The sequence below is a fragment of the Corynebacterium marinum DSM 44953 genome, assembly GCF_000835165.1.
GTDB lineage: Bacteria > Actinomycetota > Actinomycetes > Mycobacteriales > Mycobacteriaceae > Corynebacterium > Corynebacterium marinum.
Window position 1 is genome coordinate 736969 of sequence record NZ_CP007790.1, and the last position, 55796, is coordinate 792764.

Below are 55796 nucleotides of genomic sequence, written 5' to 3' on the forward strand. Positions count from 1 at the left end.
TCCGCGCCGGCCTCCAGGCTGTCTACCTCTCCGGCTGGCAGGTCGCAGGTGACGCCAACCTCTCCGGCCACACCTACCCGGACCAGTCCCTGTACCCGGCCAACTCCGTGCCGAGCGTCGTCCGCCGCATCAACAACGCTCTGCTGCGCGCCGACGAGATCTCCCGCGTCGAGGGCGACGACTCCGTCGACAACTGGCTCGTCCCGATCGTCGCTGACGGCGAGGCCGGCTTCGGTGGCGCCCTGAACGTCTACGAGCTCCAGAAGGCCATGATCACCGCTGGTGCCGCCGGCACCCACTGGGAGGATCAGCTCGCTTCGGAGAAGAAGTGCGGCCACCTCGGCGGCAAGGTCCTCATCCCGACCCAGCAGCACATCCGCACCCTGACCTCCGCTCGCCTGGCCGCTGACGTCGCCGACACCCCGACCGTCGTCATCGCCCGCACCGACGCCGAGGCCGCCACCCTGATCACCTCCGACGTTGACGAGCGCGACAAGCCGTTCATCACCGGCGAGCGCACCGCTGAGGGCTACTACCACGTGAAGAACGGCCTCGAGCCCTGCATCGCACGTGCGAAGTCCTACGCTCCCTACGCAGACATGATCTGGATGGAGACCGGTACCCCGGACCTCGAGCTGGCCAAGAAGTTCGCCGACGGCGTCCACGAGGAGTTCCCGGACCAGCTGCTGTCCTACAACTGCTCCCCGTCCTTCAACTGGTCCGCGCACCTCGACGCAGACGAGATCGCCAAGTTCCAGAAGGAACTGGGCGCGATGGGCTTCACCTTCCAGTTCATCACCCTGGCAGGCTTCCACTCCCTGAACTACGGCATGTTCGACCTGGCCTACGGCTACGCCCGCGAGGGCATGCCCGCCTTCGTCGACCTGCAGAACCGCGAGTTCAAGGCAGCCGAGGAGCGCGGCTTCACCGCCGTCAAGCACCAGCGTGAGGTTGGCGCCGGCTACTTCGACACCATCGCCACCACCGTCGACCCGCTGTCCTCCACCACTGCGCTGAAGGGCTCCACCGAGGAAGGCCAGTTCCACTAGGAACCAGCTTCCAGATCGACACCGGTAGCGGCGTGCATCGTGAGTTTTTCACGGGCACGCCGCTTCGTGCTTTCCAGACATAGCCTCCACACCTCCAGAAAGGCAGTCCCGCATATGACCACCTTCATCGCCACCGCAGACCTGGTCGACATCATCGGCGAAGACGTCCGTTCCTGCGACACCCAGTTCCAGAACTTCGGTGGGGTCACCGACTTCTCCGGCCCGATCACCACCATCAAGTGCTTCCAGGACAACGGCCTGGTCAAGCAGACCCTCAACACCCCGAACCCGGGCGGCGTGCTGGTCGTCGACGGGGACTCCTCCCTCCACACCGCCCTCATGGGCGACATGATCGCCGCCGCCGGCGTGGACAACGGCTGGGCGGGCGTGGTCATCCTGGGCGCCATCCGCGACTCCGCCGTGGTGGGCACCATGAAGTTCGGTACCAAGGCCCTGGGGACCAACCCCCGCAAGTCCGCCAAGGACGCCGCAGGCGAGAAGGACGTCACCGTCTCCTTCGGCGGCGTCGACTTCGTGCCCGGCCACATCCTCTACGCCGACGCCGACGGCATCGTCGTCACCGAGCAGCCGGTCGAAGCCCCGGCGGCCTAACCCGCGCGAAGCAGTGTCGGGGGTGGGGGAGGGGCCTGCGTAGAATCGGCCCGGACCCCCACACCCCACCCGTCACCCCGGAAAGGGCGGCACCTTTGTTCCACGCTGTGTCCTATGCGTTGCTGGATTCCCTCAACGCACTGCTCATCGGTGTCATCGTCGCCCTCGGAGTGATGCTGCCGCGCACCGGCCGTTACCGGCGCATCGTCACCCTGCTCATCGCCGGCGACTGGTTGGGGGTGTTCCTCCTCGCGCTGGTGACGCTGCTCATTTTCGACGGCATCAGCGATCTCGTGCAGGAGGCCCTCGAATCGCCCGTGTTCGGCATCCTGCTCATCGCGGTCGGCCTGCTCACTCTCGTGATGACCGTCCGCGGCGCCGGGGACGGGGACTCCACTCTGGTGCGCAGACTACTCAAGCCGTTGCAGGAGCCGTCCGCGAAGACCTTTGCCGTGGGTCTCCTCCTCGGCCTGGTGCAGTCGGCGACTTCAGTCCCCTTCTTCGCCGGTCTGGCCTATCTCTCCACCAGCGGCTTCGGGCCGGAGGTCCGCTACGTCGGGCTCTTCTTCTACGCCAGCCTGGCGCTCAGCCTGCCCGCGCTTTCAGCCGTCTTCGTCGGGATGGTGAGGGCCCACCCCTACAGTCCCTTCGGGCTCGCCTTCGAACAGATGCGGACCCGCCGGGAGTTCGTGGTCAAGCTCGCCGGGTATCTCGTCGCCGTGGCGCTCACGCTCTTCGGCATCGGGGCCCTGATCTGACCGGCGGCTATTCGACGATGAACGCCACGTTGAGGTCGTCGATCTCGTAGCCGCCGGGTTCCGCGGGAACCGTCGACCGGACGGCGGCCGCCACGGCCCGCGTCACCGGGATGACCCACCCGAGCTTCGGGTCGTGCGCGGGCACGAGGCGGGAGTCCTTCACCGGGACGAAGATCACCCGTGTCCCGGTGCAGGAGAGGGCGGTGGGGGAGGAGAGGGCGTCGACGAGCGCGGGCACGTCCGCCACCCCCAGGGTGACGATGACCAACGACTCCGCCGTGTGCACCTGCAGGCGGCCGACTTCGACCTTCGCGGGGGCGGCGGGGACGTCGACAAGCTCCTTGCGGCGGAAGAGCGCCATTACCCGTCCGCCACCATCGGGTCCATCGTCAGCTCCGGGTGCTCGCGCTCGATGAAGGCCAGCTTCCACTTGTCGCCGAACAGGGCGATGAGCTCGCCGTCGCCGCGGGTGAAGATCTCCACCCCGCGCTGGCGGCCCAGCTCGGCGGCGGACTCCGCGTCGGTGCGGCGGGCCACGGAGTAGGGCACCGGCTCGGTGATCGTCTCGACGTTGTACTCGACCTCCATGCGGGCCTGCATGACCTCGAACTGCATGGGGCCGACGGCGGCCATGACCGGGTTTGCCTCGCCGCGGGCGTCGTTGCGCAGGATCTGCACCACGCCCTCGGATGCCAGCTGCTCGAGGGCCTTGCGGAACTGCTTGTACTTGCCCAGGGACTTCGCGCGCAGCGTGCGGAAATGCTCGGGTGCGAACTGCGGCATCGGCGGGAACTGCACCTTGCGGCCCGCGTAGATCGTGTCGCCCGGCGCCAGCGAACCGGCGTTGACCAGTCCCACGATGTCGCCCGGGAAGGCGGACTCGACGGTCTCGCGGGTGCGGCCGAACACCGTCAGCGCATATTTCGTGGAGAAGCTGCGGCCGGACTGCGCGTGCGTGACCTGCATCCCGCGGTGGAACTCGCCGGAGACGACGCGCATGAACGCCAGGCTGTCGCGGTGGTTGCGGTCCATGCCCGCCTGTACCTTGAACACCACGCCGGCGAAGTCGTCGTCGAGTTCGCGCACCTCGTCGATCGCGGTTGCCGACGCCTCCACCGCCGCCGGATCGCTGGCCCGCTCGTGCGGGGCGGGCGCGATGGTGCACAGGGTGTCCAGGATCTGGTGGACGCCGAAGTTGAGCATGGCGGACGCGAAGATCAGCGGGGAGGTCACGCACTTCTCGAAGAGTTCCTGGTTGTGGACCGCACCGTCGGCGGCCAGCAGCTCAGCCTCCTCGACGGCCGTCTCCCACACGTCCTCTTCCCGGGCCGCCGCCTCCTCGGGGGAGTAGAACTCCTCCGGGGCGATGGTGGAGCCGCCGGCGGTGCGGGTGAAGTGGATGTACTCCTCGACCTCGCCGTCCTCGTCGACCCGGGCCAGGCCGCGGAAGTCCCCGGCGTCGCCGACCGGCCAGAACAGCGGCGTGGGCTGCAGCTCGATCTCCTTGACGATCTCGTCGACCAGCTCCAGCGGCTCCCGGCCCACACGGTCCCACTTGTTGATCACGGTGATGATCGGCAGTCCGCGGGCCTTGCACACGCGGAAGAGCTTGAGGGTCTGCGGCTCGAGGCCCTTGGCGGCGTCGATCAGCATGACCGCCGCGTCCACGGCCGTGAGCACGCGGTAGGTGTCCTCGGAGAAGTCCGCGTGGCCGGGGGTGTCGACCAGGTTGATCATGTAGGGCTCGCCCACGTGGCCTTCGGGAGCGTATTCGAACTGCAGGGCGGAGGAGGCGATGGAGATGCCCCTGTCCTTCTCCATCTCCATCCAGTCGGAGACGGTGGCCTTGCGGCCGGCCTTGCCGTGGGTGGCGCCCGCCTCGGAGATGATGTGGGCGTGCAGCGCCAGCGCCTCAGTCAGGGTGGACTTACCGGCGTCGGGGTGGGCGATGACGGCGAAAGTGCGGCGGCGGGAGGCTTCGGCGGTGGTGGTGCTCATAATTATCAGAGCGTAGTCGCTGGACTACCCCCAGGTCACACCGAGGGGATCCTCGCGTAGCCGTTCGACCGGGTCCCGGGTCGCACGGGAGCCTGTTTGGCCCGGAACGTGCCGCGTTTCAGGGAAATCAGGGAACCCGGGGAGGGGCTGAGTGCGCAACGGCGCACTCCTCAGCGGGTGTGGATCTCGTTCTGCGCCTTGTTCAGCCCCTGCTCGACGATCAGCCGGGCGGCGTCGGCTGCCGTGGCGATCGCGGTGTCCAGCTCCGGGCCGCCTTCGACGGAGCCGAGGACGTAGTCCGGGACCGGCATGCCCTTGGGCGGGCGGGAGATGCCGATGCGGACCCGCAGGTAGTCACGCGTCCCCAGCAGCGCGGTGCAGGACTTCAGCCCGTTGTGGCCGTTCTCGTTGCCGCCCAGCTTCACGCGGACCTTGCTGGCGGGCAGGTCGAGTTCATCGTGGATGACGATGATCCGTTCCGCCGGCACCCCGAGCTTCTCCGCGAGCGGGGCGACTGCTTGGCCGGAGACGTTCATGTAGGTGGTTGAACGCAGCACCAGCACATCCTGCCCGCCGATGCGCAGCTGCGCGGCGAGGGCCTTCGTGCCGGGCACCGGTTCCAGCAGGTCACCGGTCTCGGCGAGCAGGTCGTCGACGGCCATGTAGCCGACGTTGTGGCGCGTCGAGGAGTATCTCGGGCCGGGGTTGCCCAGGCCGAGGATGATCCAGTCGGCGGTCAGTTCCCTCTGGCGGGCGGGGGAATGGGGCTTTCTGCGGAACAGGTCGAGGAGCTTGAACACGCCCGCTAGTATCCCACATATGGTTATTCCGCAGATCATCGTCGCCCCCATGGCGGGCGGTCCCTCCTCGCCGGAGCTGGTCAACGCAGCAGCAGCCGCCGGTTCCTTCGGGTTCCTGGCCACCGGGGCGGCGCCCGCCGTCGTGCTCGAGTCCCAGATGGCCCAGATGACGGGCCGGTACGGCGTCAACCTCTTCACCCGTCAGGCGCCGTTCGATTCGCTTGACGACGCCGCCGCCGTCGCCGCGGCGCTCACCGGCAGCGGCGAGGTCCCCGAGGTTGACCTGAGCAACGACTTCGACGCCAAGTTCGACGCCGTGTTGCGCGCGGATACCCCGCCCACGGTGGCCTCCGCCACGTTCGGCCCCTTCACCCGTGCGCAGATCGACGCTCTCCACGGGCGCGGGATCGCCGCCTGGGTCACTGTGACCAACCCCGCCGACGCGGCGGAGGCGGCGGAACTGGGTGCCGACGCCCTCGTCGTCCAGGGCCCCGAGGCGGGCGGGCACCGTTCCACCTGGACAGTGGAGGAAACACCCGACGAGCGCCCTCTGCCCGAACTTGTCCGGTCCGTGGCGGCCGCGGTCTCTCTACCGTTGGTGGCAGCCGGAGGAATCCGCGACCGCGCCGATGTGGTGGAGAGTCTCGCGTTGCCCGGCGTGATCGCGGTGTCCTGCGGTTCCGCTTTCCTGCTCGCCCATGAGGCGGGCACCTCCGCCTTCAACCGTGGTCTCCTGGTCGAAGGTGGGCGTTCTGTCGCCAGCCGCGCCTTCAGCGGCCGGGTCGCCCGCGGGTTGGAAACGGACTTCACCCGGAATAATGCGGACATGCCGCCGATCTACCCCTATCTTTCGCCGCTCCAGGCGCCTCTGCGGGAGCGGGCGCCGCGCGAGCACGCCTACTGCCTGGTGGGGGTGGGCGTCGATAAGCTCCGGGCCCGCCCCACGGCGGAAATCGTGCGTGAGCTGGCCACTGAACAGGCGGTTTCAGGCTAGAGTCGTGGAGAAGTATCCCTATCAATTTCGGAGGTAGAACAGCAGTGACCGCCAACGCGCAGCCAGAGCAGAACCAACAGAGCGACTGGAACGACAAGGTCGCCCTGGCTCAGGAGATGCTGCCGCTGATCAGCCAGCTGCACCGCAACAACGACGTGGTCGTATCCATCTTCGGACGCCTGCTCGTCGGCGTGAAGGACACCGACATCATCAAGTCGCACCGGTACGCCCGCCGGGTCACCGACCGGGAACTCCCGCTCTCGCAGACCCTCCCCATTCTCCGGGAACTGGTCGACATGAACCTGGGCACCGCATCCCTCGACATCGGACGCCTGGCCACCGGATTCGAGAAGTCCGGCGAGACCGACCTCCGGGCGTACCTCGACCGCGAGCTCGCGGAGGTCGTCGGCAAGCACTCCGAGAACGAGCCCACCGACGTCGTCCTCTACGGCTTCGGCCGTATCGGCCGCCTCCTGGCACGTATCCTCATCGCCCGCGAAGCCACCTACGGCGGCGTCCGCCTACGGGCCGTCGTGGTGCGCAAGAACGGCGACAACGACCTGGTCAAGCGCGCCTCCCTGCTGCGCCGCGACTCCGTCCACGGCGCCTTCGACGGCACCATCACCGTCGACGAGGAGAACGACGTCATCTGGGCCAACGGCACCAAGATCCAGGTGATCTACTCCAACTCCCCGGCCGAGGTCGACTACACCGCCTACGGGATCAACGATGCCATCGTCGTGGACAACACCGGCCGCTGGCGCGACCGCGAAGGCCTGTCCCAGCACCTGGAATCGAAGGGTGTGGCCCGGGTCGTACTCACCGCGCCGGGCAAGGGGGACCTGATCAACGTCGTCTACGGCATCAACCACGACCAGATCGACGACGAGAAGATCATCACCGCCGCCTCCTGCACCACCAACGGCATCACCCCGGTGCTCAAGGTGATCAACGACCGCTACGGCGTCGAGCACGGCCACGTCGAGACGGTCCACTCCTTCACCAACGATCAGAACCTCATCGACAACTTCCACAAGGGTTCCCGCCGCGGCCGCGCCGCCGGCCTGAACATGGTGCTCACCGAAACCGGTGCAGCCAAGGCCGTTTCGAAGGCCCTGCCGGAGTTCGAGGGCAAGCTCACCGGCAACGCCATCCGCGTCCCCACCCCGGACGTCTCCATGGCGGTGCTCAACCTGACCCTGGAGACCGAGGTCGACCGCGACGAAGTGAACAACTTCCTGCGCAAGGTCTCCCTGCACTCCAATCTGCGCCAGCAGATCAGCTACATCCACTCCCCGGAGATCGTGTCCTCCGACTTCGTCGGCACCACCCACGCCGGCATCGTCGACGGCCTGGCCACCATCGCCCAGGGCAAGCACCTGGTCCTCTACGTCTGGTACGACAACGAGTTCGGCTACTCCAACCAGGTCATCCGCATCGTGGAGGAGGTCGCCGGCGCCCGCCCGGAGATCTACCCGCGCCGCCTCGAGGCCGCCGAGCTGAAGTAGGTTCCGGGCGAGACAGCTTTTCGTCGACGCCGCCGCAGGGCCGGTTCCCGCACGGGGGCCGGCCCTCGGCGTTCTCAGGTGGCACACCCGCTGGGAGAGTGCGGGAGGGGTCCGTGCATTAATGATGGTGTGCGCCGTTGCGCACTCGGTGAGGTGATGGTGGAAGATCACGGCCCGGTGAAGAATCCCCGGTGGGAATCCCGCTGTCGATTACCGGCATTAGTCTTGGAACATGGGCAAGAAAAAGTCGGCGAAGAAGCACAAGGTGGTCAGCGCCGAGGGGTGGAAGACCAAGAAGAAGTGCTGCCGATCCAATCCTCGCTGCAAGAAGTGCCCGGTTGTCCTCTCCCGGCTCATCAAGGCGCGGGCTTTCGAGGGGGATGCGGCTGAACTGAAGAAGCAGCTCAAGCTCGCACGCCGCTGGTAGCGGCCCCGCCTGGTGACAGGAACAGGTCCGGCCCACTTCCTCGGAGGCGGGCCGGACCTGTTCTGATTGTGCGGGTGGAACCTACAGCCAGCGCGGCGGGGTCGGGACCTCGCCCTGCGGGCTGGTGACACCGCGGTCGCCGCGGCCGGCGGCCCAACGGGTCAGACCCGCCAGTGAACCGTGGATCTCCACGTTGTTTTCGCCGGGGGAGACCTCGATGCGCTCACCGGAGCCGGTGTTGACCAGGACCAGACCCTCGCCCAGGCCTGCGCCACGCCACTTGCCGGCGATTTCCGGCAGGAGGGTGGCCAGGATGACCTCGGGGATGTCGCCGAAATCGGCGTTGACTCCGAGGTCGACGGCGTGCAGCCAGACTTCGCGGGTGCGCATCCACAGGGTCTCGGACGCCGGGACCGTGCGGCCCTGGGCGGTCTTGACCTCTGCATTCCACGCCTCGTCGCTGGCGTCGCGCCAGGCGACGTCGAGACGCACGAGGGTGTGGTCGTGCAGGTTGCGGATGGCGTCCGGGAGGAGGGTGGCGCCGTAGGCGATCTCCTCGTTGCGGGCCTGCGGGGAGGAGTACATCGGGGTTTCCACACCCGTCTCGGCCCACTCCATGAGGTTGCACAGGGCAGCGGCGTTGTACGCGACGTGCGCGGCCAGGTGCGCCACGGTCCAGTCCGGCAGCAGAGTGTCGCGGCCGAAATCGGCGTTGTCGATGAGCGCCAGCTGACCCGAGTAGTGGGCGGTGCCACGGCGGGTCAGGTTGAGACGCTCCTCAACGGACAGATCGTGGAAGGAGCTCATTACTCGAACACCGTCTTGTTGGCGACGTAGCCCAGGCCGTCGATCTCGACCTTGACGACGTCGCCGTCGCCGATGTAGCGCTTCGGGTTGCGGGCGTGGCCGACGCCGCCCGGGGTGCCGGTGACGATGACGTCGCCGGCGTCCAGCGGGTAGATGTGGGAGATGTACTCGACCAGCTGGGCCGGGTTGAACACCAGGTCGTCGGTCGGGGTGGTCTGCATCTTCTCGTCGCCGAGGTAGGTGGCCAGCTCGCCGCCGAACTCGAAGGAGTCCGGGGTGGTCAGCCACGGGCCGAAACCGGCGGACTTCTCGAAGGACTTGCCTTGGTGCCACTGCAGGGTGCGGTACTGGTAGTCGCGCATGGTGTAGTCGTTCATGACGGCGTAGCCGGCGATGTAGTCGGCGGCGTCGGCCTCCTTGACGCGGCGTGCACGCTTGCCGATGACGACAGCCAGCTCACCCTCCCAGTCCAACTCAGCATTGGCGTACTCGGGAACGAGAACGTCGTCGAACGGGCCGGTCAGGGCATCCGGGTACTTCACGAACAGGGTCGGGTGGGTGGGCAGGTCGCGGCCCATCTCCTTGATGTGGTTGGCGTAGTTCAGGCCGACGCACACGATCTTCTTCGGGGCCGGGACGACAGCCTCGAGGTCGGTCTGCTCGAAGGTGACCTCTTCGCCGGCGGCCTTCTCTGCCACCTGGCGCCAGTTGTCCTCCTGCAGCAGGTCGCCGACGTTGGCGTAACCGTCGATCTTCACGGCGGTGGTGTCGGACTCGACGCGGGCGGCGAAGGTTCCCTGGGTGGAGCGGATGGTTGCGAGACGCATATTTTTTCTAGATTCCTTCCGGAGTGTAGGTACGGGAGAGGTTCAGCTTCTCAAAGATCGGGTGATCGGAGAAACCGAAGAGGTCGACGCCGTCGACGCCGGCCTCGATGGACCAGAGTTTCCAGGACGGGACGTTGACGACGTCGCCGTGGTTCATCTCGAAGGTTTCGTCGCCGACCTTGATGGTGGCGGAGCCCTCGAAGACCTGGAAGACGCGGTTGCCGACCTCCTTGACCGGGGTGGTGGTGGCACCCGGGCGCAGACGGTGGAACTCGGCGCGGATGGTCGACATGACGTCGCCGCCGGTGGTCGGGTTGGTGTAGCGGATGGCCGCGTGGCCCGGTCCGACGACGCCGGGGAAGCCGGCGTCCTCGAGGGCGAGCTGGTCGTTCAGTGCGGCGTCGGTGTGCTCCCACGCGTATCGGCCGATGGTGGAGGAGCTGGTGGCGCCCGGGAAGGCGACGGGGCGCAGGCCCGGGTGGGCCCAGAGACGCTCGGAGCGGGAGTAGTCCGGGGTGGACTCGTCGGTGAGCTTCTCGGAGCCGTACTCGAAGAAGCCGGTGTCCATCTGGTACGCGAACGGGATGTCCAGGCCGTCCAGCCAGGCCATCGGCTCGGTGGCGATGTTGTGGTGGCCGTGGAAGTTCCAGCCCGGGGTGAGCAGGAAGTCGCCGCGCTTCATCGGGACGGCGTCGCCGTTGACGACGGTCCAGACGCCCTCGCCCTCGATGACGAAGCGGAAGGCGTTCTGGGAATGGCGGTGCTCCGGTGCGTTCTCGCCCGGTGCGAGGTACTGGATGGCCGCCCACAGGGTGGGGGCGATGTAGGTCGGGCCACCCAGGCCCGGGTTGGCCAGGCCGATGGCGCGGCGCTCGCCGCCGCGGCCGACGGGGACGAGTTCGCCGGAGCGGCGGGCGAGCTTGATCAGCTCGGACCAGTCCCAGCGATGGGCGACGGCCTGCGGGTCCGGCTCGTTCGGCATGAGGCCGCCGATCTGGTTCCAGAGCGGCTTCATGTGGAGATCGTCCATCTTGCCGTACATCTCGTTGAGCTCGGCCTGCTCCTCGGGCGTCGGCTGGGGGGCCACGAATTCAACGTGTTTGTTCGAGTAGTCGGTGCTCTCGCTCATGCTTAAACCTCCTGCATTGTGAGGTGCGCGCAGCCATTCTGCCTGGCGCAAGGGTGGTTGTGACCTCAAACATATGCGCCCGAAAAGTGTGACTCAAAGGTTTTCCGTTTAGCGGAAAATGTACGCGGGGGTGATTTTTCTTACCCCTTGAGGAATGGCGGGGCCATCCTGGTGGACTCCAGGCGGACGTTGAGATCCCGGGAATGTTTCACCAGAACCTCCGCGCACCGGCGGTGGACGGCCCGGAAGCGGCTGGTCGGAGTGGCCACCGTGAGGGCGCCGAGAGTGTCGCCGAGATCGTTGCGCAGGCACACTCCCACGGCGGACACGTCATGTTCGTACAGGCCGTTGTTGAGGGAGAATCCGCGGCTGCGGGTGCGGTGCAGTTGGCGGCGGAGGCTCTCGAAATCGGCGTCGGGAAGCGAGGGGTAGAGGGCGCGCAGCTCCGCGGGGGAGCGTTCGGCCAGCATGGCCAGGCCTCCCGCGTTCTGTTCGGCGGGCATGACCTGGCCACGGCGGAAGCCGACGCGCACGGGGTGGGTGCCTTCCACGGAGTGGAGGAAGTGCACCTTGTTGCCCACCAGGATGAGCAGGTGGGTGGTCTCGCCGGTCTCCGTGGCGATCGCCGTCATGTGCGAGACGCAGGCGGCGATGAGCTCGCTGCCGACGCCCGGTTGCAGGCTCGAGGAGGAGAGCGCTGGCCCGGGCAGGTACGTGCGGGACTCGCTGCGGGTGGCGAAGCCGCGGTACACCAGCATCGCCATGGAACGGTGCACTGTGGAGGGGCTGACGCCCAGCTCTTCCGCCGCCCCGGAGATGGATAAGGTGCCCTGGTCCCGGAGCATGAGGATGAGGGTCAGGGACAGGTCGACCGACTGGAGAAACTCCCGCGGGGGTGAGCCGTGGGTGGGGGTTTTGCTGGGCATGATAATACCTTCCGCTGTGTGGAATAACTTTGATTGTAACCCCCATCACCCCGAAGATGGGCCTATGGCTCCAATCTCCCATTCCCCGCAGGGCGGGGACGCCACCGTTGGAACGGTCGGTGACAAGAAACTTCCCGGAACGGGTGAGAACAGCGGTTTCACGATCCTGGGTATCGGCGGGCGACGTCTCGCGGCTGTCCTGATCGGCTGGTTCTTCGTTATTTTCGACGGCTACGACCTCATCGTCTACGGCACGGTCCAGTCCGCGCTGATGGAGGAGTGGAACCTCAACTCGGCGCAGGCCGGCACCATCGGTTCCACCGCCTTCCTCGGCATGGTCATCGGCGCGGTCTGGGTGGGCCGGCTCTCCGACCGCCGCGGCCGCAAATTCGCCGTCATCGGCTCCGTTATTGTCCTGTCCATCTTCACGCTGCTGTGCGCCTTCGCCCTCAACCCGTGGATGTTCGGCGCCTTCCGTCTCCTCGCGGGCATCGGCCTGGGCGGTCTCGTGCCGTCCGTCAACGCCATGACCTCTGACCTCGTCCCGCGCCGCACCATGTCCGCGTGGGCGACCGTCATGATGTCCGGCGTCCCGCTCGGCGGCTCCATCGCCGCCGTCCTGGCACAGTTCGTCGTCCCCTCCCACCCGGAGTGGGGCTGGCGCTTCATGTTCCTCTTCGCGCTCATCCCGCTGGTGGTCGGCCTGCCGATCGCCATGAAGGTCATCCCTTCCGACCAGGCCATCCGCGATGATCACGCCGCCCGGGAGGGCGCCGACGAACCGGCCGGCTTCAAAGAGCTGCTCACCGGCAAGTACATGGTCATCTCCATCTGGTTCGCCGTCGCCACCTTCGTCACCCTGCTGGCGTGGTACGGCCTGGGGACCTGGCTCCCGCGTCTCATGCAGACCGCGGGCTACGACTTCGGCGCCGCGCTCAACTTCACCCTGGCGCTCAACCTCGGAGCGATCCTCGGCTCGGTGGTCACGGCCTGGGCGGGCGACCGTTTCGGCCCGCTGAAGTCCGGTGCCGTCGCCGCGGGTATGGCGGGTGTCGCCCTGCTCACCCTGCTGACGGAGCCTCCCATCGCCGCCGTGTATCTCATCCTGGTGCTCGCCGGTGTGGGTACCCACGGCACCCAGATCCTCATCATCGCCGCCGTGGCGAATTTCTACCCGCACAACCTGCGGGGCACCGCTCTCGGCTGGGCGCTGGGCGTCGGGCGTATCGGCGCGGTCGTGGCACCGCAGCTGGCTGGCCTGCTGCTGAGCTGGAACCTGGGCGTGGGCTCCAACTACCTGCTCTTCGGTTCCTCGGCACTGCTGTCTTCCCTGTCGCTGGTCGTCCTGTTTTTCATCCACCGCCGGATGCCGAACCCGACCACCAGGGTCCTCAGCTCGTCCACCGACCCCCGATAATTTCTTCCCCGCATCTTCACCGAAAGGAAGTTCTGCACCATGTCCTCTCCCATCCTGACTCCCTCCGCCGATCTGAAGGGCCAGAAGATCATCATCACCGGCGGAGGAATCGGCGGCGCCGCCGGCGCCCTCGCCCTCTCGCTGCGTGGTGCCGACGTCACCCTCTACGAGCGTGCCCCCGAATTCAAGGAGGTCGGTGCCGGCCTGCAGATCGGCCCGCACGGCGTCAAGATGCTGGAGAAGTGGGGCCTGAAGGAGCGCGTCATCGACGCGGGCTATCTCCCGGAGCGCATGCAGTTCCGTGACGCCATCACCACCGAGCCGATCCTGACCATGGACTTCGGCGAGGATTTCCAGCAGCATTACGGCGGCCAGTACCTGGTCATCCACCGCTCGGATCTCCTGTCGATCCTCGTGGAGGCAGCCCAGAAAGCCGGTGCAACCCTGCACAACGGTGTGAAGGTGCTGGGCGCCGATACCCGCGAAGACGGTGTCACCGTCCACATCGAGAAGACCGCCGACGGCGTCCGGGAGGACGTCGAGGGCGACCTCCTCGTCGGCTTCGACGGCACCCACTCGGTGTTCCGCAAGGAGATCGCCCAGGACGAGCCGGTTCCGTCCGCCTACGTGGCCTACCGCGGCACCTCCGAGCTGCCGCAGGACCCGGACATGAAGGACCTGAAGGACGTCGTCGGCTACATCGGCCCGCGCTGCCACTTCATCCAGTACCCGCTCCGCGGCGGCGAGCTGCTCAACCAGGTCGCCGTGTTCCAGTCCCCGCGCTACCTCGAGGCGCTGACCGAGGGCACCGAGGTTCCCGAGGACTGGGGAAACAACGAGGAGTTCAAGGACGCCTTCAACCACACCAACGAGTTCATCCAGGGCCGTCTCGGCTCGATGTGGCTGAACACCTGGTGGCAGATGGCCGACCGCGAGCCGCTGGACAACTGGGTCGTCTCCGACCGCATCATCGTCATGGGCGACGCCGCCCACCCGCCGCTGCAGTACCTGGCTTCCGGTGCCGTCATGGCCATGGAAGACGCCGAGTGCCTCGCCCTCTACGCTTCCCAGGCCGCTGAACAGGGCGAACTCAACTGGGGCGAGGTCCTCGCCGAGGTGTCCGGCGAGCGCGCACCCCGCTGCGCACGCATCCAGACCACCGGCCGTTTCTGGGGCGAGCTGTGGCACGTCGACGGCGTGTCCCGCCTCATCCGCAACGAGACCTTCCGCCAGGCCGAGCGCGGCGGCTGGTACCGCTACGCCGACTGGCTGTGGGACTACGACGCCGAGCGCCGCGAGTACCTCAAGGACCCGTCCAAGGGCGAACTCCCCGAGGCGCTCAAGGAGTGGGAGTACAACATCCACAAGGTCGTCGCCCAGCGCGAGGAAGGCCGTCCCGCAGAGGAGCTGACCATCTAGACGTCCTTATCGACGCCCCGTTCACTCCCCGTGAACGGGGCGTCTTCCGTTGTCAGAGGTGCTTTTCCAGTTCGTCGGCGGCGTCGGAGCAGAGGAAGGGGAGCTCCGCGGCCTCCTGCCGGGTGAAAGGTTTGAGGACGAAGCTGGCCGGGTCCATGCGGCCGGGCGGGCGTCCGATGCCGATCGCCAGCCTCTGGTACTCCTTCGTCCCGAGCGACTTGGTCAGGGACTTGAGACCGTTGTGCCCGTGGTCGCCGCCGCCGGTGCGGAGGCTGAACTGGCCGAAGTCGAGCTCCAGTTCGTCGTGGGCCGCGACGATGTCCTCCGGGCCCACCTTGAAGAAGGTGGCCAGCGCCTTGACCGGGCCGCCGGAGACGTTCATGTAGCTGCGGGGCTTCGCCAGGATGAGGCGGCGCCCGCGGTGGCGGACCTCCGCGATCTCGGTGTTGGTGCGTTTGTGCACGGCGAAGGTTGCGGGGACGGGGGTGATGCGGGAGGCGAGCTCGTCGACAAGCATCCGGCCGATGTTGTGGCGGGTGTCTTCGTACTGCGCGCCCGGGTTGCCTAACCCGACGATGAGGAGAGGGGAATCGGTCACGGCTCCCAGTCTCCCACAGAAAACGGGAGAAGCCCCCGACCAGCAGGTCGGGGGCGTCTCGGGCGGGGAGGGGGAGAGGTCTACTCCTGGTTCTCGGCCGAAGCTTCCTCGTCCTCGGTCTCCTCCGGGACGTCGGAGTCCTCTTCGAAGCTGACGTTGAAGACGAGCAGCTCGGCGTCGTCGACCAGGGTGAGACCCTCCGGCAGGGTGATGTCGCCGGCGTGGATGGCGGTGCCGGCCTCGAGGCCCTCGACGGACACGGTGATCTCTTCCGGAATCTCAAGGACATCCGCCTCGACGCGCAGGGCGTCGAGCTCCTGGACGAGCATGGCGCCCGGGAAGACGTCGCCCTCGTGGATGACGGGGACGTCGACCTCGACGCGCTCACCGCGGGTGATGGCCAGCAGGTCGACGTGGTCGATGTTCAGGGTCAGGACGTTCTGGTCGATGTGCTTGACCATGGTGAGGTGCTTCTCGCCGTCGATGTCGAGCTCGACGATGGCGTTGACGCCCTGGTTACGGATGACGGCGGTGAACTGGATGCGGTCCACGGAGAAGTGGACGTTCTCGGTGGTGCCGGAGTAGACGACGCCCGGGATGCGGCCCGCGGTGCGCAGACGGCGGGCGAAGCCCTTGCCGAATTCGTCGCGGGGGGTGGCGGTGAGGGTGAGGTACTGAGCCATGTGGCGGATCTCCTGTTGTGTTTCCGGCCGCTACCTGAAAAAAATGGCCTGCGACCGACTCTGAAAAGTGAGGGAAAACGTCCTCGTCGAGTCATCGCAGGCTAAATAAACCTTATGATCGCGTCGATAACGGCCCTGGTGCGGGCCCTCGCCGAGACGGAGGCAACCTTATCACGCGTTTTCCGAGGGCCCCAAAACCGGTGCGGGAAAGATCGAGCCCAGGCACGAGGTCACCCCGTCGAGCCTGGTTTCGAAGAGCTCGATCGTCATCGACCGAGACCGGTCCCAGTAGAAGCGGTCTTCCCCCGCGAGCGTGATCGTCAGCAGTAGACCGTCCGACTCCCACCGGACGTCTTCCGCGTGGAAGCCGTGCCCGGGGTCGTCGGGCTGGATCCACACCGTGCCCGGCGGATCCTCCGGTCCGCGCGAGAGCAGCAGCGAACGCGGCGGGGTGTTCCCCGAGAAACTGAAGGTGAACACCATGGTGAAAACGTCCGGTCGACCGGTTTCGTTGTCCAGGTAAATGTCCAACGGCGAGTAGATGCGGGGCATGACCGGTTCAACGCCGCGGGCGTCAGAGGTATTTCGAACCCTCCCGCCGCGTCAGCGCCGACACCTCGTGCTCCGTCAGGAATCCGCGCACCCACCCCGGGTCCGTCTTCGAGTACTCGCGCAGGGCCCAGCCGATGGCCTTGTCGATGAAGAAATCGCCCGACCCGAGGTTCACCAGGATGATCCCGGCCAGCAGCCCCGTGTCCGTTGCTTCTCGACGCCCCAGCTGGTGCAGGATCGCCGCCCGGCGCACCCACATATCCCCGTCGTCCGCCCATGCCCGCATCTGCGCGGCGGTCGCGGCACGGCCGACGGGTTTGGCCAGCGCATCGACGGTGTCCCACCAGGATTTGCGCACGACGAGCGAACGCAGCCACGGGACATCGCCCTCGCGCAGCGGCGCGTCGCGGAGATGGTCGCAGGCCACGTACTGGAACTCGCGTTCCGCGGCGGCCCAGCACGCCTCGACGAGTTCGCGGTCCACCGCTTTGCGGCGCCCCCGCAGCACCTCCTTCACGGCCGCCCGCCGGGCGGGCGCCGGCACGCCCAGGAAGGGGAACCGGCCCCGCTGGTAGGCGGACATGCCCGCGGCGCGGGCAGGGTCGGCGAGGGGGCGCAGGGCGGCGTCGATAAGCGGGAAGTCGGCTGACACACAGGTAAGGTAACAGCATCATGAAGCGGAAACTGCAGCTGGGAGCGATTCTCCTGGGAGGATTCATCGGCCCGTACACGGGGCAGGCGCTGGCTGTGGTCATCCCGGAGTTCGCCGGGACATTCGACGTGAGCGTGGCGCGGGCGGCGTCGACGATGACCGTCTACCTCTTCCCGTTCGCGGCGATGATGCTCATCTCGGGCCGGCTCGTGCGCAGATTCCCGCCCCACCGCGTGATTCTCGCGGCCTATGCGGTGACCCTGCCGATGGCGCTGCTGCTCCTGGTCACACCCTCGTGGGGGATGTTCGCGGCGGCGTACGCGACGATCGGCGTCGCCAACGCCTTCACCACCCCGGTGCTGCAGAATCTGCTCCGCGCGATCTACCCGCCGGAGAGGCTGGGGCAGGCGCTGGGCACCTACGCGGCGATGCAGTCCCTGGGTATGCTCTCCGCGCCGCTCGTGTCGGGCGTGTCGAGCCTGCTCACCTGGCGGCTGACGTTCCTGGTCACGGCGGCTGCGGCCGCGTTCATCCTCATCGTCCGCCTGCCGGTGGTGCCGCCGCCCGCGCAGTCCGACAACGTCGCCGCCGGGCGGGTCCGCGTCGTGCCGACGCTCACGCACATGGCGACCAGCTTCGTCGTCGGGTGCGGCGTCATCGGCCTGGGGTTCATGACGTCGCTGCACGTCGGCGAGGTCTTCGGCCTCGGACCGGTCGGCCGCGGCCTGGTCATCATGGCCGGCGGCACGGCGGCGTTCCTGGCGTCGCGGCGCATCGGCGCGATGGCGGACCGCTACGGCATCCCCAACGTCCTGGTGCTCAGCGGCGTGCTGGCGGCGTCGGCCCTGTTCATCCTGCCCGTCGCGCCGTGGGTGGTGCTGGTCGCGCTGGTGTGGGCGGCCGCAGTCATGGCGGCGCAGGGAATGCAGGCCACGATCAACCTGGCCGTGATCCGGGGGCCTGCCGGGTCCTCGCTGATCTCCACCGTGCAGGCGTTCCGCTTCTTCGGTTCGGCGGCGGCGCCCGTGCTCTTCCTGCCGGTCTACGTCGGCATCGGAGGGGCCGCGTTCTGGGTCGCCGCGGCGGCGCTTGCCTCGGTGGCCGCCGCGCAGTGGGGCCTGGGGCGGGCGGAACTGCGGCGTGCCGCCTGACCAGGAATGTCTCGATAGGCGCACAGTTGCCGCGGACCGTGGACAGGCGCCGCGCAACGGTCCTACGCTGACCACATGACGCAGCGACTGAACCACCCGCAGATCTACATCAACCTGCCCGTGTCCGACCTGGCGGCGGCGAAGGCCTTCTACACCGCCCTCGGCTGGGACATCATCCCCGAGTACACCGACGACAATGCCAGCGCGGTGCAGGCCAGCGACGCGGTGGTGGTCATGCTGCTCAAGCGGGAGTTCTTCGCCACCTTCCACCGGAGGGAGACCGCCGCCGCCGACTCTCCCCGGGAGATGCTCAACGCTCTGGCAGTGGACACCCGGGCCGACGTCGACGAGATGATCCGCCGGGGACGCGAAGCCGGCGCGAACGTCTACAACGAGCCGAAGGAGGGACAGGAAATGTACTACGGTTCTTTCGAGGACCCCGACGGGCACGGCTGGGAGTTCGTCGCCAACGGCTGACTCACGGCGGATGCCCCGGGCCCGCCGTGTGGCGGACCCGGGGCATCGGTCGGTGCGCGGTTAGACGGCGGTGTAGCCGCCGTCGACCAGGTGGTAGGAACCGGTGATGAAGGAGGCTTCCTCGGAGAGGAGGAAGTTGACGAGGGCGACGACCTCGGGGGTCTCGCCGAGGCGGCCGAGGGAGTGCTTGGCGGCCAGCGCGTCGTAGTGCTCCTTGGGCAGGTTCTCCAGCAGCGGGGTGTTGATGTAGCCCGGGCCGACGGCGTTGAGGCGGATGCCCTTGTCGCCGTACTCGGCGGCGGCGTTCTTGGTCAGGCCGACCACGCCGTGCTTGGCGGCGGTGTAAGCGGAGTTGCCCGGGGCGGCTACGGTGCCGTGGATGGACGCCATGTTGACGACGGCGCACTTGGCGGTGTCGTCCTGCTTGAGGAACTGCTCGATCTGGTAGCGGTTGCCGTACGCGACGCCGGAGAGGTTGATGGCGATGACGCGGTCCCAGTCGTCGAGATCCATCTCGCCGACCTTGTTGGCCTTGCCGCCGATGCCGGCGTTGTTGACGGCCAGGTGCAGGGCGCCGAACTTCTCGACGGCGAACTGCACGGCCTTCTGGTTGTCCTCGCGGGAAGCGGAATCCATCTTGAGTGCGGCGGCCTCACCCCCGGCCTGCTCGATCGCGGCGACGACCTTCTCCGCGCCCTCGAGGTTAATGTCGGTGACGACCACCTTCGCGCCGCGTGCGGCGAGATCCTTGGCGATGCCCTCGCCGAGGCCGGAGGCTGCTCCGGTCACCAGGGCTACTTTTCCTGCGAAATCATTCTTGACTGTCATGATGTCCTTTCTCTGCCGCGGCTAAAGGTCCGCGGGACGGGTTGACGCTGTCGGGCGTCCACGACCAGTGTACGCGAAATCTTTGGTGACACGTCTACTAAGGCTGGTCCGGGCAGAGAAAAGCTCCCCGGGGAGACGGAACCTGATTTCTCGGTCCGTCCTCCGGGGAGCAGCTCGGGGAACTCTAGGCCTGGCCCTCGAAGAGGGTGGTCACGGAGCCGTTCTCGAAGATCTCGCTGATCGTCTTGGCCAGCAGCGGGGCGATGGAGAGGACCGTGAGGTTCTTCCAGCCCTCGGTGCTCTGCGGCAGAGTGTCGGTGGTGATGATCTCCTCCGCGCCGCAGTCGCTGAGGCGCTCGCGGGCAGGGTCGGAGAACACGCCGTGGGTGCAGGCGATGACGACGTCCTTGGCACCTGCCTCCTTGAGCACGCGGACGGCGCCGGCGATGGTGCCGCCGGTGTCGATCATGTCGTCGAGCAGGATGCAGTTCTTGCCCTCGACCTCACCGACGACGCGGTTGGAGACGACCTCGTTGGCCACCTCGGTGGAGCGGGTCTTGTGGACGAACGCCAGGGGGGCGTCGCCCAGCGTGTTGGCCCACTTCTCGGCGACCTTCACGCGGCCGGCATCCGGGGAGACGACGACCAGGTTCTCCAGGGAATACTTGTTCTTGATGTAGTCCGTGAGGATCGGCATCGCGTGCATATGGTCGACCGGGCCGTCGAAGAAGCCCTGGATCTGATCGGTGTGCAGGTCCACCGACACGATCCGGTCCGCGCCGGCGGCGGCGAGCAGATCAGCGACCAGGCGGGCGGAGATCGGCTCGCGGCCGCGGTGCTTCTTGTCCTGGCGGGCGTAGGGGTAGAACGGCAGAATGGCGGTGATGCGCTTCGCGGAACCACGCTTGAGGGCGTCGATCATGATCAGCTGCTCCATCAGCCACTTGTTCAGCGGCTGGGTGTGCGACTGGATGACGAAACAGTCTGCACCACGCACGGACTCCTCGAAACGGATGAAGATCTCGCCGTTGGCGAAGTCCTGTGCGGTGGTGGGGGTGAGCTCGTAACCGAGCTCGTTGGCCACAGCTTCGCCGAGCTCCGGGTGCGCGCGCCCGGAGAACAGCATCATGTTCTTGTGGCTTTCAGTCCAGTGGGCAGTCATGATGTGCCGCTTAACCTTCCTGGTCGTTTGCGTTATCGGTCTCCCGGGCTTTCCGCGCCGCTTCCGCGGCCGGTGTGTCCGGACGCTTCCGCTCGACCCAGCCTTCGATGTTGCGCTGCTGGCCGCCGGACACGACGAGGGCCCCCGGGGGAACGTCTTCGCGGATAACTGTACCTGCCCCGGAATAGGCGCCGTCACCCACGGTCACCGGAGCGATGAACATGGTGTCCGAGCCGGTCCGGACGTGGGAACCGATGGTCGTGTGGTGCTTGGTGACGCCGTCGTAGTTGACGAAGACGCTGGAGGCTCCGATGTTGGATTCCTCGCCCACGGTGGCGTCGCCGATGTAGGAGAGGTGGGGGACCTTGGACCCTCGTCCGATCACGGCGTTCTTCGCCTCGACGAAGCCGCCGAGCTTGCCGCCCTCGCCGAGCACTGTGCCCGGGCGGATGTAGGTGAAGGGGCCGACGGTGGCGTTCTCGCCGATGGCGGAACGCTCGCCGTGGGTGCGCACGACGGAGGCGCCGCGGCCGACTGTCACGTCGGTGAGCGTCGTGTCCGGGCCGATGACCGCGTCGTCGCCGATCGAGGTCGCGCCCCACAGCTGGGTGCCCGGGTGGATGGTCACATCCTTCCCGACGGTCACGTTCACGCCGATGAAGGTGGAGTCCGGGTCGATGACCGTGGCGCCCGCGCGCATGGCCGCCTCGACGGTGCGCCGGTTGAGCTCGCGGCCGGCCCCGGCCAGCTGCACCCGGTCGTTGACGCCGGCCAGCTCCCGGGCGTCGGCGGCGACGTGCGCACGGACCGGGTGACCGGCGGCGCGGGCGATGCCCAGCACATCGGTCAGGTAGAGCTCGCCCTGCGCGTTGTCGGAGTCGAGGCGGGTCAGCGAGTCGCGGAGAATCGCGGCGTCGAAGGCGAAGACGCCCGAGTTCACCTCGTCGATGGCGCGCTCCTCGTCGGAGGCGTCCTTCTGCTCGACGATGGCGGTCACCTCGCCGTCGGCGTTGCGGACGATCCGGCCGTAACCGGTCGGGTCCTCCATGCGCATGGTCAAGACGGTGACGGCGGTGGGGGAGGCCGTGTGGGCGTCGAGAAGCGAGCGCAGCGTCCCGGCGGTGAGCAGGGGGACATCGCCGTTGGTGACGATCACCGTGCCCTCGAAGTCCGGGATCGGCCCGAGCCCGCACTGCACAGCGTGGCCGGTGCCGTTCTGCTCCTCCTGGACGGCCTGCAGCACCTCGCGGTCCAACTCGGCCGCGACCGATTCAACGGCGGGCGAGACCTGGTCGCGCTGATGGCCGACGACCGCCACGATGTGCCGCGGGCTGATCCCGGCCGCCGCGTGCAGGGCGTGGGAGAGCAGGCTGCGGCCGCCGATCTCGTGGAGGGTCTTCTGCTTGGCGGACTTCATGCGGGTGCCGGCGCCGGCGGCCAGAACCACCACGGCGCAGTCGGTGAATGTGTGCACGATCTTCGGTCTCCTCGGGGCAATCGCGGTGCGCGTACCGGTTCAGCATATAGCCCGGGCACGGTGCCGGCGGGTAGATGCCGCGCTTCAGGCGGAGACGTCGGGCAGCCGGCGGGCGGCGGCGACGCCGACCAGGCCCACGGCCGCCAGGAAGAGCAGTGCCGCGGAGGGTCCCAGCAGGGCGACGGCGCCCGAGACCGCTCCCACTAGCAGGAGAATGACCCCCATGAGGGTGTTGGCGGCGCCGACGTAGCGGGTGCGCTCGTCGCCCTCGGCCATGTCGACGATGTAGGTCTTGCGGGCGACCCGGATGGCGGTGTGCGCCAGGTTGACCAGGAAGAACCCGGCGGGGAACACCCAGTCGTTGACCGTGGCGGACGCCCAGTGGGCGGAGGCGACGAGCGCCACGATGACGATTGACCCGGCCAGTGCCCCGTAGCTCATGACGTTGCGCGAGGAGGTGTCGGACCAGATGCCGGAGATCCGCCCGCCGAGAACGGAGGCCAGTCCGGAGGCGATGAGGAAGGCGCCGAGACCGGTCAGGCCCGAACCGGTCTCCTGGCTGAGGGTGACGATGAACGCCGTCGACAACGCGGTGACCAGCAGCAGGGAACGCACCACGACGAATTGCCGGAACTTCCGGTCCCCGGTGAACAACCCCCAGGTGTCCGCCCACCAGCCCCGCCCCATACCCCGGGGGTCGACCTCGGATTCGGGCTCCCGGATCGTCCGGAACACCACCGCGGCCAGGGCCCACGCGGCGGCGGAGGCGAAGATGAGCGCGGCGAGCAGCCAGGTGGGGGCGTCGCCGCCGAGAACTTCGAGGCCCAGGCCCACGGCCAGCGCGATGGCGCCGCCGACGGCGGCGGCCCGGCCGGTGATCACGCCGCGGCGCCCCTTGGAGATCGTCCGCCCCTGCACGTCCTTCGACGCGATGGAGCACAGGGAGCGGAAGACGGCGAGGACCGCGAGCAGGAGGGTGACCGCGATTCCGAGGGGGGCGGCGTCGAGCAGCAGGGCCGCCACGCCGATCAGCGCGGCGGCGAGGGCCTGCCCGAGGGAACCGATGACCCAGATCCGCTTGCGGGAACGCTGCGTGGTCACCCACGGCGTGAAGGCGGCCTGGGGGAGCATGGAGCCGGACTCCCGGATGGGCACGAGCAGGGCGATGAAAAATCCCGGGGTGCCCGCGGCCTGCAGCAGCCACGGCAAGACGGTCTTGGCCGCGACGATCTGGTCGCCCATGCCCTGGAGGCCGTTCGCCCAGATGAAGCGGCGCGCCGCGTGTTCCTCGTGCCCGCGGTCAGGTTTCGGGGGTGTGCTCACGCGCAACACTGTAGTGCGTCGGCGGTCGACCGAGGATGAATGAAAAAATCGCGGCGCCCCACTCCATGTCCTATCATTCCCAGACAAAGCTGTCTGTTAATTTTCAGGTGAGGAACCATGACCCCCGCGAACCCGTCCCTGCCCATCATCTCCCTGCGCAAGCTCGTTCACGGCCCCGGCCGCGAGGAGGAGATCGCCCGCCTGCGCCAGGTGACCCACGAGATCGGCTTCTTCTATCTCGCCGACCACGGCGTCCCGCTGTCCTTCCAGCACGAGATGATCGACGTGGCCAAGGAGTTCTTCGCGCTGCCCAAGGAGCAGAAGTACGAGATCTCCAACCTGGAGAACCCGCACTACCGGGGTTACGCGGAACTCGGCGACGAACGGACCCAGGGACTGGTGGACTGGCGCGAGCAGATCGACTACGGCGCCGACCTCCCCGCCGCCACCGAGGGACTGGACACCCACCCGTGGCGCCTCCTGCAGGGCCCGAACCCCTGGCCGAGCGCCATCCCGCGCATGAAGGACCTGGTGACCCGCTGGCAGGAGGACCTGGGCGAGGTGGGCATGACCCTGCTGCGCGCCTGGGCGGAGTCGCTGGGGCAGGAACGCACGTTCTTCGACGCCGCCTTCGAAGATTCCTACCCGACGATGAAGCTGGCGCACTACCCGGGCCACGACGGCTCCGAATCCGGCCAGGGCGTCGGCGCGCACCACGATTCCGGCGTACTTACCCTGCTGCTGCTCGAGGACGGCTCCTCCGGGCTGCAGGTCCAGACCGCCGGGGGCTGGATCGACGCGGACCCGATCACGGACCATTTCGTGGTCAACATCGGCGAGCTGCTGGAGGCCGCCACCAACGGCTACCTCAAGGCGACCCCGCACCGGGTGCTGCCGCCCGCGCCGGGCACGTCGCGTTTCTCGGTGCCCTACTTCCTGGCCCCGGGCCTGGACGCACGCTTCCCGCGGGTCACCCTGCCCCCGGAACTCGCCGCCGACGCCCCCGGCACCGGCGCCGACCTGTCCGACCAGGAGATCTTCGACCTGTGCGGCCGCAACACCATCAAGTCGCGCTTCCGCGCCCACCCCGAGACCACCGCGCGCTACCACGCGGAGCTCGCCGCCTCGTTGGCCTGAACGGCTTCCCCGCCAGGACTCGAACCTGGAAAGCTGGTACCAAAAACCAGAGTGTTGCCAATTACACCACGGGGAAATGCGTCCCAGAGACGCACGATCAGAGTACCCGACACTCGGCTGGGGACTAAAACCCGGCACGGGATAGGCTGGGGACCATGGTTCGACAGCGGATGACGGGCAAAGAGCGCCGGGAACAGCTCATTTCGATCGGTCGCACGGTGTTCGCCGAGCGCGGCTTCGAGGGCACGAGCGTGGAGGAGATCGCCGCGCGCGCCGCGGTGTCCAAGCCCGTGGTCTACGAACACTTCGGCGGGAAGGAAGGCCTCTACGCCGTGGTGGTCGACCGGGAGATGATCCGCCTCGAGCAGATCATCACCGACGCTCTGTCGAAGGGCCGGTCCCGGGTGCGGGTGGAGCAGGCGGTCCTCGCGCTGCTGACGTACGTGGAGGAGGAGACCGACGGATTTCTCATCCTCGTGCGCGACCTCGTGCCGGGCAAGGACCAGTCCTACGCCACCCTGCTCAACACCGCCGTGGGCCAGGTGTCGCACATCCTGGGCAACTCTTTCGAGCGGCAGGGACTCGATCCGCACGTGGCGATCCTCTACGGCCAGGCCCTGGTGGGCATGGTCTCGATGACCGCCCAGTGGTGGCTGGATGAGCGGGAGCCGGCGAAAGAGGTCGTGGCGGCGCACATCGTCAACCTGTGCTGGAACGGCCTGGCGGGAATGAGCTCCACGCCGACGCTCTCGGACGAGGTCCAGGAACAGCTCCGTCTGGCAGGGGAGAAGTAGATGGCCGGCACGACCCCCGTGAAAAATCCGGCGATGCTGGCCGGCCTGCTCAAGGTCGCCGCGACTGACCCGAAGCTCAAGGGCATGACCGCCAACGTCGGCGCGGGCAGGCTCCACCTGACAGGCATCGACCAGGTGCGCCCCTGGGCGGTGGGCGTGCTGGCGCACCACGCGCCGGTGCTGCTGGTCACCGCCACCGGCCGCGAGGCCGAGGACCTCACCGCCGAGCTGCGCGCCATGCTGGGGGAGAAGGTCGTGTGGTTCCCCTCCTGGGAGACGCTCCCGCACGAGCGCCTGAGCCCCGGCGTGGACACCATCGGTCAGCGGGCCCGCGTCCTCGATCTGATTGCCGGGGGTTCGGTGTCGGTCGTCGTCACCGCCGCCCGCGGTTTCTGCCAGCCCCTGCTCGAGACGGCCGAGGGGCGCGAGCCCATCCGTCTACGGGAGGGGGCGGAGCACGACTTCGCCGGGCTGACCGAGCAGCTGGTGTTCCGGGCCTACAACAACGTGGACATGGTGGCCCGGCGCGGCGAGTTCGCCACCCGCGGCGGCATCCTCGACGTCTTTCCCACCACCGCCGACCATCCGGTGCGCGTGGAGTTCTGGGGCGACGAGGTCACCGAGATCCGGCAGTTCTCCGTCGCCGACCAGCGCACGGACCCGGACATCGAGGTCGGGTCCCTGGAGATCTACCCGGCCCGCGAACTGCCCATCACGGGGGACATCGCGCAGCGGGCAGGCGAGCTGGCGCTCAAGCACCCCGGCAACGCGACCCTCGTGGAGCTGCTGACGAAGATCTCCGACCGCATCCCGGCGGACGGGATGGAGGCGCTGATCCCTGCGCTCGTCGACACGCGGATGGTCACGTTGCCGGAGCTGATGCCCGCGGACACCCACCTCGTGCTGGTGGGCCCGGAGAAGATCCGCACCCGCATCGCGGACCTGGCGGCCACCGACGCGGAGTTCCTCGCCGCCGGCTGGGAGGCCGCCGCCATGGGTGCGTCCGGTCCCGTCGCCGCGGAGGGCCTCGACCTGGCGGCCTCCGCCTACCGCTCCTATGAATCGCTCCAGGTCACCGCGCAGAAATCCGGGCTGCCGTGGTGGACCTTCTCCCCACCCGGCATGTTCGAGGCCGACGAGGCGGAGGTCCTGCCGCTGGACTTCGAACCCGGCCCGACCCCGCGTGGCGACGCCGCCCAGATCGCCGAAATGATGTCGCTGCTGCTCGCGCACACCACCGCGGGCGGCCGTGCCGCCTTCATCGCCCCCGCCCAGGGCGCGATCAAGCGCATGGTGGAGCGTTTCGCCGAGGCAGGCATCCCGGCGAAGACGGCCACCCCGGGCTGGGAGCCCAGCCCCGGCGAGGTCACGCTCTACCAGGCGCTCAGCCACGGCGGCGTGGTGTTCCCCAAGGTGCGCAAACACCGGGACGCAGAGGCCCTGCCGCTGGTGGTCATCACCGAAACGGACCTGACCGGCAACCGCGTCGGCGACATCGCGGGCGCCAAGCGGCGCCCCGCGCGCAAGCGCAACCGCGTCGATCCCCTGGCACTGAAGACCGGCGACTTCGTCGTCCACGAGACCCACGGCATCGGCCGGTTCCTCAAGATGGCGGAGCGGACGATCCACGCGGGCGACGAGACGTCGAGACGCGAGTACATCGTCCTCGAGTACGCCCCAGCCAAGCGCGGCCAGCCCGCAGACCAGCTGTGGGTCCCCATGGATTCGCTGGAGCTGCTGAGCAAGTACTCCGGCGGAGAGTCGCCGACCCTGTCGAAGATGGGCGGCTCCGACTGGAAGAACACGAAGAAGAAGGCCCGGGCCGCCGTCCGCGAGATCGCCGGCGAACTCGTCGAGCTCTACGCCAAGCGCCAGTCCGCCCCCGGGCACCCCTTCGCCCCGGACACCCCGTGGCAGAAGGAGATGGAGGACAACTTCCCCTTCGTCGAGACCGAGGACCAGATGCTCGCCATCGACGCCGTCAAGTCGGACATGGAGGCGCACGCCCCCATGGACCGCGTCATCGTCGGCGACGTCGGCTACGGCAAGACGGAGGTCGCCGTGCGCGCCGCCTTCAAGGCCGTCCAGGACGGCCGGCAGGTGGCGGTCCTCGTCCCCACGACGCTGCTCGCCCAGCAGCACCAGTCCACCTTCGAGGAGCGCATGGCGGGTTTCCCCGTGACCATCCGCGGGCTCTCCCGTTTCACCTCCACCGCGGAGTCGAAGGAAGTCCTCGCGGGGCTCGCCGACGGGTCGGTGGACATCGTCATCGGCACCCACCGCATCCTGCAGACCGGCGTCCGCTGGAAGAACCTCGGCCTCATCATCGTCGACGAGGAGCAACGCTTCGGCGTCGAGCACAAGGAGCACATCAAAGCCCTGCGGACGAACGTCGACGTGCTCACCATGTCCGCCACCCCCATCCCGCGCACCCTGGAGATGTCGATGGCCGGCATCCGCGAGATGACCACCATCCTCACCCCGCCGGAGGACCGCCACCCGGTCCTCACCTACGTCGGCGCGCAGGAGGACAAGCAGATCGCCGCGTCCATCCGCCGCGAGCTGCTCCGCGACGGCCAGGTCTTCTTCATCCACAACAAGGTCGCCGACATCGAGAAGAAGGCCCGTGAACTGCGCGACCTGGTGCCCGAGGCGCGCGTCGTCGTCGCCCACGGCCAGATGAGCGAGGAACAGCTGGAGAAAACCGTCCAGGGGTTCTGGGACCGCGAATACGACGTCCTCGTGTGCACCACCATCGTGGAGACCGGCCTGGACATCGCCAACGCCAACACCCTCATCGTGGAGAACGCCCATCACATGGGCCTCTCGCAGCTCCACCAGCTCCGCGGCCGCGTCGGCCGATCCCGCGAGCGCGGCTACGCCTACTTCCTCTACCCCAAGGGCGCGACGCTCACCGAGAACTCCTACGACCGCCTGGCCACCATCGCCCAGCACAACGACCTCGGAGCCGGCATGGCCGTGGCGATGAAGGACCTGGAGATGCGCGGGGCGGGCAACGTCCTCGGCGCGCAGCAGTCCGGCCACATCGCAGGCGTCGGCTTCGACCTCTACGTCCGGCTCGTCGGCGAAGCCGTCGAGGCGTACAAGGCGCTGGCCCGGGGCGAGGCGCTCGACGCCACCGACCAGGGTCCGAAGGAGATCCGCATCGACCTTCCCGTCGACGCGCACATCCCCGAGTCCTACATCAACTCCGAGCGGCTGCGCCTCGAGGTCTACCGCAAGCTCGCCGCCTCCCACAATGACACGGACCTGCAGCTGGCGGTCGAGGAGATGGAGGACCGTTTCGGTCCCGTCCCCGAGGTCGTCTCCCGGCTGCTCTCCGTCGCCCGCCTGCGCCACCAGGCCCGGCGCGCCGGGGTCTCCGAGATCATCGTGCAGGGCACCCGCATCAAGGTCGGTGCCGTCGAGCTGCCGGACTCGAAGCAGGTGCGGCTCAAGCGGCTCTACCCGGGTTCGTCCTACCGGGCCGCCGCGAAGGCGATCCAGCTGTCCTTCCCCAAGGCCGGCCGCGGCGCCGGACAGCCCAACCTCCGCGACGTCGAGCTCATCCAGTGGATGGCGGACTTCCTCTCCGCCATGTTCGACGTCGCCGAGGTCGACGTCTCCGGCGGGGTCGTCGCCCCGGAGGCACCGGCTAAAAAGCAGGTCTTCAGCGTCACGGAAGTCAAGCGCTAGGCAATTCGGGTCACCCGTGCCTGTGGATGACCCCGGGTAGTCCACAGGCACCGCCCTCAGCTTATCGACGCCCTCTTCCCCGCCCCCTACTCTCCGGGGCATGGATGTCGTGACCGCACTGGAAGCCCTCGGGGGCCAGGGAGTCGCGCTGCTCGATGCGATCCACTCCGGGCAGCTCGACCGCCGCCGCCTCATCGACCTCGGACACCCCTTATCGACTGCGGCCAAATGGACCAACCTGGCTGCCATCTTCTTCGGTCCGACCCGTTCCCGCCGCCGCCAGGCGGCGGCCGTTGCGGCGGCGCGCGAGGGGCGCCTGTCGATTGACGCGATGGTGGTCGTCGATAAGCATGCGCGGAAACTACTCAAGGATGCGCCCGTCGACGTATGGGAGCTGCGCGCCGAGCTGTGCGCGCTGACCGGCACAGTCGACGAGATCGACCGGGCCGCCGCGGCGCGGGTGCGTGATCTCAACCGTAGGGTCACCGACGCCGAGAAGAAGGCCTTCGGCCGGCGTTCGCTCAAGGGCGGCAAGAACTCCGACGCCCAGGGGCTGCGCACCGTCACCGTGACCCTGCCCGAGCGCATGATGGCCGATATGCTGGCGCCACTGCGGGATACCGCCGGGCGGCTGCGTAGCGATAACCCGCTACTCAGCTACGAGCAGGCCATGGCCGATGCCGTGGTGGCGCACGTCTCGGGCGGTGCGGGACCGGCGGCGCCGGGGAAGTTCACCCCGCTGGTGGTCATCGGCCTGCCCGACTGGGCGAAGCTGCAGCACAACGAGGGCGACGAGACCGTCTTCGCGCTCACCGACGGGACCACCATCACCGGCGCCGAGCTCGTTCGCGGCCGGATGGCGGAGCACCACCTCGTCGGCGTCTACGACCCTGTCGAAGGCCCCGTCAACCTCTACCGGGAGAGCCGCCTGGCGAACACCAAACAGCGCACCCTGCTCTCAGCGGAGACGATCCTCTGCCCCAACCCCGGGTGCACGACCTCAGCCGCCGAATGCCAGGTCCACCACCTGGCGGCCTGGAAGTTCGGTGGCGACACCAACCTGGGCAACCTGTCCATGGCGTGCAAGGTGCACAACGCCCGCAACGACGACGATCCGGACGACCCGCCCCGCAACGGGCGACTGGCCCGCGCCCCCGGCAGGATCGTGTTCCACCCGCCAGACGGGAGACCGGCCGAAACCAACCGGCACCCCATCCGGGAACTCTCCGCGGCCGGCCTGGTAGCCGTCGGCCGTTGCTGACCTACTCCCCGAGGCCCGGCTGCCCCACGGCGATCATGCGCTCGAGCGAGGCGCGGGCCGCGTCGGCGGTGTCGGCGGGCACGTCGACCTCGTCTGCGCCTAAGGCGAGGGCGCGCAGGAGCGCGGCGGGGGTGATCATCTTCATGTAGGAGCAGGAGGCGCGGTCGTTGACTGCCCGGAAGTCGATGTCCGGGGCGGTCTTGCGCAGCTGGTGGAGCATGCCGATCTCGGTGGCGACGAGGACGGTGCCCGAACCCTGGCGGTCGGCGGCGTCGAGCATCTGGCCGGTGGAGAGCATGTGGACGCGTTCCGGCTCGACGATGCCCTCGCCGGCGAGGTAGATCGCGGAGTTCGCGCAGCCGCACTCCGGGTGGATGTAAAGGTCCGCCTCGGGGTTTTCCGCGGCGCGGCGGGCCAGCTCGGGGCCGCTGATGCCCGCGTGGACGTGGCATTCGCCGGCCCAGATGTGCATGTTCTCTCGGCCGGTCTCGCGCTTGACGTGGGCGCCGAGGAACTGGTCCGGATTGAACAGGATCTCCTTGTCGGCGGGCAGGGAGTCGACGACGTCGACCGCGTTGGACGAGGTGCAGCAGACGTCGGTGAGCGCCTTCACGTCGGCGGTGGTGTTGACGTAGGAGACCACCAGGGCGTCGGGGTGCTCTGCCTTCCACTCGGCGAGCTGCTCCGCGGTGATGGAGTCGGCCAGGGAGCAGCCGGCGCGCTCATCCGGGATGAGGACGGTCTTCTCGGGGGAGAGGATCTTGGCGGATTCGGCCATGAAGTGGACGCCGCAGAAGACGATGACGTCGGCGTCGGTCTCCGCGGCGATGCGGGAGAGGCCGAGGGAGTCACCGGTGTGGTGGGCGATGTCCTGGATTTCGGGGATCTGGTAGTTGTGGGCCAGGATCACGGCGTTGCGTTCCGCGGCGAGGCGCCTGACCTCGGCCGCCCACTCCTCATCGGCCTCGAGGCCGGTCCAGCCTTCAGGGCCGTCGACGACCCTGTCGAGCAGCGGGGATGCGAGCGGGGACAGTTTCTGAGCCACGATTTCTCCTTCTAGCCCGGGTTGGACGGAACAAGTATCCCAGACGAACACGTCGCGGACGAAATACCTCCGCTCCAGCTTCGGCCGCGCCGGGGTGTCTACAGGCTGAGCGTGCCCTGCGACAGCCCCCACACCGCGCCGCCCGCCGCCGCGAGGAGCAGCGCCACGACGGCCCATTCGAAGGTGTTGAACAGACGCTCGCTGGCCTGCAGCCTCGTCCATACGTAGGGGACCAGTCCGGGGAGGACGGCCAGGGCCCCGAAGAGCAGGTAGGTGAGGTCGGCGGCATAGAAGAGCCAGCAGGCGTAGAGGAGGGCGACGACGCCGACGACCAGATGCCGCCGGTTGTCCCCGCGGGAGACGGTGGGGCCGCTGTCGTCGAAGAGCTCGCCGGCGTGGGGGTGGGAGAATCCCCGCCCGCGTGCCGCGAGGAGCACCAGATACAGGGCGGAGAAGAGGTAGGGAACGAGGTAGAGGACCGTCGCCAACTGCACCATGGAGATGTAGGCGGTCTCATTGAGGAAGAAGATCACCACAGTGATCTGGATGACCACGCTGGATGCGAGCTGGGCGGCCCAGGGTGCACCGGCGATGTTCACGGCCCCGAGGCGGCGGGGCAGCAGGCCGTCGAACGCCATCATCGCCACCGGTTCCGCGCAGAGCATCTGCCAGGAGACGTAGGCGCCGAGGACGGACAGGCACAGCCCCAGCGAGATCAGCGCCGCGCCCCAGGGGCCGACGACTACCTCGAGGACGGAGGCCATGGAGTTGTCGGGGAGCGCGGCCAGCTCCTCCTGGGTGAGTACCCCGTAGGAGAGGGTGGACACGCTGACCAGGAGTGCCAGGACGGTGAGGAAGCCGATGATGGTGGCCCGGCCGACGTCGCGACGCGACCGCGCCTGTTTGGAATACACGGAGGCGCCCTCGATGCCGATGAACACCCACACGGTGAAGAGCATGATCCCCTGGACCTGATCGAAGACGGAGCCGGTCGACCCGCCGGTCGACCAGAGGTCCAGGGTGAAGCGCTCCCAGCTGAAGCCGAGGAAGGCCACCAGGACGATGAAAGCGCCGATGGGCACCAGCTTGGCCACGGTGGTCACGGCGTTCATGAACGCGGCCTGTTTCACGCCCCGGGAGAGCACCGCGAAGATGGTCCACGTCAGGGCGGAGACGGCCACGGCCGTCGCGACGGGGTGGTCGGGTCCGAAGACCGGGACATAATGGCCGATCGTGTTGAAGAACAGGGTGGCGTAGCCGACCTGGGCGATCACTGAGCCGAGCCAGTAGCCCCAGCCGGAGGCGAAGCCGATGTAGTCGCCCAGGCCGGCACGGACATAGGAGTACACGCCCGCGTCGAGGTGAGGCCTGCGCACCGCGAGAACCTGGAAGACGAAGGCGATGGCGAGCATGCCCACGCCGGAGAGCACCCAGCCGATGAGCATCGCGCCAGGCCCGGCCGCTGAGGCAACGTTCTGGGGGAGGGAGAATATTCCGGAGCCGATGGTGGAGCCGATGATCAGGGCCACCAGGCTCCACATAGTCACGGTGTGCGTTCGGTTGGTCGTCACGGGTTCACAGTAGTGCGCCGCCGGGGATTTAGGATGGGCACATGACTGTGCTTCTTCTCGACGACCGCTGGCCCTCCCTCATCCCCCTCGAGGCGCACGGAAGGCTCGGCGGGCCGGTGGAGTTCACGGAGGAGGTGCCCGTCCGGGTCCGCTGGAACTTCCAGGATCTGGTCGCGGCGCAGGGTCCCGGGGTGCTGGTGAGCACCAACGAGGCGGATCCCCGGGTCCGTTCGCGCGTCCGTGCCGGGGAGCCCCTCATCGTCGCCGAGTCCCGCCGCGAACCGGTGCACCAGGCGGTGCGGGCGATGACGCGGGCCTGCTCGATGGGGGAGTGGGAGGCGGCGCAGACGCACCGCTCGCTGCTGCCCTACCTGGCGGAGGAGGCGCAGGAGTTCGCGGACCAGGTGGTCGCCTGGGAACAGGACGGCGATGAACGCGCCCTGCTCGGGGAGTTGGGCGACGTCCTGCTGCAGGTGCTGTTCCACGCGGAGATCGCCGCGCGCCGGGGCGCCTTCGATTTCCAGGCGGTGGCGGAGAGCTTCGTCGACAAGCTCCGGTCGCGCTCGCCCTACCTCTTCGACGGGAGCACGGGAGTGGTGCCGGCGCAGGAGCAGGAGAGGTTGTGGGCGAAGGGGAAGGCCCGGGAGAGGCAGATTCCCCCGGGCCGTTAGTGGCCTCTACTGCTGGGGCACGAGGGTGCTGGACAGGTTCTCCAGGATGTCCTGGACGTCGTTGATGTTCGGGATGTTCTCCAGGCCCGGGATGGAGCTGCCCGGGAAGAGCTCCGGGTCCGGCTTGACGGTGCCGCACTCGACGGCCATGTCGGCGATCTGGCCGGCGTACTGGGCGCTGACCAGGTAGGTGCTGGGGTCGGTGATCGTCCAGGGCTTGGCCTCGTCGCGGATCTGCTTGGCCAGGTCGGAGCGGGTGGTGTTGTCGTCGATGTCGAAGAGCGTCTTGAGGGCAGGGCCGACGAGTCTGCAGTCGGCGGCGGCGATCGCGTTCGCCACCAGGTCGGTCTGGGCGGAGGCGGCCGGGGCGAGGCCCGCCACGGCGATGGCGGTGACGGCGGCGGTGGCGAGGGTACGGCGGAGCATGGGGGACACCTTTCAACGGGAGGAACTGTCACCGACACCCTATGTTCCCTGTGGGGCAGATGTGATGGAAGTGGCAACTTGGGGTGAGTCCCGGGGGTGCCCGGGGCGGGAGGGCGGCCAGTTTTCCGATGCCGTAGGATCGGCCCTCATGAGTGGCGGAGTCAGACGGGCGACCGGTTGCGGTCTTGGGGTGGTTCTGGCGATCATCATGGTCATTTCGCTGATCGGATGGCTGCTGTCCTTCCTGGACATTTCCGGCCCTGCCCGTCAGCTGCAGCCGGTCCCGGACAACGTCCCGCCCGCCGCCGGCGCGGAGGTGCCGGGCATCGATATCCAGGCTTCCGGCCGCACGAGCGACAAGCTGGCCTTCTGGTCGGAGCCGCTGGCGGAGTCCACCGGCGTTCCCGGCGCGGCGCTGCGCGCCTACGGCAACGCCGAGCTCATCGCGCAGGACGCCTGGCCGGGCTGCAACCTGAAGTGGAACACCCTCGCGGGGATCGGCTGGGTGGAGTCCCGCCACGGCACCTACTCAGGCAGTTATTTCGACCGCAGCAGCATCAACGATCTCGGCTTCGCGGAGCCGAAGATCATCGGTATCCCCCTGGACGGCGGTCCCGGCGTGGCGGAGATCCGCGACACCGACGGCGGCCTGCTCGACGGGGACACCGAGTTCGACCGCGCTGTCGGCCCCATGCAGTTCATCCCGGAGTCGTGGGGCCGCTACGGGCGCGACGCGAACGGGGACGGGGTGGCGGATCCCCACCAGATCGACGACGCCGCCCTCGGCGCCGCCAATCTGCTGTGCAACGGCGGGCGGGATCTGTCCACGCCGGAGGGCTGGAGCGCCGCCATCTACTCCTACAACCGCTCCGAGCAGTACCTGATCGACGTGCGCGACGCCGCCGCTTCCTATGCGCTGGGCCAGCCCGCGCGATAGGGGGTGCCCCGGTCAGCCCCGAATCGCGGGGGTTGGTGGCCCCTGGGCGTTGGTTTTCTGGAACAATCGGTACGGGCGCGTGGGTTTCGCGCGCAACGCTGACGATTGCACACCTCACGATGGCTATAGGAGGCCCCAAGTGGCTGACATCATTCACGTTTTTGCCCGAGAGATCATGGATTCCCGTGGTAACCCGACTGTCGAGGCAGGCGTCGTGCTCGACGACGGCACCCTCGCCACCGCAGGAGTCCCCTCCGGCGCCTCCACCGGCGTCCACGAGGCGCACGAGCTGCGTGACGGCGGCGACCGTTACCTGGGCAAGGGCGTGCTGAAGGCAGTCGACAACGTCAACGAGGAGATCGCGGACGAGCTCGCCGGCCTCGAGGCCGACGACCAGCGACTCATCGACATGGTCATGCTGGAGCTGGACGGCACGGAGAACAAGTCCCGCCTCGGCGCCAACGCCATCCTGGGTGTCTCCATGGCAGTGGCCCGCGCCGCCGCCGAGTCCGCCGGTCTGCCCCTGTACCGCTACATCGGCGGCCCGAACGCCCATGTCCTGCCGGTCCCGATGATGAACATCCTCAACGGTGGCGCACACGCTGACTCGGGCGTGGACGTCCAGGAGTTCATGATCGCACCGATCGGTGCGGAGACCTTCGCCGAGGCGCTGCGCGTCGGCGCCGAGGTGTACCACACCCTCAAGGGCGTCATCAAGGACAAGGGCCTGTCCACCGGCCTGGGCGACGAGGGTGGTTTCGCACCGTCCGTCGAGTCCACCAAGGCTGCCCTGGACCTGATCGTCGAGGCCGTCGAGAAGTCCGGTTACAAGCTGGGTGAGGACGTCGCCCTGGCGCTGGACGTCGCCTCCTCCGAGTTCTTCAAGGACGGCAAGTACCACTTCGAGGGCCGCGAGCTCTCCTCCGAGGAGATGTCCAAGGTCTACGAGGACCTGGTCAACGAGTACCCGATCGTCTCCATTGAGGACCCGCTGGATGAGGACGACTGGGAGGGCTACATCGCCCTGACCGCCGCCATCGGCGACAAGGTCCAGTTGGTCGGCGACGACTTCTTCGTCACCAACCCGACCCGCCTGCAGGAGGGCATCGACAAGAAGGCCGCCAACGCCCTGCTGGTCAAGGTCAACCAGATCGGCACCCTCACCGAGACCTTCGACGCCGTCGAGCTGGCCCACCGCAACGGCTACCGCACCATGATGTCCCACCGCTCCGGCGAGACCGAGGACACCACCATCGCCGACCTGGCCGTCGCCCTGAACTGCGGCCAGATCAAGACCGGCGCCCCGGCCCGTTCCGAGCGCGTGGCCAAGTACAACCAGCTCCTGCGCATCGAGCAGGAGCTCGGCGAGGCCGCGGTCTACGCCGGCCGCTCCGCTTTCCCGCGCTTCAAGTAGTTCCGCCCGCTTTTCGACGCCCCGGCTGCCCCGCGCAGCCGGGGCGTCGGCGGTGATGGCCTATTATCGGAAGAACTATGGCGTCAGAATCCCGCTCCCGTTCCAGGCACACTGTGCCGGTCGTCTCCCGTGCTGCCGACAACCAGCCGCGGCGGCCGAAGCGGCCGAAGGTCCGGCTGAGCACCGCCGAGATCGGCGTCCTCGTCCTGGTGACGATCCTCGTCCTGGTCACCATCGCCGTGCCGCTGCGCAACTACTTCCAGGGCCGTTCCGAGATCGCCCGCCTCAACGAATCCGTCGCGGCGAAGCAGATCGAGAAGGACCGCCTGCTGGGGGAGATCGAGAAATACGAGGACGAAGCCTACATCCGGGAACAGGCGCGGCGTCGATTAGGACTCATTGAACCCGGTGAGATCCCTTTCCGGGTCATCGACCCGGGCATGGAGGCGGACTCCAGCGTGACCACCTCCGCCGACGAGCTCGCGGCGGAGCTGAGCTGGTACGAGATGCTGTGGGATTCCATCGCAACCCCGCCCGCAGACGACCCCGGCGGCGTGCTCATGGAAGAATGATCGCCATGACTGTCAACAATGCAGACTTGGCGGCCGTCGAGAAGCAGCTGGGACGCGAGCCTCGAGGGGTGCTGGAAATTTCCTACCGCAGCCCCGACGGCGCTCCCGGCGTGGTGAAGACCTCACCGCGGCTCCCCGACGGAACCCCGTTCCCCACCCTCTACTACCTCACCGACCCGCGCCTGACCGCCGAGGCCTCACGGCTGGAGGTCGCCCACGTGATGAAGTGGATGGAGGAGCGGCTGGCTTCCGACGAGTCCCTCCAGGCCGACTACCGCGCCGCCCACGAGCACTTCCTCGCGGAGCGCAACGCCGTTGAAGACCTGGGCACCGACTTCTCCGGCGGCGGCATGCCCGACCGGGTGAAGTGCCTCCATGTCCTCATCGCCTACGCGCTGGCGGAGGGGCCGGAGCGGGTCCGCTTCGGCACCGAGGCGGTGGCCCTGGCCGCCGACCGGGGAGGACTGCGCGGCACGGCTGTCCCCGCCGACTGGCCGACCTGCGAGTCGCTGGGCTTCGACGCCCACCAGTTCGACGAGCTCTACCAGGAGGCTGCCAAATGACCCGTGTGGCGGCCGTCGACTGCGGCACCAACTCCATCCGCCTGCTCATCTGCGACGTCGTCGGGGGCACAACCCGCGAGATCACCCGCACGATGGAGATCGTCCGCCTCGGACAGGGCGTCGACGCCACCGGCGAGCTAGCTCCCGAAGCCATCGAACGGACCCGGCAGGCGCTGGAGCGTTTCGTCGGCATCATGGAGTTCGAGCAGGTCAAGGCCGTCCGCATGGTGGCCACCTCCGCGACCCGGGACGCCGCCAACCGCGACGACTTCTTCCGGATGACCGCCGAACTCCTCGGCCGCATCACCCCCGGCGCGCAGGCCGAGGTCATCTCCGGCGACGAGGAGGCAGCCCTCTCCTTCCGTGGCGCGATCACCGACCTTGACCCCGAATCCGGCCCGTTCTGCGTCATCGACCTCGGCGGCGGTTCCACCGAGTTCATCGTCGGCACCGCCGACGGCGAGATTCTCGGCGCCCACTCCTCGCAGATGGGGTGCGTCCGCCTCACCGAGCGCATCATGCGTTCCGACCCGCCCACCGACACCGAGACCGAGATCGCCGCCGAGTACGTCGCCGAGCGGCTCGCGGACGTGGTGAAGATCGTCCCCGTCGCCAAAGCGAAGACGATCGTCGGCGTCGCAGGAACCTTCACCACCCTCTCCGCGCTGGCACAGGGGTTGGAAACCTACGATCCCCGGGAAATCCACGGATCCGTCCTGCGCTTCTCCGCCCTGCGCGTGCTCACCCGCGAGGTGAGGAACCTCTCCGCCGAGACCCGCGCGCTCAACCCCGTCGTGCACCCCGGCCGCGCTGATGTCCTCGGCGGCGGCAGCATCGTCGTCGACGGCATCATGACCATGCTTGAGCGGGAGACCACCGCCGATAGCTTCGTGATCAGCGAGAAGGACATTCTCGACGGCATCGTCGCCAGCCTCGGGGACACGATCCGGGTCTGACCGCCGTGCCGCCGTCAACGTTCGTGCGCGCATCCTGGGTGAGCGCACTCTGCGGGGTGCTGGTCCTGGCGCATCTGCTGGCCACCCAGCCCCGCAGCGTGGCGGATCTCGGCCTGTTCTACTTCCTCGCCGGATACCTCGGGATCGTGGCCGCGGTAGTCGCCGCCGGCACCCTGGATCTCAGACCCGGGAAGATCGAGGCGGAGGGTCTCCGGCCCGCGGTCGTCGGGCACGCGATCAGCGGCGCCGCCGTTCTACTGGTGTTTATCCGGACGACGCTGCCCGGTGCCACCGGACTGGAACTCGTCTTCGTCCCGCTCGGGTTCGGCATCGGACAACTACCCGTGATGTGGGCACTGGTTGCCCGCCGCTCCGGGGGCATGCCCTAAACTTGTCCTGTCTCCGCTGACGCCCCCATAGCCCAATTGGCAGAGGCAGCTGACTTAAAATCAGCAGAGTGTCGGTTCGAGTCCGACTGGGGGCACCAAGTGAAGTCCCGCGACATCGTTCCTCCGGTGCCGCGGGACTTCTCATTGTCAGTGCCGCGGCGGGACCAGGCTCCCGAAGCGTGGGTGACTGGTGCCAGGCGACACACCGGACCTGTCTCAGACAGCGTGCCCCCTGTTTTGGTTGCGGAACAGGGACTTCACCCGCTCCGCCAGTTCGGGGTCCGGCCCCTCCACCCGGATGCCCGGGACGATGTCCTGGACCGGGATCCCGGCCACGGGCGATGCGGGGAGATCCAGCTCGGCGCGCCAGCCGGAGATCTGTGCGGCCGATGCCGCGTAGACGATCCGGCCCAGGCCGACCCAACCGTGGGCGGCCGCGCACATGGGGCAGTGTTCGCCGGAGGTGTAGACGACGGCCCGGGAGCGGCCTTCGGGGGTGAGGTTGCCCGCCGCCCAGCGGGCGAGTGCGAATTCCGGGTGGCGGGTGTCGTCACCGCCTGCCGTGCGGTTGTGGTCGGCGAAAAGTTCTGTTCCGTCGGCGGCGACGAGAACGGAGCCGTAGGGGTCATTTCCGGTTGTCAGGGCCTGTTCTGCCAGGTCAACGGCCCTGGCGAGCCACTGTTGATCGAGATCAGAGATGGTCATGCTGTCAGCCTAGGCGGGAGGCGTTCCTTACATGGGCGCATGCGCATTTTCGGATTCCGTTCCCACGGCGGCCCGGAACCGGGCAGTCTGCGCCGGGCCGCGGGCAAGGTGATGGTCACCCTCACTGAGTGCGGCCGAGCTCCCCGCCGATCTTCGGCCACAGCCGGCTGAGGATGTCCTCCCAGGTGATCACGCTGACGCCGTCGCTGTCGTCCACGACCACCGCGACCTGCTCGTTGTTGGCGCGCATACGGTCGAGGGCCTCGGAAAGCGTCATCGACTCCGCGAGGACGAGGGTGGGGCGGGAGTAACTCTCGGCGGGTTGCGCCGGGTCCACCAGGAGCGTGTCGCGGACGTGCACCAGGTGCGGGACGTCGGACTCCGCGTCGATGAGGGCGCGCATCGTTCCGGTGGAGTGGGCCCAGTGGTGGACGTCGGCGACGGTGGAGTCCGCGGGCAGAACTTTCCGCGGGGTGACGGCGTCGCCGAGGGTGAGCACGTCCAGGTTGATGACGCCGGAGATCTGGGTGGCGTCGGTGCTGTCGAGAGCGCCCTGCTCGTGGGAATGCTCGACGAGATTCTGCAGCGTCTCGACGTCGTAACCCTTCGCCGCGGCACGCTCGACCGGTTGCTCGCCGGCCCGGAGGACCAGCCGGTTGGCGATGGTGTTGATCCACAGCAGCAGCGGCCGGAAGACGGTGATGAAGCCGCGGGCGGGACGGGCGACGAGACGCAGCGCCTTCTCCGGGTGCGCGATGGCCCAGGATTTCGGCGCCATCTCGCCGACGACGAGGTGCAGGAATGTCGCGATGAACAGTGCCAGCGCGAAGGAGACCGCGTAGGACACGGCCGAGGGGAGCGGGGTCGCCTCGAAGAGGTCGACGAGCAGGTGGTGGATCCACGGCTCGGAGATGGAACCCAGGGCGAAGGTCGCCGCGGTGATGCCCAGCTGGGCGCCGGCGAGCATGACGGTCAGCTCGTTGAGGCTGCGCAGGCCGGCGCGCGCCGAGGCCGAGCTGTCCGCCGTCTCCTCGAGACGGTTGCGGCGGGCGGCGAGCAGAGAGAACTCGATGACCACGAAGAACGCGGAAACAATGATGATGAGGGCGGTCAGGGGGAGGGCGACATACCAGTGCATTAGGAGCGGTCCTCCTCGACCAGGTCGATACGTACTTCGGAGGGGACGTGGTGGTCCACCTTCTCCACCTTCACTTCCAGCAGGCGCACGGGGGTGTCGCCGCGCTCGACGTAGTCTTCCGGCTCGGCCGCGAGCTCGATCCGGTGGATCTCACCCTCCTCCACCAGACCGCCGGTATGGGCGATGAGCAGCCCGGAGATGGTCACGAAGTCGCCGCGGGGCAGGTCGTGGCCGATGACGCGCTCAATCTCGTCCAGGGGGGTGTCGCCGTCGACCAGCCACGTGCCCTCGCCGGCGGGGGTGATCTCCTCGGTTTCGTCGGCGTCGTGTTCATCGCGGACATCGCCCAGAATCTCCTCGGCCAGGTCCTCGATGGTGATGATGCCGACGAAGCCGCCGTACTCGTCGATGACGCACGCCAGCTGCTCGTGGGCCTCCTCGAGGGAGTCCACTGCGGAAGGCAGCGGCATGAGCTCGGGGACGACGAGAGCTTCGCGCATGATGCGGGTGACCGGGGTGGCGTGGGGCAGCTCGGTTCCGAGCACGTCCACGAGGTGGACGACGCCGACCGGGTCGTGATCGTCGCTGATCACGGGATACCGGGTGTGGGCCTTCGCCATGAGGGCGCGGACCTCGCCGATGGTGGTGGAGGTGTCCACCACATCCGTCCGGGAGCGCGGCACCATGGCGTGCTCGACGTCGTATTCGTGGAAGTCGAGGAGACGGTCGAGCACCAGCGACGTCCCGGTGTCCAGGTCGCCGCTCTCACGGGAGGCGGAGACGATGTGCTCGAGGTCCCTCCTCGTCGCGGTCGAATCGACGTCCTCGAGCGGCTCGATCCTGAACAGACGCAGCAGGGCGTTGGCGGAGGCGTCGAAAAGCGTGATCAGCCAGCCGAAAAGACGCATGTACCACCGGGTGGAGCCGGCCAGGGCCAGCGAGGACTTCAGCGGAGCGGCGAGCGTGTAATTCTTCGGGAAGAGCTCGCCGAAGATCATCTGGACGACGGTGGAGACGGCCAGAGCGAGGACGGTGCCGACGGCCACGGACACTCCCACCGGCACGCCCGCCCCGCCGAGCAGCACGCCGAGCTGCCGGCCGACCAGCGGTTCAGCGGCGAAGCCGACGAGGAGTCCGGTGACGGTGATGCCCAGCTGGGCGCCGGAGAGCATGAAGGAGGTCCGGTCCGTGACACCGAGGGCGGCCAGTGCCCGCTTGTCGCCCTCGTCCGCGCGCCGGCGCAGAACGGTGCGGTCCACCGACATGAAGGCGAATTCCTGGGCGACGAAATAGCCGTTGAACGTGATCAGGACGCCGATGACGAGGACGCCGATCAGGAGGGTGACAAGTGCAGTGATCATGCCGTCCCCCCTGGTTCCGTGGGGTCAGAGGGACGGTACGAACATTCAGGGGGCTCCATTTCGGAGAGGCCACCTTCACTTTCTGCTGATCGACTTGACGGGTGTGAGCGAATTCTACGGGAGGATCGCTCATCACGGGAACTAAGCGGACCTTTGTTACGTTGTACCGGGTAGAAAGCACTGTTGAAAAGAGAAAGGCTCGGGGCTTTATTTTGCGAAGCAGCAACCCTGTCATGAATTCACTCACCACGGCCAAGGGCGGTGTGCAGCGAGGTGTGTACCCGTCGGGTGCACCGCAGGGTTACGGCGACCCCTACGCCGGTTACGGCCAGGCACCCGCCGCCGCCGCCGGCGGCGACCGTCCGATGACGGTGGACGACGTCGTCGCCAAGACGGGTATGACCCTGGGCGTCATCGTCGCCTTCGCCGTGCTCAACTTCGGCATCGCCGTGTTCGTGAGCATGGGCCTCGCGCTCATCCTCACCGCGGTCGGCGCCATCGGCGGCCTCATCACCGTGCTGGTGGCCACCTTCGGCAAGAAGTACGGCTCCGCTGCGGTCACCCTCATCTACGCCGCTTTCGAGGGCCTGTTCGTCGGCGGCATCTCGCTGCTGTTCACGGGTATGACGGTCGGCGGTTCCGACGGTTTCGTCCTCATCGGCCAGGCCATCATCGGCACCGTGGGCGTGTTCCTCGGCATGCTCTTCGTCTACAAGACGGGCGCGGTCAAGGTCACCCCGAAGTTCAACCGCATCATGACCGGCGCGCTGGTCGGCGTCCTGGTCCTCGCGCTGGGCAACCTGCTGCTGGCCATGTTTACCGGCAGCAACCCGCTGCGTGACGGCGGCATGCTCGCCATCGTCTTCTCCCTGGTCTGCATCGGTCTGGCGGCCTTCAGCTTCCTGTCCGACTTCGACGCTGCCGACAAGATGATCCGCGCCGGAGCCCCCGCCAAGATGGCCTGGGGTGTCGCCCTCGGCCTGGCGGTGACCCTGGTCTGGCTCTACACGGAGATCCTGCGTCTGCTGTCGTACTTCCGCAGCAACTAGTTCCACCCGCGAAAATGGACCCGCCTCGGCGGGTCCATTTTTTTATCCGAGGTAGAAGGCGATGGTGCGGTCGGCCCGGGCCTGAGCTTCGGTGGGGTCGACGCCGACGTCGGCAAGCGCCTGCGACCAGGCCTGGGCAACCTCCCGGATGAAGGTCTCCTCCTCGCCCTCCTGCGAATCGGTCTCCATCGCCAGATGGAAATCGAGGGCGGCCAGGGAGCTGTCCCAGCCGATGCCGCCGGCAGCGGGGCCGTAGGTGTCCCAGTGCTCGTCCGCGGCACCGAGGTGGGTGACGGTGATGAGGGTGCCCGGGTCGGCGGGGGAGAGGGTGATCTCGACGGTGCCGAGGTCGCCCGTGTCGTCCCAGTTCAGAAGGAGACACTCTTCGGGGGTGCACGTCAGGATGGTGCCGGAGACGCCGCTGCCCGTGAGCTGGAAACGGCCGCCCTCGGAGAGCTCGCCGCCGACGGGCTCGAACCAGTGCTCCAGCCGGTGAGGGTCGGTGAGCGCGTCCCACAGGTCGGCTGCGGAGGCGGCGTAGCTGCGGGAGAGCTCGACCCCGACGCCGGCGCCCTCGCGGACCACTCGACGCTCGACGAGGGGGATCTGATCAACCAGGTTCATGGGTACCTCTCTCGGAAAATGGCGGTGAAAAACACGGAACCCGGGCTGGCGGCGCCGAAAACGGAGGCGCCGGTGACCCGGGTGCGACGTGAAAGATCTGCGTCGTGCTAGTTCTGGAGGGGTTCTTCCCCGACCACGACTGCATCGTTGCCGAAGGTGCCGTCGACCGGGGTGGTGGTCGTCGTGGCCGTGGACGACTCCTCGGAGTTCTCCTCCGCCGCCGGCGGAGCCTTGAACTCCGTGGCGGTGTCGACCTTCAGATCGGAGGGCTGCTCGTTCGGCGGGGAGCAGGCGGCGAGCGCGAGGGCGAGCGAAGCGGCGCCTGCGGCTGCGGCAGCCTTACGGGCGAAGGTGCGGGTCATGGTGGGGATCCTCCCTGTAGTCACTGATTCGGATAAGAGATTACTTGCCCGCGCGCGGAGTTGCGGCGAGTTGGGAATCGTACGGTGCCGCGGACTCGAGAGTCACGCTGAGGGTGGCCCCGTTCGGGGCTGTGTACTCGCGCGTCTCGCCCTCCTGGGCGCCCAGCAGTGCTGCGCCGAGAGGGGAGTGCTCGGAGTAGGTCTCCAGGTCCTCGTTGTCCGTCGCGGCGGCGCGGGTTCCGATGAGGAAGGTCTCCTTGTCGCCCTTGTCTCCGTTGTAGTAGACGTGGACGACGGAACCGACCAGGGCGACGCCCTCGACGACACCCTCGCGCTCCGTGGTGGAGTTGGCCAGGATCTCGGAGATCTGCTTGATGCGGGCCTCCTCCTGGTCCTGCATCTCGCGGGCGGCGTCGTAACCGGCGTTCTCCTTGAGGTCACCCTCTTCGCGACGCTCGTTGATCTCGGCGGCGACGGCCGGACGGTGATCAACCAGTGCCTGAAGCTCGTGCTCGAGCTTCGCCTTCATTTCCGGGGTGATGTACTGCTTCTGGTTTTCAGCCATGGCTACGTGACGTCCCTGCCTTCCCTATCCCTGGGTCCGGTGGGGCACATCCGACGGGGAGCCTCATGCCCCCAACAAGCGCGTCACCCACCGGTGTTAACAATTGTCAGGGATTTTAACACAGGTGGCCGCGGCCCGATCACTCGGAGGCGGCGCCGGGCCCGGTGGTCAGGTGATCGGGGATCAATGTCGAACAGCCGTACACGCTGCCGGAGACCGGCAGATCGCGCGACGGGATGTCCACCTGGAAGCGCTGGATGGGGTCACCGCCCGGCGCGATGAGCAGCTCACGGCGCCCCACCTCGGCCATCTCGTAGTTGATGGCGGTGACGATGCAGTAGGACTCCACGTCCGGATCCTCCCGGGTCACGTCGACCCACAGGCGCATGGTCTGGTCGTCGATCCGCTCGTGGGACACCATGGAGATGGTCACGTCGCCGCGTTCGTTGTCGGCGGCCAGATACCGGGCGACGGCGACGGCCAGGCCCACGATGAGGACGACAGCGACGATGGCGATCATCTTTCCGCCGAGGTTCCTCTCCGTTTTCGGAGTGCGGTCCGCCCCGTAACGGGTGGCCGAGCGGTTGGCGGGAGTGCTCATCGATCATCCTCTGGAGGTGTGAGGGAAAATGTATCGGCATCATCCTAATCGACGCTCCCGGGAGCACCTGCTTTCCCATGTCCGGGGCGGGCCACTAGGATGGGACAGGTTGACACCACCACGAGCAACCAAGAAAAGGAAGCGACACGTGAGCGGATTCCGGCTCCTGGCTATTCATGCCCACCCCGACGATGAGGCATCGAAGGGCGCGGCGACGACGGCGCGCTACGCCGCCGAAGGCAACCGGGTCATGGTGCTCACCTGCACCGGCGGCGAACGCGGCGACATCCTCAACCCGGCCATGGACCGGCCCGGCGTGCTGGAGAACATCATCGACATCCGCCGGCAGGAGATGGCCACGGCCGCGGAGGCGCTCGGCGTCGAACACGTGTGGCTGGGCCACGAAGACTCGGGCCTCCCCCAGGGCGATCCGTTGCCCCCGCTGCCGGAGGGCTGTTTCGCCCTCGAACCCGGACACAGTGTGGCCCGCGAATTCGTGGGGATCATCCGCGAGTTCCGGCCGCACGTCATCGTCACCTACGACGAGAACGGCGGCTACCCGCACCCGGACCATTTGAAGGTGCACGAGGCGTCGATGATCGCGTGGGAGAAGGCCGGCGACCCGGACTTCGCCCCGGAACTCGGCGATCCGTGGGCCCCGCTGAAGCTGTACTACACCCACGGTTTCGTCCATCAGCGCATGAAGATGTTCCACGACCTGCTCGCCGGGGAGGGGCGCACCAGCCCCTACGGCCCGATGCTGGAAAGATGGGAACGCAACCCGGCGGACATCATGGCGCGGGTGACCACCCAGGTCGAGTGCGCCGGATTCTTCCCCCACCGGGAGGCGGCGCTGCGGGCGCACGCCACCCAGATCGACCCGGCCGGGGCGTTCCTGGCCACCCCGGCCGAGGTGCAGCAGAAGCTGTGGCCGACCGAGGAGTTCGAGCTCGCGAAGACCCGCGTGGCCACGTCACTGCCGGAGGATGACCTGTTCGCCGGCATCACCCCGGACAAGAAGTAGGTAGGAATCACAGTCATGGGAACACTCTCCCTGAGCGCCACGAACCTCCTGATCCTCGCCCAGCAGCAGCAGGGCGGACCGCTCGGGCCGGAGTTCGGCAAGGCCTCGCCCATCGGCCTGCTCGTCCTCGCCGTCCTCGGCGTCGCGGTGATCTCCCTCGGCTGGGCCTTCCACCGCCGATTCAGCCGCTACAACCGCCGCCGCGCCTTCGCCGAGGCCAACGGCCTCGACGTGTTCGACCAGGAGGCGGTGGACCGCGCGATGGAGGAGGCCGGTCTGCTCGACCGGCGCAAGAAGAGTTGGTTCTAGTGCGCGCCCGGAGGGTGTGCTAGAGTATCCTGCATGTTCGTGAAGCGATTTTATTTTGGTGAGGCTCCGGGGCTGCATGACAGCCACCGCCGTCCCGCCGAGTCGCCTGCGCGCTAGTCGCCCGCGAACCGACGAACACCCCGGAGCCGAGCAGCACCTCCCCGATAAATCGGGTCGAGGGGCTGCTTTTTGTTTTGCCCGGGCACCCTCCCCAACGAAAGGTTCCCCCCCATGACCGTCGCCACCTACGCCTCCACCTCCAACCGCCGTGTCGTGGCCTTCCACGACCTGCCCAGCCCCGAGGACGTCCGCTCCCGCCTGCCGATGACGCCCGCGCAGGAACAGCGGGTGGAGAGGGACAGACAGCAGATCGCCCGCATCTTCAACGGCGAGGACGACCGCCTGGTCGTGGTCGTCGGCCCGTGCTCGATCCACGACCGTGAGGCCGCCCTCGACTACGCCAACCGTCTGGCGCCCCTGGCCGCCATGCTGGAGCAGGACCTGAAGGTGGTCATGCGGGTGTACTTCGAGAAGCCGCGCACCACCGTCGGCTGGAAGGGCCTGATCAACGACCCGCACCTCGACGGCTCCTACGACGTCAACCACGGCCTGGAGCTGGCGCGCCGGGTCCTGCTCGAGGTGGTCAACCTCAACCTGCCCACCGCCAGCGAGTTCCTCGAACCGAACTCCCCGCAGTACTACGCCGACCTGGTGTCCTGGGGCGCGATCGGCGCCCGGACCACCGAGTCGCAGGTGCACCGCCAGCTCGCCTCGGGCATGAGCATGCCTATCGGCTTCAAGAACGGCACCGACGGCAACATCCAGGTGGCGGTGGACGCGGTGGCGGCTGCCTCGAAGCCGCACTTCTTCTTCGGCACCTCGGACGGCGGTCGACCCGCCGTCGTGGAGACCGCCGGAAACGAGAACTGCCATGTCATCCTGCGCGGCGGAACGGCCGGCCCGAACGCGGACGCGGACTCGGTGGAAGGGGTCGTCGAGAAGCTCCGCGGGCAGACGGCAACCCCCCGGCTGATGATCGACGTCTCGCACGCGAACTCCGGCAAGGACCATGTCCGGCAGGCGGAGGTGGCCGGGGACGTCGCGGAGCAGATTGCCGCGGGCAACGATGCCATCGCCGGCATCATGATGGAATCCTTCCTCGTCGAGGGGGCGCAGTCCCTCGACACCGCCAAACTCCGCGTCAACGGCGGAGGAGGACTCGTCTACGGGCAGTCCGTCACCGACGCGTGCATGAACATCGACACCACCGTCGACCTGCTCGGTGAACTGGCCGCGGCAGTCCGCGAGCGCCGGACCCGGCGGCAGTAGGGTGCCGGGGCGGCGGGCCGGACGCACTACACTGGCACCTGTGAAATTGTCCCGCCTGCTCTACCCGCTGTATGAAGCCCGCCTCGTCCGTGAACTGAAGGGCGCCCGGCAGCCGAAACACATCGCGATCATGGCCGACGGCAACCGTCGGTGGGCCCGCGCGGAGGGGCATTCCGACGTCAGCCACGGCCACCGCGCCGGGGCGAAGAAGATCGGCGAGGTGGTGCGCTGGTGCGAGGAGACCGACGTCGAGGTCGTCACCGTGTACCTGCTGTCCACCGAGAATCTCGGGCGGGACGCACAGGAGCTGGAGATGCTCTTCGGCATCATCGGCGACGTGGTCGACGAGCTCTCCAGCGGCGACCACACCTGCTGCGTCCGGCTCGTCGGGCACCTCGACCTCCTGCCCAGGGACGTCGCCGAACGCTGGAGCGCCGCCGCGGACAGCACCTGCGGGAACACGGGCCTGACAGTCAACATCGCCGTCGGTTACGGCGGCCGGCAGGAGATCGTCGACGCCGTCCGCAACCTCATCGACGAGGAGGTCGCCGCCGGAACCACCGCCGGGGAGCTGTCGTCGAAAGTGACCGCGGACTCTCTGTCGCACCACCTCTACACCTCGGGGCAGCCCGACCCCGACCTGGTCATCCGCACCTCCGGCGAGCAGCGGCTCTCCGGATTCCTGTTGTGGCAGGCCGCCTACTCGGAGATCTGGTTCACCGACACCTACTGGCCGGCGTTCCGGCGCATCGATCTCCTCCGCGCACTCCGTGACTACTCCCACCGCAGCCGTCGATTCGGAAAGTGACCCCCTCCCATGACCAACGTTCTCTACGAGTCCGCCTACGGTTCCACCCGCCAGTACGCAGAGACGCTGGCCGCCCGGCTGGGGACCGTCGCGCAGCAGCTTTCCGACGCCGACCCGGCCGCCCTCCGCAGTTCACCGGAGCCGTTGGTGGTGCTCTCCTACGTCCACGGCCCGTCGATTCCGGCCGCGGGCTTCGTCGCCGACCACGACCTGGGAGCCCGGCCCGTCGCGGTGTGCGCCGTCGGAATGACCCTCCTGGAGGACGCCCGCGCCAAGGACCAGATGGCCGGCGCGCTGGGGAAGAAGGGGGAGGTCGCCCGCTTCTACCTGCCGGGACGGCTGAGCTATTCCACGATGGGGCGCAAGCACAGGATGATCATGTGGGGCATCATCAAGGCGCTGAAGGCGAAGCGGGAGGCCGACCGCAGCGCCAACGACCGGGCGATGATCGACTCCTACGACCGCGACACCGACCGGGTCGACCCGGCGGAGCTGGACCAGGTCGTGCAGTGGGCGGAGGCGCAGGGGCACCGCAGCTAGATCTTGCGCATCCGCACCCGCTCGACGAGGTGGTCGGCGCCTTTGCGCAGCACCAGGGAGGCGCGCACCCGGGTGGGCAGGATGTTCTCCACCAGGTTCGGCAGGTTGATGGACTGCCAGATCTCCCTCGCCGCGGCGCGGGCGCTGGCGTCGCCGTACTCGGCGTAGTGCCCGAAGTGGGCCCCCGGCTCGCGGAAGGCGGTGGAGCGCAGCTGGAGGAATCGCTCGATGTACCACCTCTCGATGTCCTCGGTGCGGGCGTCCACGTACACGGAGAAGTCGAAGAGGTCGGAGACCATGAGCGTGGGGCCGGTCTGCAGGACGTTGAGCCCCTCGACGATGAGGATGTCTGGCTGGGTGATGGTCTGCACCTCGCCGGGGACCCGGTCGTAGAGCTTGTGCGAGTACACCGGGGCGTCGACCGAGGCCCGGCCCGATTTCACGTCCGTGACAAATCTCAGCAGGGCGCGCTGGTCGTATGACTCGGGGAAACCCTTTCGGGCCATGAGCCGGCGTTCGTGGAGCTCCGCCGCCGGCAGGAGGAAACCGTCGGTGGTGACCAGATCGACGCGGGGGTGCGAATCCCAGCGCTGCAGGAGGACCTGCAGGAGGCGGGCGGTCGTCGATTTGCCGACGGCCACGGAGCCGGCGACGCCGATGATGAAGGGGACGTGTCCGGAGCCGGTGCCCAGGAAGGTCTCGGTGGCGGCGATGAGCTTCTGGCGCGCGGAAACCTGCAGGTGGATCAGTCGGGAGAGCGGCAGGTAGACTTCGGCCACCTCGGCCAGGTCGACGGATTCTCCGATGCCGCGCAGCTGCGCGAGGTCATCCTCGGTCAGGACCTGGGGCATGGACTTTCGCAGCCCCCGCCAGGTGGCGCGGTCAAAATCCACGTACGGGGTGTGGTCCTTGGGTCGGGACATGAACCCCATTGTGTCACCTGCCTCACCTCTACCCTGGGTTCGGGGGTACGCGGCCCAGGCCGGGCGGTAAGCTGTTGCAACGAATGCCGTGAACACGTAGAAAGGCTGGCTGCAACGCCATGACCGCTGAGTCTTCTTTCAACCAGGAACTGTCAGTTCTTGACCCCGAGGTCCACGCCGCCATCGGCGGCGAGATCACCCGTCAGCGCGACTTCCTCGAGATGATCGCCTCCGAGAACTTCGTTCCCCGTGCCGTCCTGCAGGCGCAGGGGTCGGTCTTCACCAACAAGTACGCAGAGGGCTACCCGGGCCGCCGTTACTACGGTGGCTGCGAGAACGCCGACATCGTCGAGGACCTGGCGCGCGACCGGGCGAAGGCCCTGTTCAACGCCGAGTTCGCCAACGTCCAGCCGCACTCCGGCGCCCAGGCCAACGCGGCGGTGCTGCACGCCCTGGCCGAGGCCGGCGACAAGATCATGGGCCTTTCCCTGGCGCACGGCGGTCACCTGACCCACGGCATGAAGCTCAACTTCTCGGGCAAGCTCTACCAGGTCGCCGCGTACGAGGTCGACCCGGTGACCCACCGCATCGACATGGACCGCGTCCGTGAGCAGGCCCTGGCCGAGCGTCCGAAGGTGCTCATCGCCGGCTGGTCCGCCTACCCGCGCACCCTCGACTTCGAGGCGTTCCGCTCCATCGCCGATGAGGTCGGTGCCCTGCTGTGGACCGACATGGCGCACTTTGCCGGCCTGGTCGCCGCCGGGCTGCACCCCTCGCCGGTGCCGCACGCCGACGTCGTCTCCACCACCGTCCACAAGACCCTGGGCGGCCCGCGCTCCGGCCTCATCCTGGCGAAGCAGGAGTGGGCCAAGAAGCTCAACTCCGCCGTCTTCCCGGGCCAGCAGGGCGGTCCGCTCATGCACGCGGTCGCCGCGAAGGCCGTCGCCCTCAAGGTCGCCGGCACCGAGGAGTTCCGCAACCGCCAGGCCCGCACCATCGAGGGCGCGAAGATCCTGGCCGAGCGTCTCACCGCCGCCGACGCCAAGGCCGCGGGCATCGATGTGCTCACCGGCGGCACCGATGTCCACCTGGTTCTGGCTGACCTGCGCAACTCGGAGATGGACGGCCAGCAGGCCGAGGACCTCCTCCACGAGGTCGGCATCACCGTCAACCGCAACGCCGTCCCGAACGACCCTCGCCCGCCGATGGTCACCTCCGGTCTGCGCATCGGCACCCCGGCCCTGGCCACCCGCGGTCTCGACGCCGCCGCCTTCACCGAGGTCGCCGACATCATCGGCACCGCGTTGGTGGACGGCAAGAACGCCGACGTCGAGAAGCTGCGCGGCCGCGTGAAGAAGCTGACCGACCAGTACCCGCTGTACGAGGGTCTGGAGGAGTGGAAGATCAACTAGATCTTTCCACCTCCGCCGTGCGCGTCCTCATCATCGACAACCTCGATTCCTTCACCTGGAATCTCGTCGCCTACGTCGAGGACGTCACGGGGGTCACCCCCGAGGTGATCACCAACGCCGAGCCCGGCTGGGATGCTGAACGCGTCGCGCAATACGACGCGGTCATCATCTCGCCGGGACCCGGCCGGCCGGAGCGCCCCCGGGACATCGGAATCTGCCTCGATGTCATCCGGCGGGCGCCCGTCCCGATTCTGGGGGTGTGCCTGGGGCACCAGGCGATCGCGCACGTCCACGGCGGCGAAGTGCGCCGGGCGCCGGAGCCGGTCCACGGGCGCGTCTGGGAGATCGGGCACACCGGGGACGGACTCTTCGCCGGGCTGCCCGAGCGTTTCGACGTCGTCCGTTACCACTCCCTGATGGTCGATGCGCTCCCCGATGTCCTCGAGGTCACCGCCCGCACCGACGACGGCCTCGTCATGGCGCTGCGCCACCGCGAGCTGCCTCAGTGGGGCGTGCAGTTCCACCCCGAGTCCATCGGCGGCCAGTACGGCCACAAGATCATCGGCAACTTCCTCTCCCTCGCCCGCGCCTGGCACCGCCGGTGGTCGCTGCACACCGTCACCGTGGACCGGGAGGTCGACGCGGCGGCCGTCCACCAGCTGCTTTTCGACGCCGCCGACCACTCCTTCTGGCTCGATTCCTCCGACCCCGCACGCCCCACCGGCCGCTTCAGCTACCTCGGGGATTCTTCCGGGCCGTTGGCGCGGGTGTGGCAGGGCCGTGTGGGGGAGAACCTCCTCGACCAGCTCGCCCTGGATCTGGACACCCACACCATCGACCCCGGCGGGATGGACTTCGACTTCACCCTCGGCTGGGTGGGCTACCTGGGTTACGAGCTCAAGGCCGAGTGCGGCGGGGACGCGGCACACACGTCGCGGCACCCGGATCTCTCGCTCATCTTCGCCGACCGGATGGTGGTCATCGACCACCACACCAAGCGCACCCACCTCGTGTCCCTCATCGGTTCCGAGCACGACGACGCCCAGCGCGAGTGGTGCGGGCGGACCGCGCGGCTGCTGACGGAGATGGGGGCGACAGGGACGCGGGAGGCGTCGATAAGCGCCGGCGGGGTTGGGCCGCTGACCCCGCGGCACGACCGCGCCGCCTACCTGCGGCGTATCGACGACTGTCTGGCCGACATCGGCGCCGGGGAGACCTACGAGGTCTGCCTGACCAATGAACTGAGCGCGCACGGAACCCTTGATCCGGCCGCCTACCTGCAGTTGCGCGCGGACAACCCCACCCCGTTCGGCGCACGGCTGCGCTTCGGGGAGCTGTCTGTGCTTTCGAGCACGCCGGAGCGGTTCCTCACCGTCGACCGCGGCGGACGGGTGGAGTCCCGGCCGATCAAAGGCACGCGCCCCCGTTCGGCGGACCCGGCCGAGGACGCCCGCCTGCGCGCCGACCTGGCGGACAACCCGAAGGACCGGGCGGAGAACCTCATGATCGTCGACCTGGTGCGCAACGACCTCACCCGCGTCGCCGCGCCGGGCAGTGTGCGTGCCGAGCCGCTCTTCCAGGTCGAGTCCTACGCCACCGTCCATCAGCTGGTGAGCACGGTCAGCTGCCGGCTCGCACCTGGCAAGACGGCCGTGGACGCGGTGCGGGCGGCGTTCCCCGGCGGTTCCATGACCGGGGCGCCGAAGATCCGCACGATGGAGATCATCGACCGGCTGGAACAGGGGCCGCGCGGGGTGTATTCGGGCGCGGTCGGGTACTTCTCCCTGGACGGCGCGATGGACCTGTCGATGGTGATCCGCACGATCGTCGCAGACGGCTCCGGACTCACGTACGGCGTCGGTGGGGCGATCATCGCGCTCTCGGATCCCGTGGCCGAGTACGAGGAGACCGTCACCAAATCCGCGCCTCTGCTGCGCCTGCTGGGCCAGGAGTTCCCGCAGTGACCGGGACGCTCTGGCGGTGGGACGGCACAGCGCTGGTCGCGGCGGCGGAACCGGACACCGCCGCCGACGTCGTCGATTCCTGGCTGGAGCACGACGGATACGCGGGCGGCTGGCACCTGCATCAGGAACGCTTCGCCACGAGCCTCCCGGGGCTGGAGGTCGCGGATTTCCTCGCCGCCGTTCGACCTGCTGTCCCGCATCAGGGCCAGTGGTTTCCCCGCGTCGAGGCGCACGGCAAGGAACTCTACCTGCGGATTCGTCCGTCACCTCCGCTGCGTACGGCGACCGTACTGCACGTCCCGTCGCTTCCCGACGCCCGTCGTTTCCCACGCACGAAGGGTCCTGACCTTGCGCTCCTCGCCGACCTGCGGACGCAGGCGCAGGCCCTGGGCGCGGACGACGCAGTGCTGTACTCCGCGGACGGGCTGGTCTCCGAAGGGGCGCACTGTGCGCTGGCCTGGTGGGAGGACGGTCGTCTGATGGTCCCGGAACACCCTGACCAGCTGCCTTCCGTCACGGTCGCCGCCACCGCGGGGATCCTGGGTGGGCTCGGCCGACGGCCGGTCACCGTGGAAGAACTCATGCGCCATCCGGTGTGGGCGGGTAGCGCCCTGCACGGCTGGACAGTCGTGACCGGGTGGGTCATGGCCGACGGAGATCACCTGGCCGCGGTGGCGGGGAAGACTCCGATGAGCAGCTCGGAGATGAACACCCTGCTGCGCTGGTCCTGAACCCTCCCGGCCCCTCGGGAAGTCAGACCGACCAGTCGCCGAGCGCCCCCTCGAGCGCGCCGAGCGCGGACTCGATGAGCGGCCACCGCTCATCCTCCGGGCAGCCGAGTTCGACCCACTGCCGACCGGCGTGGTCGAGGAATCCGACCCACCCCCGCAGGGCCCAGGCGTGGCGGGGGAAATCTTCGACGCCGATAATCCGGCGCAGCTGTTCGACCAGGTCCTCGTTGGCGGCCCGGCGGTGCTGCAGAGCGGCCTCGGGCTCTCCCGCGCCGGCGATCAGGGTGCGGTCCGCAGACAGAGCGTCAAGGTGGGCCGCCAGCAGAGTGGCGATCCGGTCGCGGGCCGGGTGGCCGGGGTCGAGCGAGGAGGTGGCCGCGAGGTGGGCCTCGAGGAGCCTGCGCAGCGAGTCCTCGACGACGGAGGCGTAGAGGCCCGCCTTGGAGGAGAAGTAGTGGAAGACCAGCGATTGCGAGCTCCCGGAAGCGGCCGCGATGTCGGTGACGGAGGCATCCGGATAATCGGTGGTGGCGAAGTGGTCGCGCGCGGCCTCCAGGATGTTGGCGCGTCGTTCGCTGATGCTCAGTCGTCTACGGGTGGTCACGGTTGACAACCCTACCTGTTGTTGAGTTAAGGTCAATAACAGTTACTGACTACGACTCAATAGGAGTGATCGTGCTCGACAACGCAATCTTCTGGCACGTGTACCCCCTCAGTGCGACCGGCGCACCCGTCCGGGACTGGGGGGAAAGCGACGAGGCCCACCGTCTTCCCCGCCTCATCGGTTGGCTCGACTACCTGATCGAGCTCGGCTGCAACGGACTGCTGCTCGCGCCCGTCTTCGCGTCGAGCACCCACGGTTACGACACGGTCGACCACTTCCGCATCGACCCCCGCCTGGGCGACGAATCCGATTTCGACCTCCTCATGGCGGCCTGCCGCGAACGGGGCATCGAGGTGCTTCTCGACGGTGTGTTCAACCACGTCGGTGCCCATCACCCGATGGTCGAGGAGGGCGGTCCCGTCAAGCGAGGGCCGGACGGCCGGCCCGTGGGCTGGGAGGGCCACGGAGACCTGGTGGAGCTGGACCATTCCGATCCCCGTACCGAGGACCTGGTGGTCGACGTGATGAAGTACTGGCTCGACCGGGGGATCAGCGGCTGGCGCCTGGACGTGGCCTATTCCGTCCCGGTCTGGTTCTGGGCGAAAGTGGTCGACCGGGTGCGGGAGGAGCATCCGGACGCCGTCTTCCTCGGCGAAATCATCCACGGCGACTACGCGGAGCTGATCCGCGACGGCCACCTGGACACCGTCACCCAGTATGAACTGTGGAAGGCGATCTGGA

General features: G+C 68.1%; 58 protein-coding genes and 2 tRNA genes (2 of these 60 only partly in view). 32 read left to right on the plus strand and 28 right to left on the minus strand.

Going from position 1 to position 55796, the window contains the following annotated elements; all coding sequences use genetic code 11:
- The 3 genes from aceA to B840_RS03615 all read left to right on the plus strand — a co-directional run.
- Positions 1-1049, plus strand: the 3' portion of a protein-coding gene (gene aceA / locus B840_RS03605) for an isocitrate lyase (protein WP_042621002.1). Its footprint begins 247 nt before the window's first position; only the last 1049 of its 1296 coding nucleotides appear in the window; its start codon lies beyond the left edge, outside the window; it ends in the stop codon at positions 1047-1049.
- 114 nt (positions 1050-1163) lie between these two features.
- Positions 1164-1661 (plus strand): ribonuclease E activity regulator RraA, encoded by a 498-nt coding sequence (gene rraA / locus B840_RS03610; RefSeq protein WP_042621003.1) that lies wholly within the window; start codon positions 1164-1166, stop codon positions 1659-1661.
- A gap of 95 nt (positions 1662-1756) precedes the next feature.
- The gene (locus B840_RS03615; protein ID WP_042621004.1) at positions 1757-2419 is read left to right on the plus strand and encodes a membrane protein; all 663 of its coding nucleotides are present in this window, start codon (positions 1757-1759) and stop codon (positions 2417-2419) included.
- A 7-nt stretch (positions 2420-2426) separates the two neighbouring features.
- On the opposite strand, the gene B840_RS03620 is transcribed toward B840_RS03615, so the two are convergent.
- The 3 genes from B840_RS03620 to pth (B840_RS03630) form a co-directional block, all read right to left on the minus strand.
- Complete coding sequence (locus B840_RS03620; protein WP_042621005.1) at positions 2427-2780, minus strand: hypothetical protein; 354 nt, start codon at positions 2778-2780, stop codon at positions 2427-2429.
- Entirely contained in the window at positions 2780-4417 is a 1638-nt protein-coding gene (locus B840_RS03625; RefSeq protein WP_042621006.1) for a peptide chain release factor 3, read from the minus strand. The genes B840_RS03620 and B840_RS03625 overlap by 1 nt, the downstream gene beginning before the upstream one ends.
- A 170-nt stretch (positions 4418-4587) precedes the next feature.
- Complete coding sequence (gene pth / locus B840_RS03630) at positions 4588-5256, minus strand: aminoacyl-tRNA hydrolase (RefSeq protein ID WP_084602755.1); 669 nt, start codon at positions 5254-5256, stop codon at positions 4588-4590.
- Between pth (B840_RS03630) and B840_RS03635 the strand changes: the two genes are divergently transcribed.
- The 3 genes from B840_RS03635 to B840_RS13025 all read left to right on the plus strand — a co-directional run bounded on the left by B840_RS03635 (position 5237) and on the right by B840_RS13025 (position 8146).
- Complete coding sequence (locus B840_RS03635; protein ID WP_042621008.1) at positions 5237-6211, plus strand: NAD(P)H-dependent flavin oxidoreductase; 975 nt, start codon at positions 5237-5239, stop codon at positions 6209-6211. The genes pth (B840_RS03630) and B840_RS03635 overlap by 20 nt on opposite strands.
- A 44-nt stretch (positions 6212-6255) precedes the next feature.
- Positions 6256-7719: a glyceraldehyde-3-phosphate dehydrogenase gene (locus tag B840_RS03640; protein WP_042621009.1), complete on the plus strand. Its 1464-nt coding sequence runs from the start codon at positions 6256-6258 to the stop codon at positions 7717-7719.
- A gap of 232 nt (positions 7720-7951) precedes the next feature.
- On the plus strand, positions 7952-8146 hold the full coding sequence (locus tag B840_RS13025; protein WP_084602756.1) for a hypothetical protein: 195 nt from the start codon (positions 7952-7954) through the stop codon (positions 8144-8146).
- Between the two features lie 81 nt (positions 8147-8227).
- Here the strand turns inward: B840_RS13025 and B840_RS03645 are convergent, their stop codons facing one another.
- The 4 genes from B840_RS03645 to B840_RS03660 all read right to left on the minus strand — a co-directional run bounded on the left by B840_RS03645 (position 8228) and on the right by B840_RS03660 (position 11835).
- Entirely contained in the window at positions 8228-8953 is a 726-nt protein-coding gene (locus B840_RS03645; RefSeq protein WP_042621010.1) for a maleylpyruvate isomerase family mycothiol-dependent enzyme, read from the minus strand.
- Positions 8953-9780 carry a fumarylacetoacetate hydrolase family protein gene (locus B840_RS03650; RefSeq protein WP_042621011.1) on the minus strand — a complete coding sequence of 276 codons (828 nt, stop codon included), beginning with the start codon at positions 9778-9780 and terminating at the stop codon, positions 8953-8955. Before B840_RS03650 ends, B840_RS03645 begins: the two co-directional genes overlap by 1 nt.
- 7 nt (positions 9781-9787) lie before the next feature.
- Positions 9788-10909 carry a cupin domain-containing protein gene (locus B840_RS03655; protein ID WP_042621012.1) on the minus strand — a complete coding sequence of 374 codons (1122 nt, stop codon included), beginning with the start codon at positions 10907-10909 and terminating at the stop codon, positions 9788-9790.
- Positions 10910-11049: 140 nt separating this feature from the next.
- Positions 11050-11835 carry an IclR family transcriptional regulator gene (locus B840_RS03660; RefSeq protein WP_042621013.1) on the minus strand — a complete coding sequence of 262 codons (786 nt, stop codon included), beginning with the start codon at positions 11833-11835 and terminating at the stop codon, positions 11050-11052.
- A gap of 64 nt (positions 11836-11899) precedes the next feature.
- Between B840_RS03660 and B840_RS03665 the strand changes: the two genes are divergently transcribed.
- The gene (locus B840_RS03665; protein WP_084602759.1) at positions 11900-13252 is read left to right on the plus strand and encodes an MFS transporter; all 1353 of its coding nucleotides are present in this window, start codon (positions 11900-11902) and stop codon (positions 13250-13252) included.
- A 39-nt stretch (positions 13253-13291) separates the two neighbouring features.
- On the plus strand, positions 13292-14671 hold the full coding sequence (locus tag B840_RS03670) for an FAD-dependent monooxygenase (RefSeq protein WP_042621014.1): 1380 nt from the start codon (positions 13292-13294) through the stop codon (positions 14669-14671).
- Between the two features lie 52 nt (positions 14672-14723).
- Here B840_RS03670 and pth (B840_RS03675) read toward each other — a convergent pair whose 3' ends face one another.
- The 4 genes from pth (B840_RS03675) to B840_RS03690 all read right to left on the minus strand — a co-directional run bounded on the left by pth (B840_RS03675) (position 14724) and on the right by B840_RS03690 (position 17156).
- A complete protein-coding gene (pth, locus tag B840_RS03675) occupies positions 14724-15278 on the minus strand; it encodes an aminoacyl-tRNA hydrolase (RefSeq protein WP_084602761.1) in 555 nt (184 codons plus the stop codon).
- 71 nt (positions 15279-15349) lie between these two features.
- On the minus strand, positions 15350-15952 hold the full coding sequence (locus tag B840_RS03680) for a 50S ribosomal protein L25/general stress protein Ctc (protein ID WP_042621016.1): 603 nt from the start codon (positions 15950-15952) through the stop codon (positions 15350-15352).
- A gap of 171 nt (positions 15953-16123) precedes the next feature.
- On the minus strand, positions 16124-16504 hold the full coding sequence (locus B840_RS03685) for a hypothetical protein (protein WP_042621017.1): 381 nt from the start codon (positions 16502-16504) through the stop codon (positions 16124-16126).
- 22 nt (positions 16505-16526) lie between these two features.
- Positions 16527-17156, minus strand: coding sequence for a DNA alkylation repair protein (locus tag B840_RS03690; RefSeq protein WP_042621018.1), 630 nt, complete (start codon positions 17154-17156; stop codon positions 16527-16529).
- Between the two features lie 20 nt (positions 17157-17176).
- On the opposite strand from B840_RS03690, the gene B840_RS03695 reads away from it, so the two are divergent.
- Both B840_RS03695 and B840_RS03700 read left to right on the plus strand, forming a co-directional pair.
- The gene (locus tag B840_RS03695) at positions 17177-18307 is read left to right on the plus strand and encodes an MFS transporter (RefSeq protein ID WP_042621019.1); all 1131 of its coding nucleotides are present in this window, start codon (positions 17177-17179) and stop codon (positions 18305-18307) included.
- Between the two features lie 75 nt (positions 18308-18382).
- Complete coding sequence (locus tag B840_RS03700; RefSeq protein ID WP_042621020.1) at positions 18383-18784, plus strand: VOC family protein; 402 nt, start codon at positions 18383-18385, stop codon at positions 18782-18784.
- A gap of 60 nt (positions 18785-18844) precedes the next feature.
- Here B840_RS03700 and B840_RS03705 read toward each other — a convergent pair whose 3' ends face one another.
- From B840_RS03705 to B840_RS03720, 4 genes are all read right to left on the minus strand, one after another.
- Complete coding sequence (locus tag B840_RS03705) at positions 18845-19612, minus strand: SDR family NAD(P)-dependent oxidoreductase (protein ID WP_042621021.1); 768 nt, start codon at positions 19610-19612, stop codon at positions 18845-18847.
- A gap of 184 nt (positions 19613-19796) precedes the next feature.
- A complete protein-coding gene (locus B840_RS03710) occupies positions 19797-20774 on the minus strand; it encodes a ribose-phosphate diphosphokinase (protein WP_042621022.1) in 978 nt (325 codons plus the stop codon).
- 10 nt (positions 20775-20784) lie between these two features.
- Positions 20785-22248 carry a bifunctional UDP-N-acetylglucosamine diphosphorylase/glucosamine-1-phosphate N-acetyltransferase GlmU gene (gene glmU / locus B840_RS03715; protein WP_188656895.1) on the minus strand — a complete coding sequence of 488 codons (1464 nt, stop codon included), beginning with the start codon at positions 22246-22248 and terminating at the stop codon, positions 20785-20787.
- An 87-nt stretch (positions 22249-22335) separates the two neighbouring features.
- Positions 22336-23574, minus strand: coding sequence for an MFS transporter (locus B840_RS03720; protein ID WP_084602763.1), 1239 nt, complete (start codon positions 23572-23574; stop codon positions 22336-22338).
- A 117-nt stretch (positions 23575-23691) separates the two neighbouring features.
- Here B840_RS03720 and B840_RS03725 point away from each other — a divergent pair, with 117 nt between their 5' ends.
- Positions 23692-24711 (plus strand): isopenicillin N synthase family dioxygenase, encoded by a 1020-nt coding sequence (locus tag B840_RS03725; RefSeq protein ID WP_042621024.1) that lies wholly within the window; start codon positions 23692-23694, stop codon positions 24709-24711.
- Positions 24712-24715: 4 nt separating this feature from the next.
- Here B840_RS03725 and B840_RS03730 read toward each other — a convergent pair.
- Positions 24716-24787 (minus strand) — tRNA-Gln (locus B840_RS03730).
- A gap of 79 nt (positions 24788-24866) precedes the next feature.
- Here B840_RS03730 and B840_RS03735 point away from each other — a divergent pair.
- The 3 genes from B840_RS03735 (at position 24867) to B840_RS03745 (ending at position 30462) form a co-directional block, all read left to right on the plus strand.
- On the plus strand, positions 24867-25505 hold the full coding sequence (locus B840_RS03735; RefSeq protein WP_042621025.1) for a TetR/AcrR family transcriptional regulator: 639 nt from the start codon (positions 24867-24869) through the stop codon (positions 25503-25505).
- A 33-nt stretch (positions 25506-25538) separates the two neighbouring features.
- On the plus strand, positions 25539-29201 hold the full coding sequence (gene mfd / locus B840_RS03740) for a transcription-repair coupling factor (protein ID WP_042622490.1): 3663 nt from the start codon (positions 25539-25541) through the stop codon (positions 29199-29201).
- 100 nt (positions 29202-29301) lie between these two features.
- The gene (locus B840_RS03745; RefSeq protein ID WP_042621026.1) at positions 29302-30462 is read left to right on the plus strand and encodes an HNH endonuclease signature motif containing protein; all 1161 of its coding nucleotides are present in this window, start codon (positions 29302-29304) and stop codon (positions 30460-30462) included.
- Between the two features lies 1 nt (position 30463).
- On the opposite strand, the gene nadA is transcribed toward B840_RS03745, so the two are convergent.
- Both nadA and B840_RS03755 read right to left on the minus strand, forming a co-directional pair.
- A complete protein-coding gene (gene nadA / locus B840_RS03750) occupies positions 30464-31507 on the minus strand; it encodes a quinolinate synthase NadA (RefSeq protein ID WP_188656894.1) in 1044 nt (347 codons plus the stop codon).
- Positions 31508-31605: 98 nt separating this feature from the next.
- Complete coding sequence (locus B840_RS03755) at positions 31606-33078, minus strand: amino acid permease (protein WP_268236872.1); 1473 nt, start codon at positions 33076-33078, stop codon at positions 31606-31608.
- A 41-nt stretch (positions 33079-33119) separates the two neighbouring features.
- Between B840_RS03755 and B840_RS03760 the strand changes: the two genes are divergently transcribed.
- Entirely contained in the window at positions 33120-33749 is a 630-nt protein-coding gene (locus tag B840_RS03760) for a MazG nucleotide pyrophosphohydrolase domain-containing protein (protein WP_042621028.1), read from the plus strand.
- 6 nt (positions 33750-33755) lie between these two features.
- On the opposite strand, the gene B840_RS03765 is transcribed toward B840_RS03760, so the two are convergent.
- A complete protein-coding gene (locus tag B840_RS03765; protein WP_052491077.1) occupies positions 33756-34175 on the minus strand; it encodes a hypothetical protein in 420 nt (139 codons plus the stop codon).
- Between the two features lie 148 nt (positions 34176-34323).
- Between B840_RS03765 and B840_RS03770 the strand changes: the two genes are divergently transcribed.
- The 7 genes from B840_RS03770 (at position 34324) to B840_RS03800 (ending at position 39104) form a co-directional block, all read left to right on the plus strand.
- Entirely contained in the window at positions 34324-35112 is a 789-nt protein-coding gene (locus tag B840_RS03770; protein ID WP_042621029.1) for a lytic transglycosylase domain-containing protein, read from the plus strand.
- Between the two features lie 139 nt (positions 35113-35251).
- Complete coding sequence (gene eno, locus B840_RS03775; protein WP_042621030.1) at positions 35252-36526, plus strand: phosphopyruvate hydratase; 1275 nt, start codon at positions 35252-35254, stop codon at positions 36524-36526.
- Between the two features lie 77 nt (positions 36527-36603).
- On the plus strand, positions 36604-37098 hold the full coding sequence (locus tag B840_RS03780; RefSeq protein WP_052491078.1) for a septum formation initiator family protein: 495 nt from the start codon (positions 36604-36606) through the stop codon (positions 37096-37098).
- Positions 37099-37103: 5 nt separating this feature from the next.
- Positions 37104-37661 (plus strand): DUF501 domain-containing protein, encoded by a 558-nt coding sequence (locus B840_RS03785; protein WP_042622493.1) that lies wholly within the window; start codon positions 37104-37106, stop codon positions 37659-37661.
- On the plus strand, positions 37658-38617 hold the full coding sequence (locus B840_RS03790) for a Ppx/GppA phosphatase family protein (RefSeq protein WP_042621032.1): 960 nt from the start codon (positions 37658-37660) through the stop codon (positions 38615-38617). The genes B840_RS03785 and B840_RS03790 overlap by 4 nt, the downstream gene beginning before the upstream one ends.
- Before the next feature lie 5 nt (positions 38618-38622).
- On the plus strand, positions 38623-39006 hold the full coding sequence (locus B840_RS03795) for a hypothetical protein (RefSeq protein ID WP_156971829.1): 384 nt from the start codon (positions 38623-38625) through the stop codon (positions 39004-39006).
- 21 nt (positions 39007-39027) lie between these two features.
- Positions 39028-39104: transfer RNA gene (locus B840_RS03800), tRNA-Leu, on the plus strand.
- A gap of 118 nt (positions 39105-39222) precedes the next feature.
- On the opposite strand, the gene B840_RS03805 is transcribed toward B840_RS03800, so the two are convergent.
- The 3 genes from B840_RS03805 to B840_RS03815 form a co-directional block, all read right to left on the minus strand.
- On the minus strand, positions 39223-39711 hold the full coding sequence (locus B840_RS03805) for a nucleoside deaminase (RefSeq protein WP_042621034.1): 489 nt from the start codon (positions 39709-39711) through the stop codon (positions 39223-39225).
- A gap of 121 nt (positions 39712-39832) precedes the next feature.
- Positions 39833-40849 carry a CNNM domain-containing protein gene (locus B840_RS03810; RefSeq protein ID WP_042621035.1) on the minus strand — a complete coding sequence of 339 codons (1017 nt, stop codon included), beginning with the start codon at positions 40847-40849 and terminating at the stop codon, positions 39833-39835.
- Positions 40849-42210, minus strand: a complete 1362-nt coding sequence (locus B840_RS03815; RefSeq protein ID WP_042621036.1) for a hemolysin family protein — start codon at positions 42208-42210, stop codon at positions 40849-40851. Before B840_RS03815 ends, B840_RS03810 begins: the two co-directional genes overlap by 1 nt.
- 212 nt (positions 42211-42422) lie before the next feature.
- Here B840_RS03815 and B840_RS03820 point away from each other — a divergent pair, with 212 nt between their 5' ends.
- On the plus strand, positions 42423-43259 hold the full coding sequence (locus tag B840_RS03820; protein ID WP_042621037.1) for a Bax inhibitor-1/YccA family protein: 837 nt from the start codon (positions 42423-42425) through the stop codon (positions 43257-43259).
- Positions 43260-43301: 42 nt separating this feature from the next.
- On the opposite strand, the gene B840_RS03825 is transcribed toward B840_RS03820, so the two are convergent.
- The 4 genes from B840_RS03825 to B840_RS03840 all read right to left on the minus strand — a co-directional run bounded on the left by B840_RS03825 (position 43302) and on the right by B840_RS03840 (position 45411).
- A complete protein-coding gene (locus B840_RS03825) occupies positions 43302-43883 on the minus strand; it encodes an SRPBCC domain-containing protein (protein ID WP_052491079.1) in 582 nt (193 codons plus the stop codon).
- Between the two features lie 107 nt (positions 43884-43990).
- Complete coding sequence (locus tag B840_RS03830) at positions 43991-44245, minus strand: hypothetical protein (protein WP_052491080.1); 255 nt, start codon at positions 44243-44245, stop codon at positions 43991-43993.
- A gap of 40 nt (positions 44246-44285) precedes the next feature.
- Positions 44286-44810, minus strand: a complete 525-nt coding sequence (greA, locus tag B840_RS03835; protein ID WP_042621038.1) for a transcription elongation factor GreA — start codon at positions 44808-44810, stop codon at positions 44286-44288.
- 139 nt (positions 44811-44949) lie between these two features.
- Positions 44950-45411: a DUF4307 domain-containing protein gene (locus tag B840_RS03840; protein ID WP_042621039.1), complete on the minus strand. Its 462-nt coding sequence runs from the start codon at positions 45409-45411 to the stop codon at positions 44950-44952.
- Between the two features lie 148 nt (positions 45412-45559).
- Here B840_RS03840 and mca point away from each other — a divergent pair, with 148 nt between their 5' ends.
- From mca to B840_RS03865, 5 genes are all read left to right on the plus strand, one after another.
- Entirely contained in the window at positions 45560-46435 is an 876-nt protein-coding gene (mca, locus tag B840_RS03845; RefSeq protein WP_042621040.1) for a mycothiol conjugate amidase Mca, read from the plus strand.
- 15 nt (positions 46436-46450) lie between these two features.
- Positions 46451-46744: a hypothetical protein gene (locus tag B840_RS03850; RefSeq protein ID WP_042621041.1), complete on the plus strand. Its 294-nt coding sequence runs from the start codon at positions 46451-46453 to the stop codon at positions 46742-46744.
- A gap of 231 nt (positions 46745-46975) precedes the next feature.
- Positions 46976-48073 carry a 3-deoxy-7-phosphoheptulonate synthase gene (locus B840_RS03855; RefSeq protein ID WP_042621042.1) on the plus strand — a complete coding sequence of 366 codons (1098 nt, stop codon included), beginning with the start codon at positions 46976-46978 and terminating at the stop codon, positions 48071-48073.
- Between the two features lie 31 nt (positions 48074-48104).
- The gene (locus B840_RS03860) at positions 48105-48881 is read left to right on the plus strand and encodes an isoprenyl transferase (protein ID WP_042622496.1); all 777 of its coding nucleotides are present in this window, start codon (positions 48105-48107) and stop codon (positions 48879-48881) included.
- A gap of 9 nt (positions 48882-48890) precedes the next feature.
- A complete protein-coding gene (locus tag B840_RS03865; protein WP_042621043.1) occupies positions 48891-49421 on the plus strand; it encodes a flavodoxin domain-containing protein in 531 nt (176 codons plus the stop codon).
- On the opposite strand, the gene coaA is transcribed toward B840_RS03865, so the two are convergent.
- Positions 49418-50344, minus strand: coding sequence for a type I pantothenate kinase (gene coaA / locus B840_RS03870; protein WP_042622497.1), 927 nt, complete (start codon positions 50342-50344; stop codon positions 49418-49420). The two genes, B840_RS03865 and coaA, sit on opposite strands and share 4 nt — an antisense overlap.
- 119 nt (positions 50345-50463) lie before the next feature.
- Between coaA and glyA the strand changes: the two genes are divergently transcribed.
- Genes glyA through B840_RS03885 form a run of 3 tightly spaced genes read left to right on the plus strand, consistent with a single transcriptional unit; the run spans position 50464 to position 54451 of the window.
- Entirely contained in the window at positions 50464-51756 is a 1293-nt protein-coding gene (gene glyA / locus B840_RS03875; RefSeq protein WP_042621044.1) for a serine hydroxymethyltransferase, read from the plus strand.
- Between the two features lie 17 nt (positions 51757-51773).
- Positions 51774-53720: an aminodeoxychorismate synthase component I gene (pabB, locus tag B840_RS03880; protein WP_042621045.1), complete on the plus strand. Its 1947-nt coding sequence runs from the start codon at positions 51774-51776 to the stop codon at positions 53718-53720.
- Positions 53717-54451 (plus strand): aminotransferase class IV, encoded by a 735-nt coding sequence (locus B840_RS03885; RefSeq protein WP_052491081.1) that lies wholly within the window; start codon positions 53717-53719, stop codon positions 54449-54451. Before pabB ends, B840_RS03885 begins: the two co-directional genes overlap by 4 nt.
- Positions 54452-54473: 22 nt before the next feature.
- Here B840_RS03885 and B840_RS03890 read toward each other — a convergent pair whose 3' ends face one another.
- On the minus strand, positions 54474-55055 hold the full coding sequence (locus B840_RS03890; protein ID WP_229676586.1) for a TetR/AcrR family transcriptional regulator: 582 nt from the start codon (positions 55053-55055) through the stop codon (positions 54474-54476).
- 71 nt (positions 55056-55126) lie between these two features.
- On the opposite strand from B840_RS03890, the gene B840_RS03895 reads away from it, so the two are divergent.
- Positions 55127-55796: the 5' portion of an alpha-amylase family protein gene (locus B840_RS03895; protein WP_042622500.1), read on the plus strand. 521 nt of this gene lie beyond the right edge of the window; 670 of the gene's 1191 nt are visible here — the first part of the coding sequence; the start codon lies at positions 55127-55129; its stop codon lies beyond the right edge, outside the window.

Bases quoted from the DNA above. Each gene is read 5' to 3' on its own strand.
- rraA (WP_042621003.1), top strand. From the start codon at position 1,164: ATGACCACCTTCATCGCCACCGCAGACCTGGTCGACATCATCGGCGAA.
- B840_RS03620 (WP_042621005.1), bottom strand. From the start codon at position 2,780: ATGGCGCTCTTCCGCCGCAAGGAGCTTGTCGACGTCCCCGCCGCCCCC.
- B840_RS03625 (WP_042621006.1), bottom strand. From the start codon at position 4,417: ATGAGCACCACCACCGCCGAAGCCTCCCGCCGCCGCACTTTCGCCGTC.
- B840_RS03635 (WP_042621008.1), top strand. From the start codon at position 5,237: ATGGTTATTCCGCAGATCATCGTCGCCCCCATGGCGGGCGGTCCCTCC.
- pth (WP_084602755.1), bottom strand. From the start codon at position 5,256: ATGATCTGCGGAATAACCATATGTGGGATACTAGCGGGCGTGTTCAAG.
- B840_RS13025 (WP_084602756.1), top strand. From the start codon at position 7,952: ATGGGCAAGAAAAAGTCGGCGAAGAAGCACAAGGTGGTCAGCGCCGAG.
- B840_RS03645 (WP_042621010.1), bottom strand. From the start codon at position 8,953: ATGAGCTCCTTCCACGATCTGTCCGTTGAGGAGCGTCTCAACCTGACC.
- B840_RS03650 (WP_042621011.1), bottom strand. From the start codon at position 9,780: ATGCGTCTCGCAACCATCCGCTCCACCCAGGGAACCTTCGCCGCCCGC.
- B840_RS03655 (WP_042621012.1), bottom strand. From the start codon at position 10,909: ATGAGCGAGAGCACCGACTACTCGAACAAACACGTTGAATTCGTGGCC.
- B840_RS03660 (WP_042621013.1), bottom strand. From the start codon at position 11,835: ATGCCCAGCAAAACCCCCACCCACGGCTCACCCCCGCGGGAGTTTCTC.
- B840_RS03665 (WP_084602759.1), top strand. From the start codon at position 11,900: ATGGCTCCAATCTCCCATTCCCCGCAGGGCGGGGACGCCACCGTTGGA.
- B840_RS03670 (WP_042621014.1), top strand. From the start codon at position 13,292: ATGTCCTCTCCCATCCTGACTCCCTCCGCCGATCTGAAGGGCCAGAAG.
- B840_RS03680 (WP_042621016.1), bottom strand. From the start codon at position 15,952: ATGGCTCAGTACCTCACCCTCACCGCCACCCCCCGCGACGAATTCGGC.
- B840_RS03685 (WP_042621017.1), bottom strand. From the start codon at position 16,504: ATGCCCCGCATCTACTCGCCGTTGGACATTTACCTGGACAACGAAACC.
- B840_RS03695 (WP_042621019.1), top strand. From the start codon at position 17,177: ATGAAGCGGAAACTGCAGCTGGGAGCGATTCTCCTGGGAGGATTCATC.
- B840_RS03700 (WP_042621020.1), top strand. From the start codon at position 18,383: ATGACGCAGCGACTGAACCACCCGCAGATCTACATCAACCTGCCCGTG.
- B840_RS03705 (WP_042621021.1), bottom strand. From the start codon at position 19,612: ATGACAGTCAAGAATGATTTCGCAGGAAAAGTAGCCCTGGTGACCGGA.
- B840_RS03710 (WP_042621022.1), bottom strand. From the start codon at position 20,774: ATGACTGCCCACTGGACTGAAAGCCACAAGAACATGATGCTGTTCTCC.
- B840_RS03725 (WP_042621024.1), top strand. From the start codon at position 23,692: ATGACCCCCGCGAACCCGTCCCTGCCCATCATCTCCCTGCGCAAGCTC.
- B840_RS03735 (WP_042621025.1), top strand. From the start codon at position 24,867: ATGGTTCGACAGCGGATGACGGGCAAAGAGCGCCGGGAACAGCTCATT.
- mfd (WP_042622490.1), top strand. From the start codon at position 25,539: ATGCTGGCCGGCCTGCTCAAGGTCGCCGCGACTGACCCGAAGCTCAAG.
- B840_RS03745 (WP_042621026.1), top strand. From the start codon at position 29,302: ATGGATGTCGTGACCGCACTGGAAGCCCTCGGGGGCCAGGGAGTCGCG.
- B840_RS03760 (WP_042621028.1), top strand. From the start codon at position 33,120: ATGACTGTGCTTCTTCTCGACGACCGCTGGCCCTCCCTCATCCCCCTC.
- B840_RS03765 (WP_052491077.1), bottom strand. From the start codon at position 34,175: ATGCTCCGCCGTACCCTCGCCACCGCCGCCGTCACCGCCATCGCCGTG.
- B840_RS03770 (WP_042621029.1), top strand. From the start codon at position 34,324: ATGAGTGGCGGAGTCAGACGGGCGACCGGTTGCGGTCTTGGGGTGGTT.
- B840_RS03780 (WP_052491078.1), top strand. From the start codon at position 36,604: ATGGCGTCAGAATCCCGCTCCCGTTCCAGGCACACTGTGCCGGTCGTC.
- B840_RS03785 (WP_042622493.1), top strand. From the start codon at position 37,104: ATGACTGTCAACAATGCAGACTTGGCGGCCGTCGAGAAGCAGCTGGGA.
- B840_RS03790 (WP_042621032.1), top strand. From the start codon at position 37,658: ATGACCCGTGTGGCGGCCGTCGACTGCGGCACCAACTCCATCCGCCTG.
- B840_RS03805 (WP_042621034.1), bottom strand. From the start codon at position 39,711: ATGACCATCTCTGATCTCGATCAACAGTGGCTCGCCAGGGCCGTTGAC.
- B840_RS03810 (WP_042621035.1), bottom strand. From the start codon at position 40,849: ATGCACTGGTATGTCGCCCTCCCCCTGACCGCCCTCATCATCATTGTT.
- B840_RS03815 (WP_042621036.1), bottom strand. From the start codon at position 42,210: ATGATCACTGCACTTGTCACCCTCCTGATCGGCGTCCTCGTCATCGGC.
- B840_RS03825 (WP_052491079.1), bottom strand. From the start codon at position 43,883: ATGAACCTGGTTGATCAGATCCCCCTCGTCGAGCGTCGAGTGGTCCGC.
- B840_RS03830 (WP_052491080.1), bottom strand. From the start codon at position 44,245: ATGACCCGCACCTTCGCCCGTAAGGCTGCCGCAGCCGCAGGCGCCGCT.
- greA (WP_042621038.1), bottom strand. From the start codon at position 44,810: ATGGCTGAAAACCAGAAGCAGTACATCACCCCGGAAATGAAGGCGAAG.
- B840_RS03840 (WP_042621039.1), bottom strand. From the start codon at position 45,411: ATGAGCACTCCCGCCAACCGCTCGGCCACCCGTTACGGGGCGGACCGC.
- B840_RS03850 (WP_042621041.1), top strand. From the start codon at position 46,451: ATGGGAACACTCTCCCTGAGCGCCACGAACCTCCTGATCCTCGCCCAG.
- B840_RS03855 (WP_042621042.1), top strand. From the start codon at position 46,976: ATGACCGTCGCCACCTACGCCTCCACCTCCAACCGCCGTGTCGTGGCC.
- B840_RS03865 (WP_042621043.1), top strand. From the start codon at position 48,891: ATGACCAACGTTCTCTACGAGTCCGCCTACGGTTCCACCCGCCAGTAC.
- coaA (WP_042622497.1), bottom strand. From the start codon at position 50,344: ATGTCCCGACCCAAGGACCACACCCCGTACGTGGATTTTGACCGCGCC.
- glyA (WP_042621044.1), top strand. From the start codon at position 50,464: ATGACCGCTGAGTCTTCTTTCAACCAGGAACTGTCAGTTCTTGACCCC.